The organism is Thiobacillus sp. SCN 63-57 (genome assembly GCF_001725555.1).
GTDB lineage: Bacteria > Pseudomonadota > Gammaproteobacteria > Burkholderiales > Thiobacillaceae > Thiobacillus.
The window spans coordinates 56,090-113,760 of the sequence record NZ_MEGP01000002.1; the positions used below are offsets into that span (position 1 = coordinate 56,090).

46 protein-coding genes (2 of these 46 running past the window's edge) are annotated in these 57,671 nt (G+C 63.0%); 32 read left to right on the top strand and 14 right to left on the bottom strand.

What is annotated here, in order from left to right; all coding sequences use genetic code 11:
- The 5 genes in view from ABT23_RS00895 to ABT23_RS00915 are tightly spaced (at most 7 nt apart) and all read left to right on the top strand, a layout consistent with a single transcriptional unit that may run on beyond the window.
- Positions 1–422, top strand: partial view of an ABC transporter permease subunit gene (locus ABT23_RS00895; RefSeq protein WP_296629813.1) — the 3' portion only. The gene continues 394 nt to the left of window position 1, outside the view; only the last 422 of its 816 coding nucleotides appear in the window; the start codon falls outside the window, past its left edge; the stop codon is at positions 420–422.
- Positions 419–940 carry a nitrous oxide reductase accessory protein NosL gene (locus ABT23_RS00900; RefSeq protein WP_296629815.1) on the top strand — a complete coding sequence of 174 codons (522 nt, stop codon included), beginning with the start codon at positions 419–421 and terminating at the stop codon, positions 938–940. The genes ABT23_RS00895 and ABT23_RS00900 overlap by 4 nt, the downstream gene beginning before the upstream one ends.
- 7 nt (positions 941–947) lie before the next feature.
- Positions 948–1,220 (top strand): hypothetical protein, encoded by a 273-nt coding sequence (locus ABT23_RS00905; RefSeq protein WP_296629817.1) that lies wholly within the window; start codon positions 948–950, stop codon positions 1,218–1,220.
- Positions 1,217–1,582: a hypothetical protein gene (locus tag ABT23_RS00910; protein WP_296629818.1), complete on the top strand. Its 366-nt coding sequence runs from the start codon at positions 1,217–1,219 to the stop codon at positions 1,580–1,582. Before ABT23_RS00905 ends, ABT23_RS00910 begins: the two co-directional genes overlap by 4 nt.
- Positions 1,579–2,181, top strand: coding sequence for a nitrous oxide reductase accessory protein NosL (locus ABT23_RS00915; RefSeq protein ID WP_296629820.1), 603 nt, complete (start codon positions 1,579–1,581; stop codon positions 2,179–2,181). Before ABT23_RS00910 ends, ABT23_RS00915 begins: the two co-directional genes overlap by 4 nt.
- A 102-nt stretch (positions 2,182–2,283) precedes the next feature.
- Here the strand turns inward: ABT23_RS00915 and ABT23_RS00920 are convergent, their stop codons facing one another.
- On the bottom strand, positions 2,284–2,691 hold the full coding sequence (locus ABT23_RS00920) for a c-type cytochrome (RefSeq protein WP_296629823.1): 408 nt from the start codon (positions 2,689–2,691) through the stop codon (positions 2,284–2,286).
- A 359-nt stretch (positions 2,692–3,050) separates the two neighbouring features.
- Between ABT23_RS00920 and ABT23_RS00925 the strand changes: the two genes are divergently transcribed.
- From ABT23_RS00925 to ABT23_RS01010, 18 genes are all read left to right on the top strand, one after another.
- The gene (locus tag ABT23_RS00925; RefSeq protein ID WP_296629826.1) at positions 3,051–4,304 is read left to right on the top strand and encodes a nitrate/nitrite transporter; all 1,254 of its coding nucleotides are present in this window, start codon (positions 3,051–3,053) and stop codon (positions 4,302–4,304) included.
- 27 nt (positions 4,305–4,331) lie between these two features.
- Positions 4,332–5,942: an MFS transporter gene (locus ABT23_RS00930; protein ID WP_296629829.1), complete on the top strand. Its 1,611-nt coding sequence runs from the start codon at positions 4,332–4,334 to the stop codon at positions 5,940–5,942.
- Positions 5,943–6,038: 96 nt separating this feature from the next.
- Entirely contained in the window at positions 6,039–9,740 is a 3,702-nt protein-coding gene (locus tag ABT23_RS00935; RefSeq protein WP_296629832.1) for a nitrate reductase subunit alpha, read from the top strand.
- A 125-nt stretch (positions 9,741–9,865) separates the two neighbouring features.
- Positions 9,866–11,413 carry a nitrate reductase subunit beta gene (gene narH / locus ABT23_RS00940; protein ID WP_296629835.1) on the top strand — a complete coding sequence of 516 codons (1,548 nt, stop codon included), beginning with the start codon at positions 9,866–9,868 and terminating at the stop codon, positions 11,411–11,413.
- Positions 11,414–11,425: 12 nt separating this feature from the next.
- On the top strand, positions 11,426–12,091 hold the full coding sequence (gene narJ, locus ABT23_RS00945; protein ID WP_296629837.1) for a nitrate reductase molybdenum cofactor assembly chaperone: 666 nt from the start codon (positions 11,426–11,428) through the stop codon (positions 12,089–12,091).
- Between the two features lie 16 nt (positions 12,092–12,107).
- Positions 12,108–12,791 carry a respiratory nitrate reductase subunit gamma gene (gene narI / locus ABT23_RS00950; protein WP_296629840.1) on the top strand — a complete coding sequence of 228 codons (684 nt, stop codon included), beginning with the start codon at positions 12,108–12,110 and terminating at the stop codon, positions 12,789–12,791.
- Positions 12,792–12,824: 33 nt separating this feature from the next.
- Positions 12,825–14,375, top strand: coding sequence for an FAD-dependent oxidoreductase (locus ABT23_RS00955; RefSeq protein WP_296629841.1), 1,551 nt, complete (start codon positions 12,825–12,827; stop codon positions 14,373–14,375).
- A 101-nt stretch (positions 14,376–14,476) separates the two neighbouring features.
- A complete protein-coding gene (locus tag ABT23_RS00960; RefSeq protein WP_296629844.1) occupies positions 14,477–14,797 on the top strand; it encodes a TusE/DsrC/DsvC family sulfur relay protein in 321 nt (106 codons plus the stop codon).
- 69 nt (positions 14,798–14,866) lie between these two features.
- Positions 14,867–16,057: an NnrS family protein gene (locus ABT23_RS00965; RefSeq protein WP_296629846.1), complete on the top strand. Its 1,191-nt coding sequence runs from the start codon at positions 14,867–14,869 to the stop codon at positions 16,055–16,057.
- A gap of 85 nt (positions 16,058–16,142) precedes the next feature.
- Positions 16,143–17,927, top strand: coding sequence for a gamma-glutamyltransferase (gene ggt / locus ABT23_RS00970; protein ID WP_296629849.1), 1,785 nt, complete (start codon positions 16,143–16,145; stop codon positions 17,925–17,927).
- Between the two features lie 229 nt (positions 17,928–18,156).
- On the top strand, positions 18,157–18,852 hold the full coding sequence (locus ABT23_RS00975) for a VIT family protein (RefSeq protein ID WP_296629851.1): 696 nt from the start codon (positions 18,157–18,159) through the stop codon (positions 18,850–18,852).
- Between the two features lie 54 nt (positions 18,853–18,906).
- Positions 18,907–19,329 carry a VOC family protein gene (locus ABT23_RS00980; protein ID WP_296629854.1) on the top strand — a complete coding sequence of 141 codons (423 nt, stop codon included), beginning with the start codon at positions 18,907–18,909 and terminating at the stop codon, positions 19,327–19,329.
- A gap of 142 nt (positions 19,330–19,471) precedes the next feature.
- Entirely contained in the window at positions 19,472–20,344 is an 873-nt protein-coding gene (locus tag ABT23_RS00985; RefSeq protein ID WP_296629857.1) for a DMT family transporter, read from the top strand.
- A 127-nt stretch (positions 20,345–20,471) separates the two neighbouring features.
- Positions 20,472–20,846 (top strand): hypothetical protein, encoded by a 375-nt coding sequence (locus ABT23_RS00990; RefSeq protein WP_296629860.1) that lies wholly within the window; start codon positions 20,472–20,474, stop codon positions 20,844–20,846.
- A 155-nt stretch (positions 20,847–21,001) separates the two neighbouring features.
- Entirely contained in the window at positions 21,002–21,523 is a 522-nt protein-coding gene (gene sodC / locus ABT23_RS00995; protein WP_296629863.1) for a superoxide dismutase [Cu-Zn] SodC, read from the top strand.
- Positions 21,524–21,532: 9 nt separating this feature from the next.
- Positions 21,533–21,883, top strand: coding sequence for a DUF488 family protein (locus tag ABT23_RS01000; RefSeq protein WP_296629866.1), 351 nt, complete (start codon positions 21,533–21,535; stop codon positions 21,881–21,883).
- Positions 21,884–22,011: 128 nt separating this feature from the next.
- Complete coding sequence (locus tag ABT23_RS01005) at positions 22,012–22,464, top strand: YiiD C-terminal domain-containing protein (protein WP_296629868.1); 453 nt, start codon at positions 22,012–22,014, stop codon at positions 22,462–22,464.
- 211 nt (positions 22,465–22,675) lie between these two features.
- The gene (locus ABT23_RS01010) at positions 22,676–23,821 is read left to right on the top strand and encodes a metallophosphoesterase (RefSeq protein WP_296629869.1); all 1,146 of its coding nucleotides are present in this window, start codon (positions 22,676–22,678) and stop codon (positions 23,819–23,821) included.
- Between the two features lie 111 nt (positions 23,822–23,932).
- On the opposite strand, the gene ABT23_RS01015 is transcribed toward ABT23_RS01010, so the two are convergent.
- The 10 genes from ABT23_RS01015 to pgm form a co-directional block, all read right to left on the bottom strand.
- A complete protein-coding gene (locus ABT23_RS01015) occupies positions 23,933–26,413 on the bottom strand; it encodes a plasma-membrane proton-efflux P-type ATPase (protein WP_296629871.1) in 2,481 nt (826 codons plus the stop codon).
- A gap of 331 nt (positions 26,414–26,744) precedes the next feature.
- Positions 26,745–27,755: a TIGR00341 family protein gene (locus ABT23_RS01020; protein ID WP_296629874.1), complete on the bottom strand. Its 1,011-nt coding sequence runs from the start codon at positions 27,753–27,755 to the stop codon at positions 26,745–26,747.
- Positions 27,756–27,762: 7 nt separating this feature from the next.
- Positions 27,763–30,132, bottom strand: a complete 2,370-nt coding sequence (locus tag ABT23_RS01025; protein ID WP_296629876.1) for a phosphoketolase — start codon at positions 30,130–30,132, stop codon at positions 27,763–27,765.
- 13 nt (positions 30,133–30,145) lie between these two features.
- On the bottom strand, positions 30,146–31,345 hold the full coding sequence (locus ABT23_RS01030) for an acetate/propionate family kinase (RefSeq protein WP_296629878.1): 1,200 nt from the start codon (positions 31,343–31,345) through the stop codon (positions 30,146–30,148).
- Positions 31,346–31,372: 27 nt separating this feature from the next.
- The gene (gene glgX, locus ABT23_RS01035) at positions 31,373–33,517 is read right to left on the bottom strand and encodes a glycogen debranching protein GlgX (RefSeq protein ID WP_296629880.1); all 2,145 of its coding nucleotides are present in this window, start codon (positions 33,515–33,517) and stop codon (positions 31,373–31,375) included.
- 12 nt (positions 33,518–33,529) lie between these two features.
- Positions 33,530–36,076 (bottom strand): alpha-glucan family phosphorylase, encoded by a 2,547-nt coding sequence (gene glgP / locus ABT23_RS01040; protein WP_296629883.1) that lies wholly within the window; start codon positions 36,074–36,076, stop codon positions 33,530–33,532.
- Positions 36,077–36,088: 12 nt separating this feature from the next.
- Positions 36,089–39,193, bottom strand: a complete 3,105-nt coding sequence (locus ABT23_RS01045; protein ID WP_296629885.1) for an efflux RND transporter permease subunit — start codon at positions 39,191–39,193, stop codon at positions 36,089–36,091.
- 11 nt (positions 39,194–39,204) lie between these two features.
- Positions 39,205–40,347, bottom strand: a complete 1,143-nt coding sequence (locus tag ABT23_RS01050; protein ID WP_296629887.1) for an efflux RND transporter periplasmic adaptor subunit — start codon at positions 40,345–40,347, stop codon at positions 39,205–39,207.
- A gap of 56 nt (positions 40,348–40,403) precedes the next feature.
- Entirely contained in the window at positions 40,404–41,885 is a 1,482-nt protein-coding gene (locus ABT23_RS01055) for an efflux transporter outer membrane subunit (RefSeq protein ID WP_296629890.1), read from the bottom strand.
- 151 nt (positions 41,886–42,036) lie between these two features.
- Positions 42,037–43,692: a phosphoglucomutase (alpha-D-glucose-1,6-bisphosphate-dependent) gene (gene pgm, locus ABT23_RS01060; protein WP_296629892.1), complete on the bottom strand. Its 1,656-nt coding sequence runs from the start codon at positions 43,690–43,692 to the stop codon at positions 42,037–42,039.
- A 371-nt stretch (positions 43,693–44,063) separates the two neighbouring features.
- Between pgm and ABT23_RS01065 the strand changes: the two genes are divergently transcribed.
- From ABT23_RS01065 to ABT23_RS01100, 8 genes are all read left to right on the top strand, one after another.
- Positions 44,064–44,564: a hypothetical protein gene (locus ABT23_RS01065; RefSeq protein WP_296629894.1), complete on the top strand. Its 501-nt coding sequence runs from the start codon at positions 44,064–44,066 to the stop codon at positions 44,562–44,564.
- 30 nt (positions 44,565–44,594) lie between these two features.
- Positions 44,595–44,756 (top strand): hypothetical protein, encoded by a 162-nt coding sequence (locus tag ABT23_RS01070; protein ID WP_296629896.1) that lies wholly within the window; start codon positions 44,595–44,597, stop codon positions 44,754–44,756.
- A gap of 452 nt (positions 44,757–45,208) precedes the next feature.
- Entirely contained in the window at positions 45,209–48,850 is a 3,642-nt protein-coding gene (locus ABT23_RS01075; RefSeq protein WP_296629898.1) for an EAL domain-containing protein, read from the top strand.
- 101 nt (positions 48,851–48,951) lie between these two features.
- Complete coding sequence (locus ABT23_RS01080) at positions 48,952–49,350, top strand: TraR/DksA C4-type zinc finger protein (protein WP_296629900.1); 399 nt, start codon at positions 48,952–48,954, stop codon at positions 49,348–49,350.
- A 48-nt stretch (positions 49,351–49,398) separates the two neighbouring features.
- Positions 49,399–49,704, top strand: coding sequence for an HPF/RaiA family ribosome-associated protein (locus ABT23_RS01085; protein ID WP_296629902.1), 306 nt, complete (start codon positions 49,399–49,401; stop codon positions 49,702–49,704).
- Between the two features lie 24 nt (positions 49,705–49,728).
- Complete coding sequence (locus ABT23_RS01090) at positions 49,729–51,264, top strand: bifunctional aminoglycoside phosphotransferase/ATP-binding protein (RefSeq protein WP_296629905.1); 1,536 nt, start codon at positions 49,729–49,731, stop codon at positions 51,262–51,264.
- 551 nt (positions 51,265–51,815) lie between these two features.
- On the top strand, positions 51,816–55,763 hold the full coding sequence (locus ABT23_RS01095) for an RHS repeat-associated core domain-containing protein (protein WP_296629908.1): 3,948 nt from the start codon (positions 51,816–51,818) through the stop codon (positions 55,761–55,763).
- Positions 55,764–55,770: 7 nt separating this feature from the next.
- Positions 55,771–56,169: a hypothetical protein gene (locus ABT23_RS01100; RefSeq protein WP_296629911.1), complete on the top strand. Its 399-nt coding sequence runs from the start codon at positions 55,771–55,773 to the stop codon at positions 56,167–56,169.
- 50 nt (positions 56,170–56,219) lie between these two features.
- Here ABT23_RS01100 and ABT23_RS01105 read toward each other — a convergent pair whose 3' ends face one another.
- Genes ABT23_RS01105 through ABT23_RS01115 form a run of 3 tightly spaced genes read right to left on the bottom strand, consistent with a single transcriptional unit; the run spans position 56,220 to position 57,026 of the window.
- Positions 56,220–56,555, bottom strand: a complete 336-nt coding sequence (locus ABT23_RS01105) for a type II toxin-antitoxin system PemK/MazF family toxin (RefSeq protein WP_296629913.1) — start codon at positions 56,553–56,555, stop codon at positions 56,220–56,222.
- Between the two features lie 2 nt (positions 56,556–56,557).
- Positions 56,558–56,758: a DUF2281 domain-containing protein gene (locus tag ABT23_RS01110; RefSeq protein ID WP_296629916.1), complete on the bottom strand. Its 201-nt coding sequence runs from the start codon at positions 56,756–56,758 to the stop codon at positions 56,558–56,560.
- Positions 56,759–56,774: 16 nt separating this feature from the next.
- Entirely contained in the window at positions 56,775–57,026 is a 252-nt protein-coding gene (locus tag ABT23_RS01115) for a hypothetical protein (protein WP_296629918.1), read from the bottom strand.
- A 297-nt stretch (positions 57,027–57,323) separates the two neighbouring features.
- Between ABT23_RS01115 and ABT23_RS01120 the strand changes: the two genes are divergently transcribed.
- Positions 57,324–57,671, top strand: the 5' portion of a protein-coding gene (locus ABT23_RS01120) for a DUF1003 domain-containing protein (RefSeq protein ID WP_296629921.1). Its footprint extends 489 nt past the window's final position; 348 of the gene's 837 nt are visible here — the first part of the coding sequence; its start codon is at positions 57,324–57,326; its stop codon lies beyond the right edge, outside the window.

Here is a 57,671-nt window from a genome sequence, read left to right on the forward strand (position 1 = left end):
AGCTCGACCTCAATGCCCTGTATCACTACTTCGGCTTCATGCTCAGCTCGGTGCTGCTGGGCTGCGCCTTTTTGAGCCTGGCAGTGATGCTGTCGGTATTCGCCGCCGACCGTACCCGGGCTTCGGGCCTCGCGATCGCCACCTGGTTCTTCTTCGTGCTGGTGTTCGACCTGCTGCTGCTCGGCGCACTGGTCGTCACCGGCGGCCAGTGGGGCGGCGAGATCTTTCCCTATCTGCTGCTGGCGAACCCTGCCGACGTGTTCCGCATCCTCAACATCTTTTCCCTGGACGACGTCCGTACCCTGTACGGGCTGGCGACCGTTTTTCCCCGTGCACTGGCCGATCCTTGGCTGCTCGGCCTGGTGATGCTTGCCTGGATCGTGGTGCCCCTGGGTATTGCAAGCTGGAGATTCCGTAAATGACATCAATCAGATCGACATTCATCCTCGCCGCGCTGACCGCAGCCCTGCTCGCGGCCTGCGGTCAGTCTGCAGGCCCGACCGCAGTCGCGCCGCTGGAAATCAGCCGCAGCACCTCCTGCTCCCTCGACGGCATGCTGCTTGCCGATTACCCCGGCCCCAAGGCGCAGATCTTCTACGCCGGGCAAGCGGAGCCGGATTTCTTCTGCGATACGATCGAGATGTTCCACGTCTATCTCACCCCGGAACAGGTGAGGGAGGTGCGCGGCATTTTCGTGCAGGACATGGGCAAGGCGGACTGGGACGAACCGCACGACCACTGGATCGACGCGAAATCCGCCTACTACGTCTACGGCAGCAAACGCGAAGGATCGATGGGACCGACCATTGCCAGCTTTGCGCTGGAACAGGATGCGACGAAATTCGCTGCCGAATACGGCGGCAAGGTCACCCGCTTTGCCGATATCCAGCCCGACATGGTCGTACTGGATGGCGGCGTACTCAACGACCGCCACATGTAAGAACACCATGCCCGAATTCTTTGAAAGCGTCCCGTTCGAGACGGCAACCGAAATCGAACAACTGGCCCGGCTGACCTACGAACTGCGCGAGAACTGCAACACCGTCCTGCAGTTCCATGGCGTGCCCGACGAAGCGGCACTCCTGCAGAAAATCCAGCGCGGCGAGGTGGCCGAGCATCCGGCCTATGAACATTATCTGGCAGCCCGGATTCTCGCCGATACCCGCGAAACGGCTCGTGCCGCGCTCGCCGAGCGCCTGAAGGAGGCCAACAGCAAATGAGCCTGCACCTCGAACTCGGCACGGCGATCGAACACGCTTTCCTGGACGATCTCGACGGGCCTGTCGAACACAGGCAGGACGCGCTCATCGTTCGGCTGAGGAATGGCGTGACGCTGGATGTGCGCTATGCCGCGGCGGATGCCTATTCGCTGCGCTGGGTCTATGGCGAGGCCGAATCCTGTATCGACACGGCGCCTTTGCACCCGGACCTGGCGACCTTCCCCAACCATTTCCACGACGCCGCCAGGCGCATCGTGGCCGACCCGATCACACGTCCCGATGCCGCTCCGGAAGACAATCTGCGCAATCTGATTCGCGCCCTGCTCGACGACCCCCGGCTCGGCGTCAAGGACACCGGATGAGACAGCTGTCGCCCAGACTGCTGTCGTCGGGAGGCCTCACGATCGCATTCGCCACCTCCCTGCTGCTGCTCGCCGACGGGCAGCCGGGACGCGACATCGACCTGTTCAACAACGAGCTTTGCATCGTCGCCCCTGCAACGCCCTACGACCCTGCTGCGGGCCAGTCCATGTACGCGCCCCGCCCGGTGCCCGCCGCTGCACGCTGCCCGGTATGCGGCATGTACCCAGCCCGTTATCCGCACTGGGCGGCGCAAACCATTTTCAAGGACGGCGCCGCCCATTACTTCGACTCGCCGGTCAACCTGTTCGACTTCCTCCACAAGGTCAGTCACTACGATCGGCGCTACACGCTCGATGATGTCGCCGTCAGCTATGTACGCGACCTCGAGAGCGGGCGATGGATCGAGGCCGGACAGGCCCATTTCGTCCACGGCTCCACAATCACCGGCCCGATGCAAACGGCCGACCTGCCCGCCTTCGCCAGCCGCACGGCTGCCGACGCCTTTGCCCGCCAGCACCGCGGTACCGTGCTGACCGCTGCGGACATGACGCCCCGCCTGTTGGCATCCCTGAGCCGAAACAGCCAGCATCGCCACTGACACAGGTAATCGACCCAGCCAAACGGGCTCAAAAAAAAAACGGGGGAGCGCGATGCTCCCCCGTTCCTGCATTGCACAAGTCCGACCATCCGGACTTGGTATTTATTTGACTTTATCCACCATGTAGTTCACCGCTGCCTTCACTTCGTCATCCGTGAGCTTGGGGTTGCCGCCACGTGCGGGCATTGCCCCTTTTGCACCGTTGAAGCCTTCGAGCGCGTGCTTGTATAGGACGTCCATGCCCTGGGCGATGCGCGGCTCCCAGTCGGCCTTGTTGCCAAACACGGGGGCGCCCGCCGCACCCGACGCATGGCACAGCGCGCAGACCGCGCCGAACACCTTCTTGCCCACGTCATTTGCGGGTTCCTCATGTTTTTCCATGGCGGCCGGTGCCGGTGCGGCCGCCTCGGGCGCGGCAGGCGCAGCCGCCTCAGGCGCACTTTCCTGTTTCCCGCAGGCGCCCAATAGCGTTGCAAGTGAAATGGCGAGGATGAGCGATGCTTTTTTCATTTGAGTTTCCTGTTGTGCTGGTAAAGGGGGGTGATTCATTAAAGCGTCCGGCCCAGGCGGCCCGCGCATCACATCGGACTGGCCACCTCGTTACGGTTCAAAATATAGCATCTCACTTCCGGACAGTCTTCACTGCTGAAGAGCTACTCCCAATATATCTATTGCCCTGCTCCACGCCAAACAATATCCAAAATACTTACGATAAAACATTGAATTAGCAGAATACCCCCACTACCTCTTTGGAGGTAGAAAGCGTCTCAAAACATACAAATTCCGCCCTTTTCATCTACACCCATAGGCATACACTGCGGTCAACATTTCAGATAAACCAGTCTTGAAATCTCGGTAAAGGATGTGTCATGGCGACCCAGACCCAAAAGCAGATTTCCGTGCTCACGCTGAGCACGCTGGCATTCACCGCCTGCTTCGCCGTGTGGATGATGTTCGCGATTATCGGCATCCCCATCAAGAAAATGCTGGGCCTGAACGAGACCGAGTTCGGCATCCTGGTGGCCACGCCCGTGCTGACAGGTTCGCTCATCCGGCTGCCGCTCGGCATGTGGACCGACAAGCTGGGCGGCCGCATCGTCTTTTTCGTATTGATGCTGGCGACGGTCGTGCCAATCTGGCTGATCGGCTACGCCACTGCCTACTGGCACTTCCTGCTGCTGGCGCTGTTCGTCGGCGTGGCCGGGGGCTCCTTCTCGGTCGGCATCGCCTATGTGGCCCGCTGGTTCCCGAAAATGCGGCAGGGATTTGCCATGGGCATCTTCGGCGCCGGCAATTCGGGCGCGGCGCTGACCAAGTTCGTCGCGCCCTCCCTTGTGGTCGCCTACGGCTGGCAGTCCGTGCCGCACGTGTACGCGGTGGCCATGCTGATCGTGGCCATGCTCTTCTGGATCTTCACCTATACCGACACGGCGCATCACGTACCCAGCCACATCACCTTCAGGCAGCAGCTCGCCGCGCTGAAGGACCCCAACGTCTGGAAGCTCTCGCAGTATTACTCGATCGTGTTCGGCGGCTATGTGGCGCTGTCGCTCTGGCTGACCAAGTATTTCATCACCGAGTACGGCTTCTCCATCAAGACCGCTGCACTGATGGCAGCCTGCTTCTCGCTGCCGGGCGGCGTGATGCGCGCAGTGGGTGGCTGGATCTCCGACAAGGTCGGCGCGCACCGGCTCACCTGGTGGGTGATGTGGGTGTCGTGGATCTGCCTGTTCCTGCTGTCGTATCCGCAGACCGACATGGTGATCCAGACCACCAAGGGCGAATTCGCGCTGCACATCGGCCTCAATGTCTGGGTGTTCACCGTGCTGCTGTTCGTGCTGGGCCTGTGCTGGGCATTCGGCAAGGCATCGGTATTCAAGTACATCTCCGACGAATACCCCGACAACATCGGCGTCATCTCCGGCATCGTCGGCCTGATGGGCGGCCTCGGCGGCTTCGTGCTGCCCATCCTGTTCGGCGCCATCGTCGATCTCACCGGCATCAACAGCGGCATCTTCATGCTGATGTACGGCATCACCTGGGTATCGCTGATCTGGATGTACCTGACCGAGGTCCGCAAGCTGCCGATGATCAGGACCGCAGGCGCCGACCCGCTCGAGTAATTCCCTCTTTAACGCCAGGAGCGATCTATGCCCACCAATATCAAGGAATGGAACCCGGAAGACGCCACCTTCTGGGAAACGACCGGCAGGAAGATTGCCTACCGCAACCTGTGGATCTCGGTTCCAGCCCTCCTATGCGGATTCGCCGTGTGGCTGATGTGGGGCATCATCACCGTGCAGATGTCCAACCTGGGCTTCCCATTCAGCCAGGACGAGCTGTTCACGCTCACCGCGATCTCGGGCCTGGCGGGTGCGACCATGCGCATTCCCTCCTCCTTCTTCATCCGATTGGCGGGCGGGCGCAACGTCATCTTCCTGACCACCTCGATGCTTCTGGCCCCCGCGATCGGCACCGGAATCGTCCTGCAGCATCCGGACTGGCCGCTGTGGTCGTTCCAGTTGATGGCGCTGTGGTCGGGCGTCGGCGGCGGCAACTTCGCCAGTTCGATGTCCAACATCAGCACCTTCTTTCCCAAGCGCCTGCAGGGCACCGCGCTCGGGATCAACGCGGGGCTGGGCAACTTCGGCGTGACGACGATGCAGATCCTGATCCCGCTGGTGATGACGGTCAGCGTGTTCGGCGCGCTCGGCGGCGAGCCGATGACGCTGGTGAAGGACAGCGGCTGGATCTTCGGCAAGATCCTCGCTGGCACGCCGACCTACATCCAGAACGCCGGCCTCACCTGGGTGCTCTCGCTGGTGCCGCTCGGCATCCTCGCCTGGTTCGGCATGAACAACCTGCTGCAAGTTTCACCTGACGCCGGCAACGCCATCACCGCCTTCATCAAGGTCACCTGGCTCTACACCCTGGTCTTCATCCCTGCCATCGGCGGCCTCTACCTCTACCTGCCGGCGCCGACGGGCCTCGGTGTGCTCAATATGTGGGTGGCGATGCCGCTCATCATCGTCGTCACGCTGGTGATCCTGAAGCTCGCCGCCTTCGGGCCGATGAAGGAGAACATCGCCAAACAGTTCGCGATCTTCAGGAACCGTCACACCTGGTCGATGACGGCGCTCTACCTGGTCACCTTCGGTTCGTTCATCGGCTTCTCGATGGCGCTGCCGCTGTCGATCACGGTCATCTTCGGCGACACCCACACCCTGAATGCCGCCACCGGCGCCTGGGTGCATGCCAAGAACCCGCACGCCCCCTCGGCGCTGCAATACGCCTGGATCGGCCCCTTCGTCGGCGCGCTGATCCGTCCAGTGGGCGGCTGGATCTCCGACAAGGTCGGCGGCTCCATCGTCACCCAGATCATCTCGGCCGTCATGGTCGCCGCTTCGGTCTATGCTGGATACGTGCTGATGCAGGCCTACCACTCGGCCACGCCAGAGATCTACTTCACCCAGTTCCTGCTGGTGTTCGTGATCCTGTTCGCCGCCAGCGGCATCGGCAACGGCTCGACCTTCCGCACCGTCGGCGTGATCTTCGACCGTGCCCAGGCGGGACCGGTGCTCGGCTGGACCTCGGCGGTCGCGGCCTACGGCTCCTTCATCGCGCCCGAGGTCATCAAGGGCCAGCTCAAGGCCGGCACGCCGGAGAACGCGATGTACGGCTTCGCCGTGTTCTATGCGGTGTGCCTGGTGTTGAACTGGTGGTTCTATCTGCGCAAGGGTTCGGAGATTCGGAATCCGTAAGGCGTGAGGCGAAACATGCCGACGCCCGCACTCCGCGTCACCCGCGCCTAACGCCTCACACCTAACGCCTCACCTGCGACTGTAAGGAGCAAAACAATGAGTCACTTCCTCGACCGACTGACGTTCTTCAAGAAGACCGTTGCCGAGTATTCCAACGGCCATGGCGTCGTCAGCAACGAAGACCGCAGCTGGGAGAACGCCTACCGCAGCCGCTGGCAGCAGGACAAGGTGGTGCGTTCCACCCACGGGGTGAACTGCACCGGATCGTGCAGCTGGAAAATCTTCGTGAAGAACGGCCTCATCACCTGGGAAATCCAGCAGACCGACTATCCACGTACCCGCCCCGACCTGCCCAATCACGAGCCGCGCGGCTGTCCGCGCGGTGCCAGCTATTCCTGGTATGTGTATTCGGCGCAGCGCGTGAAATACCCGCTGATCCGCGGCCGCCTGATGGAAATGTGGCGCGAGGCGAGGAAGACCCTGGACCCGGTGGCGGCCTGGAAATCGATCAGCCAGGACCCCGAGAAGGCCAAGCGCTACAAGTCGGTGCGCGGCCAGGGCGGCTTCGTGCGCGCCAAGTGGGACGAGGTGACGGAAATGATCGCCGCGTCCAACGTCTTCACCATCAAGGAATTCGGCCCCGACCGCATCTACGGCTTCTCGCCGATTCCCGCGATGTCGATGGTGAGCTATGCGGCCGGATCGCGCTACATGTCGCTGATCGGCGGCGTGTGCGGCTCGTTCTATGACTGGTACTGCGACCTGCCGCCGTCGAGCCCGCAGGTGTGGGGCGAGCAGACCGACGTGCCGGAATCGGCCGACTGGTACAACTCGACCTATCTGATGGTGTGGGGCTCCAATGTGCCGCAGACGCGCACGCCCGACGCCCATTTCTACACCGAGGTGCGCTACAAGGGCACCAAGACCGTGGCGGTATCAAGCGACTTCGGCGAAATGGTGAAATTTGGCGACATCTGGCTGGCGCCGCGCCAGGGCACCGACGCCGCGCTGGCGCTGGCGATGGGCCACGTCATCCTCAGCGAATTCCACAACAAGAACAAGAGCCAATATTTCGATACCTACTGCCGCCAGTACAACGACATGCCGATGCTGGTCATGTTGAAGATGCACGAAGGCCAGCTGATCGCCGACCGCTATCTACGCGCCTCCGACCTCACCGGCCACATGGGGCAGGACAACAATCCCGAATGGAAGACCGTGGTGTACGACGAGAACACTGGCTACCTGGTCGCACCCAACGGGTCGATCGGTTTCCGCTGGGGTCAATCGGGCGCATGGAACCTGGAAATGCGCGACGGCTATTCCAATAAAGAGGTGAAGCCGCAGCTGAGCCTGCTGAGCAACTACGACGACATTGTCGAGGTCGCCATGCCCTACTTCGGCGGCGACGATCACAACGAACTGCTCGTCCGCAACCTGCCGGTCAAGCTCATCAGCGTCGGCGGCAAGGATGTATATGTGGCCACCGTCTACGACCTGACGCTGGCCAACTACGGCGTCGACCGCGGCCTCGGCGGACCGAACCTGCCCAAGAGCTACGATGACGACGTGCCCTACACGCCGGCCTGGGCCGAGAAGCATTGTGGGGTGCCGCGCGCCGACATCATCACGGTGGCGCGCGAATTCGCCGACAACGCCGACAAGACCCTGGGCAAATCCATGGTCATCCTCGGCGCGGCGCTCAACCACTGGTACCACAACGACATGATCTACCGCGGCATCATGAATCTCCTGATGATGTGCGGCTGCATCGGCCAGTCGGGCGGCGGCTGGGCGCACTATGTCGGCCAGGAAAAACTGCGGCCGCAGACCGGCTGGGCGCCGCTGGCCTTCGGCCTCGACTGGCATCGTCCGCCGCGGCAGATGAATTCCACCTCCTTCTTCTACGCCCACACCAGCCAATGGCGCCACGAGAAGCTGGCGGCATCGGAGATCCTGTCTCCGACGGCAGACAAGAAAAACGGCGACTACCGGCTGATCGATTTCAACGTGCGTGCCGAACGCATGGGCTGGCTGCCTTCCGCGCCCCAGCTGGAGACCAACCCGCTCGACATCACCCGGGCGGCGGATGCTGCCGGCATCGATCCGATCAAGTATGCCGTCGAGCAGATCAAGAGCGGCGCGCTCAGGTTCTCCTGCGAGGATCCGGACAACCCGAAGAACTTCCCGCGCAATCTGTTCGTGTGGCGCTCCAATCTGCTGGGTTCCTCGGGCAAGGGACACGAGTATTTCCTCAAGTACCTGCTCGGCACCCAGAACGCGGTGCTGGGACCGGACCTCGGTGAACTCGGCGAAGCCAAGCCGAAGGAGGTGGTGTGGCACGACAAGGGCGCCGAAGGCAAGCTTGATCTGCTGGTCACGCTGGACTTCCGCATGTCGACCACCTGCCTCTATTCCGACATCGTGCTGCCCTCGGCCACCTGGTACGAGAAGGACGACCTCAACACCTCGGACATGCATCCCTTCATCCACCCGCTGTCCGAGGCGGTACAGCCGCTGTGGGAATCGAAGTCGGACTGGGAAATCTACAAGACCATCGCGAAGAAGTTCTCCGAGCTCGCCGCCACCCATCTTGGCACGCAGAAGGACCTGGTACTGACGCCGCTGATGCACGACACGCCGTCCGAACTGGGGCAGAGCCTGGGCGTACGCGACTGGAAGAATGGCGAGGTCGATCCGATTCCCGGCAAGACCATGCCGACGATGACGGTGGTGACGCGCGATTACGGCGACACCTACAAGAAATTCACTGCACTGGGCCCGCTGATGACCAAAGTCGGCAACGGCGGCAAGGGCATCAGCTGGAATACCGAAGTCGAAGTTCAGCAGCTCGCCGAACTGAACTACACCGTCACAGAGGACGGGATCAGTAAAGGGCTGCCGAAGATCGAATCGGCCATCGATGCCTGCGAAGTGGTCTTGATGCTGGCGCCGGAAACGAATGGCCATGTGGCAGTGAAGGCATGGGAGGCCCTGTCGAAGATCACCGGCCGCGACCACACGCATCTGGCCAGTTCGCGCGAGGACGACAAGATCCGCTTCCGCGACATCCAGGTGCAGCCACGCAAGATCATCTCTTCGCCGACCTGGTCGGGTCTGGAATCGGAGCACGTGTCGTACAACGCCTGTTTCACCAACGTGCACGAACTGATTCCCTGGCGCACCCTCACCGGACGCCAGCAGTTCTACCAGGACCATCCGTGGATGCTGGATTTCGGCGAGGGCCTGTGCGTGTACAAGCCGCCGGTCGACACCAAGACGATCGCGCCGCTGCTAGGCAAGAAGCCGAACGGCCACCACGAGCTGGTGCTCAACTGGATCACGCCGCACCAGAAATGGGGTATCCACAGCACCTACACCGACAACCTGCGCATGCTCACGCTGTCGCGCGGCGGCCCGCACGTCTGGGTGTCCGAGATCGAAGCCAAGCAGGCGGGCCTGGTCGACAACGACTGGGTCGAGGTGTTCAACGTCAACGGCACGCTGACCGCGCGCGTCGTGGTCAGCCAGCGGGTACCCAAGGGCATGTGCCTGATGTACCACGCACAGGAAAAAATCGTCAACGTACCGGGCGCCGAAGTCAGCGGATTCCGCGGTGGCATCCACAACTCGGTGACGCGCACCATCACCAAGCCCACGCACATGATCGGCGGCTACGCGCAGCTGGCCTACGGCTTCAACTACTACGGCACGGTGGGTTCCAACCGCGACGAGTACGTGATCGTGCGCAAGATGCAGAAGGTGGACTGGATGGAAGGTCCGCTGGTCGAACGATGAGCCGGACACCGGAATGAGGGTTTAGAGGGCGGTGTCTCCCGCCGCCCTCGCCCGCGTCCACTCTCTCCGGCGCGGGATTTTTATACAAGCACAGGGGCTGCCCCTGTCAGGCAAGGAGTAACAACATGAAAGTGCGTGCGCAAATTGCCATGGTGCTGAACCTCGACAAGTGCATCGGCTGTCATACCTGCTCGGTCACCTGCAAGAATGTGTGGACCTCGCGCGAAGGCATGGAATACGCGTGGTTCAACAACGTCGAGTCGAAGCCCGGCATCGGCTATCCCAAGCAGTGGGAAAACCAGGACGTGTGGAACGGTGGCTGGAAACTCAAGGGTGACGGCAAGCTCGAACCGCGCCAAGGCAGCCGGCTGAAGATTCTTGCCAACCTCTTCGGCAACCCCAATCTGCCGGAGATCGACGATTACTACGAGCCCTTCACCTACGACTACCAACACCTGCAGAAGGCGCCGCTGTCGGAGACGCCGCCCACCGCGCGTCCGGTCTCGGCCATCACCGGCAAGAAGATGGACAAGATCCACTGGGGGCCGAACTGGGAAGACGATCTCGGCGGCGAGTTCGCCTCGCGCAGCCGCGACAAGAACTTCGACAACGTGCAGAAGGAGATGCATTCGACCTTCGAGAATACCTTCCTGATGTATCTGCCGCGCCTGTGCGAGCACTGCCTCAACCCGACCTGCGTCGCGTCGTGCCCTTCCGGATCGATCTACAAGCGCGAGGAGGACGGCATCGTGCTGGTCGACCAGGACAAGTGCCGTGGCTGGCGCATGTGCATCTCGGGCTGCCCGTACAAGAAGATCTACTACAACTGGAAGTCCGGCAAGGCGGAAAAATGCATCTTCTGCTATCCGCGCATCGAGGCGGGCCAGCCGACCGTGTGCTCGGAGTCCTGCGTCGGACGCATCCGCTACCTCGGCGTGATCCTGTACGACGCCGACCGCATCGAGGAAGCCGCCAGCGTCACCGACGAGAAGGAACTCTACGAAGCGCAGCTGAAGATCTTCCTCGACCCCTCCGATCCCGAAGTCATCGCCGCCGCGCGTGCCGAAGGCATCCCGGAAGCCTGGCTCGACGCCGCGGTGAAGTCGCCGGTGTACAAGATGGCGATCGACTGGAAGATCGCCTTCCCGCTGCACCCCGAATACCGCACGCTGCCGATGGTGTGGTACGTGCCGCCACTCTCCCCGATCCAGGCTGCGGCCGAATCGGGCCAGATGGGAATGAACGGCATCATTCCCGACACCCAATCGCTGCGCATCCCGATCACCTACCTCGCCAACCTGCTCACAGGCGGCAAGGAGAAACCGGTGATCACCGCGCTCGATCGCCTGCTGGCGATGCGCGCCTACATGCGCGGCAAGTCGGTGGAAGGCAAGCCCAATACCGCCGCGCTCGACCAGGTGGGACTCAGTTCCGCGCAGGCCGACGAGATGTACCGCTACCTCGCGATCGCCAACTACGAGGACCGCTTCGTCATCCCCACCACGCACCGCGAGGAGACGATCAACACCTTCGAGGAGAAATCGAGCTGCGGCTTCACGTTCGGCAACGGCTGTTCGGACGGCGTATCCCCCAAGACCAGCCTGTTCGGCAACCGCAGGAATGCGGTGCCGGTCGACCTGTCGCAACTGCACGCCAAGAAGAAAACCGGTTAAGGAGCCCGCACGATGAAAACCTTCAAAGTCCTGTCCCTGCTGCTGTGCTACCCGGAATCCGAATGGCTGGCGGCGCTGCCCGAGATGCACGCCGCGCTGGAGGACGAAACCGACTTCAATGGCGGCGCACCGACGCGACTCGCGCCGCTGTTCGATCTGCTGCACGAGTCGAAGCTGATCGCGCTGCAGGAAAACTACGTCGCCACCTTCGACCGCAATCCATCGCACTCGCTGCACCTGTTCGAGCACATCCACGGCGAGTCACGCGACCGCGGTTCGGCCATGATCGACCTGCTGCAGGAATACTGGAAGCACAACTTCGATGCCTCTGCCGCCGAACTGCCAGATTACGTGCCGCTGTTCCTCGAGTTCCTGTCGCTGCTGTCGGCCGACGAAGCCCTTGAACTACTGGGCGACGCGGTCCACGTGCTCGCCACTATCGGCCGCAAGCTCGACGCCAACGGCAGCCCCTATGCCACCGCCTTCCAGGTGCTGGAAACACTGTCTCCGGTGGCCGCGCAGGAGCTGGCCGAACCGCCAGTGCGCGACATGGACGAGGCCATGGAGCTGTTCGGCCCATCGATGGACGGTGTCGAACCGCTGCTCAAGCCCGGTCCGCAGGTAACGGTGGTGCAGATGCCGGCCTCGCGCCGGCAGGCGGCCGCTTCAACGCATTGATCAGGAGGATCGAAACATGTCCTATTCGCAAACGTTCCTGTTCGGGATCTATCCCTATATCGCCCTGACGATCTTCCTGCTCGGCAGCCTGATCCGCTTCGACCGCGAGCAGTACACCTGGAAGAGCGATTCGTCGCAATTGTTGAAACGCGGCCAGCTCAGGCTGGGCAGCAACCTGTTCCACGTCGGCGTGCTGTTCCTGTTCTTCGGCCATTTTTTCGGCATGCTGACGCCGCACTTTGTCTACGAACCCTTCATCAGTGCTGGGGCCAAACAGGTGCTGGCCATGGTGTCGGGTGGCACGGCGGGTGTGCTGGCCTTCTTCGGCATCTCGCTGCTGCTGCATCGCCGCCTGACCGAGCCGCGCATCCGTGCCACGTCGAAAGCCGGCGACATCCTGATCCTGCTGCTGCTCTGGCTACAGCTGCTGCTCGGCCTCGCGACCATTCCGTTGTCGGCCCAGCATCTGGACGGCAGCATGATGATCCGGCTGGCCGAATGGGCCCAGCGCATCGTCACCTTCCGCGGCAATGCGGTCGAACTACTGGTCGGCGCCGGCTGGGTATTCAAGGCGCACCTGTTCCTCGGCATGACGATCTTCCTCGTCTTCCCGTTCACGCGGCTGGTGCATGTGTGGAGCGGATTTGCCGCGACGACCTACGCCGTGCGCGCCTGGCAACTGGTGCGCCCGCGCGGCTGAGCAGCGTGACCCCAACGAATCAAGGAGACTGAAATGACGCATGTTGTCATCCTGGGAGCCGGCATCGCGGGCGTGACCGCGGCCTACGCCCTGAAAGCCCAGCTGGGCCCGCACGACGAAGTGACGGTGGTGTCGGACAAGCCTTATTTCCACTTCGTGCCGTCCAATCCCTGGGTCGCCATGGGTTGGCGCGAGCGTGCCGACATTGCCTTTCCCATCGCGCCCTATCTGGAATCTCGCGGCATCAAATTCGTCCACAGCGCCGTCGAACGCATCCATCCCGACGTCATCCAGGTCGACCTGGAGAACGGTGATGTGCTGTATTACGATGCGCTGCTGATCGCCACGGGCGCCAGCGGCATGACCGACGCGATTCCCGGCCTCGCCGACTACACGCATTCGGTAATCCACATCGACCAGGCCGAACGCGCACTGGCGGCCTATCGTGAGTTCGTGCGCCACCCCGGACCGATCGTGATCGGGGCGGCGCTTGGCGCCAGCGTGCTGGGACCGCTCTACGAATATGCCTTCCTGATCGATGCAGACCTCAAGCGCCGCAACATCCGCGAACGGGTGCCGATCACCCTCGTCACGCCCGAACCCTGGCCCGGCCATCTCGGCCTTGGTGGCGAAGGCGCCAGCCGGGGCGCGGTAACCGCCGCGCTGGTCGATACCAAGATCAGTGTGATCTGCAACGCCATCACGACGCGCATCGACGCGGACGTCCTCCACATCGCCGAACTCAATGCCGCCGGCGGCGTCAAACAGACCCTTGCGCTGCCATACGCCTATTCGGTCTACTGGCCAGCTTTCGGCGGCGTACCCGGCATACGCAGTGCCGCCGGCCTGGTCGACCCGCATGGACTGGTGATCGTGGACGAATACCTGCGCAATCCGGACTATCCCAATGTATTCGCCCTTGGCGCCTGCGTGGCACAACCGGCAGTGACCCACACCCCGGTGCCGGTGGGTGCTCCCGACTCGGTGTACGCGATCCAGAAAGCCGGCGAGATTGCGGTGCACAACATCCTGGCCCAGCTCGGCGATGCGCCGCTGACGAGTTATGTCCCGCAACGCGCCAAATGGCTGAGCGACATGGGCAACACCGGCGCCGCCTACCTGTCGGAACCCCAGGTGCCCTTGCGCGACATCAACTGGATGCGCCAGGGGCGCTGGGTGCATCAGGCCAAGGTTGATTTCGAGAAGTACTTCGTCAACCGGATCCGCCTGCAGCCTGCTGGCCACACCCCTTCCGTCGCTTCGCACATCGCCGGCGTGATGAGTCGAGTGCTGGCCGGGAAAAGCGGCGAACAACACCCGCCGCTGATGGCGACCAGTGGCGGCAAGCCTCTCGAAATCCGGCTGCCGCCGGACCCCTGCATCGAGCTCAAGGCGCTGGCCAAATCGGTCGGCCGCGATCCCGACGCACTGGCGGCCGATCTGCTGGTTGCCGCGGTGTCCGACGCCAAATCGTATCTGAACGAACCGGGCGTCGAGGCCATGGCACTGGCACGGCGTGAACTCCTGGTGGAGGCCCTGCCGGAGCGCCAACCGGGAGTCGAGTTCCACGGCGGCGGGACGTGACGAGGTGTATCTGCCGATCCTGGCTTGATCGCATCGGCAGAACATGCAAACATATATAAGAAATGAATTATTAAGAAATGTAATCGGAACAGGAGAAAATCATGGCCATCGATTTGCCCGAACGCGACGCGGAAGGTTATCTGATCGAACCGGGTGACTGGAACGAGGAAATAGCCAAGGTCCTGGCCGAAGGCGAGAACATCCAGCTCACCGACGACCATTGGGATGCCATCCGTTTCATGCGCGAATACTATGACGAACACCAGATCGCAGCCGATGCCCGCTTCGTCATCAAGCACCTGGCCGAGCGCATGGGCCGGGATGCGCAGAAGAAACTGTTCGAACTGTTCCCGTATGGCTATGTGAAGCAGGCCTGCAAGATCGCCGGCATGAAACGTCCGCGTGCCTGGAGCACGGGCTGATCGACGACCTCCGAACGGCGCAGCGTGGCACCACGCCCCAACTGATTGCTCCCACCCTCACACATGGCCATGCTGCCCACCGACGATTTAGCAAAGCGCCTGCCGCCCGCCGGCTGGGCGCCTTTCGCGCTCGGCTTCCGGCCGTTTTTCCTGGCGGCCGGCCTCTATGCCGTGCTGATGATGGCGCTGTGGCTGCTTGTCCTGAACGGTGCCGTCATTCCCGGCGAACTGCTTCCGCTGGTCTGGCATGGCCATGAAATGGTATTCGGCTTCGCCATATCAGTGATTGCCGGCTTTCTGCTGACCGCAGCACAGAACTGGACCGGCCTCCGTACGCCCTCGGGCCGTCCGCTGGCCGCCCTGTTCCTGTTGTGGCTGGCGGGGCGGCTGGGCTTCCTGATTCCGGGCCTTCCTACCGGCCTGATCGCGCTGATCGACCTGGCGTTCCTGCCGGTACTCGCGGTCACGCTGGCAGGGCCGATCCTGCGGACGAAACAACTACACAACTATCCCTTCCCCATCCTGTTGCTGGCGCTGGCTGCGGCCAATGCGCTGGTGCACGCCGATGCCCTGCACTGGACGTCCGGCACGGCACGGCCAGGGCTGCATCTGGGTGTCTATGTGGTGATCATGATGATCACGGCAATGGGCGGACGGGTGATCCCCAGCTTCACCGACAACAAGCTGCGTACCCGCGCGCGCCGCTGGACAATCATCGAATGGCTGGTACCAGCCACCACCCTGCTGGCATTGATCGCCGCGCTGGTCGCGCCGACCTCGCCTGTCACGGCCCTGCTTGCCGCTGTAGCGGCGGCGGCCCACGCGATCCGCCTGGCGGGCTGGTATACCCCGAAATTCTGGTCGGTGCCGCTGCTGTGGATCCTCCACCTGGGCTATGCGTGGGTCCCGCTCGGCTTCGCGCTGCTGGCACTGTCGGCGGCCGGATGGAACACCGCTGCCGGCAGCGCGCTGCATGCCTTCACCGCCGGCGCCATCGGCGCCCTGACCCTGGGCATGATGGCGCGCGTCTCGCTCGGCCACACCGGCCGTCCTCTGGAACCACCGCCGATCATGACGGTGGCCTTCATCGCGATCAACCTCGCCGCGCTAGCCCGCGTCGCGCTGCCGCTGCTTTTTCCTGCCGCATATACGCAAGTCATGACCATGGCCGGGCTGGTGTGGATCGCCGCATTCGGCCTGTTCGTGGCGGTGTATGCCCCGATGCTGCTGCGCCCGCGCGTCGACGGCAAGCCCGGCTGAATACCTGGTCCGCGCATTGACGCGCGTGGCCTAACCGGTGCAGGCTCTGTCCTGCTCTCTTTTCTGCCGATCCCGGCCGTGGCCCATGATCCGTATTGCGCGTTGGTTCATCTTCTGCCTGCTGTCCTCCTCCGTGCTGGCCGCTTCGCCCGAGGGTGTGGTGGCGGTCTCGCAACCGGCTGCTGCCGCGGCCGGTGCGCGCATCCTGGCACAGGGCGGCAACGCCATCGATGCCGCTGCCGCCGTGCAATTCGCGTTGAACGTCGTCGAGCCGCAATCGTCCGGCATCGGCGGCGGCGGCTTCATGCTGGTCCACCTGGCCAGGACCGGCGAGACCTACTTCGTCGATTCGCGCGAACGCGCCCCTGCACGCGCCCGTGCCGACATGTTCGCGCCCGACGGCCTGCCGATGACCTTTCCGCTTGCCTCGACCAGCGGCCTCGCAGTGGGCGTGCCGGGTACGCTCCTCGGCGTCGACACCGCCCTGCGCCGCTGGGGCACGATGAAGCTGGCCGACACGCTGGTGCCTGCGATCGAACTCGCCGAGCACGGCTTCCGTGTCAACCGTTTCCTGGCGGACGACATCGCGAACGATGACGGTCGAACGCAGATCCAGCCGGAAACCGCTGCGACCTTCCGTCCCGGCGGTGTGCCGCTCGCCGAGGGCGACTGGCTGGTGCAGCCCGATCTGGCGAAGACCCTGAAACTGATTGCGGCCAAGGGCCCCGATGCGTTCTACCGCGGCCCGATCGCGCACGCCATCGTCAAGGCGCAGCAGCGCGGGCGTAGCGAGCTCGGCGATGCGGGCAAGGGCCGCATGACGCTCGCCGATCTGGCACAGTACCGGGTGGCGATTCGCCGGCCGCTGATCGGCCACTATCGCGGCTGGACGCTCGCCGGCATGCCGCCCCCTTCCTCCGGCGGCCTCACCCTCTTCGAAATCCTGAAGCTGCTCGAGCGCTTTCCGCTCGGCGACGTCGCACAAGGCTACGGCTTCGGCAGCCCCAAGACCCTGCACGTGATGGCCGAGGCCATGCGCCTGGCCTTCGCCGACCGCGCGGTGTGGATCGGCGACGACGATGCCGCGCAGGTGCCGCAACACGCCCTGCTGAATCCCGAGTATCTGGCGGCGCGCTCGGCATTGATCAAAACGGATCGCCGCATGGACACGCCACAGGCAGGCGACCTCACACCCTGGGGCGCCCCCGCCGCCATGCGGCTGAAGCCGGCCCGCACACGGGAAGAAAGCCTCCACACCACCCACTTCGCCATCGTCGACCGCTGGGGCAACATGGTGAGCTACACCACCACCATCGAATACACCTGGGGCTCCGGTATCACCGTGCCGGGCTATGGATTCCTGCTCAACAACGAGTTGACCGATTTCAATTTCCTGCCCAGCGCCGACCCCGCCGAAGGCAATCCTGGCGCCAACGACGTCGCGCCATTCAAGCGCCCACGCTCCAGCATGGCGCCGCTGCTACTGCTGAAGGACGGCAAGCCCGTCGCCGCCTACGGCTCGCCCGGCGGCGCCACCATCATCAACTCGGTGCTCAACGTCACGCTCAACCTCATCGACCACGGCATGACGATGCAGCAGGCCATCGATGCACCGCGCCTGTCGGTTACCAACGCAACAGGCAAGGTGAGCTGCGAAGGCGGCCAGACCTTCATGCAGCCACCCTTCAGCCTCGCCACGCAGGACGCGTTGCGCACACTCGGGCATACCGGCCTGGGCGAAGCGGGAACGGACGGCTGCCGCGAAACCATCGGCTCGGTGCAAGCCGTCGTCGTCGATCCCGTGACCGGCGCGCATGGCGGGGCTGCCGATCCACGGCGCGAGGGGACGGTGATTCGGGTAGGGCGTTGACGCGAGGCCTGCCGGCACAAGACAAGCCGGCGTCAAGGCGCCCGAGTATCTGCATGAGATCGAACCGGGTGTACTGTAGCGTCATCGTCACGCGGCGAATGCCTTGCCGAGCGTGAAGCACGCTCGCTAACATGAGGGCCTGTGGGGGCTGGTACAACCCCGGAAGCGCTCCATTCCAAATCCTGGCCACACAGTGCGTGCGTGGCCGCAACCGATACGGACAAGGAACATGCCGCGACGTCACAGAGAACATCACCACACTGACCGTATCGGCTGGCTGCGCGCAGCGGTGCTGGGGGCGAATGACGGCATCGTTTCCACGGCTAGCCTGATCCTCGGTGTCGCGTCGGCACAGGGCGGCCACAGCAGCGTGCTCGTCGCCGGCCTTGCCGGCCTGGTCGCGGGTGCCATGTCGATGGCGGCCGGCGAATATGTTTCCGTGCATTCCCAGGCGGATACCGAGCAGGCCGACCTCGAACGCGAGCGACAGGAACTGAAGACGAACGATCCGGGCGAACACCGGGAACTGGCGGCAATCTATGTCAAGCGGGGACTCGATCCGGCGTTGGCGAAGCAGGTCGCTGACCAGCTCATGGCGCACGACGCGCTCGGCGCCCATGCACGCGACGAGCTCGGCATCTCCGAGGCGCTGACTGCCCGGCCGATCCAGGCGGCACTTTCTTCGGCCGCCAGCTTTTCCTTCGGCGCAGCCATGCCGCTGCTGGTCACGGTATTTGCGCCGGAAGCGAGCCTGATCCCGCTCGTTTCGGCAAGCTCGCTCATCTTCCTGGCGCTTCTGGGCGGCGTGGCAGCCCGTGCCGGCGGTTCACGGGTGGCGATGGGCGCCCTGCGTGTCACGTTCTGGGGCGCGTTGGCCATGGGCGTGACGGCCGGCGTCGGGACCTTGTTTGGCACGCTGGCTTGATCGGCCGCATAGCGGATCCTGGATAACGCCTCGTGCTTTCTGGAGAAAATGCCCATGCAACCGCGTGTCACCCTGATTACCCTTGGCGTGGACGACCTCGACCGCGCGGTGAAATTCTATGCCGAAGGCATGGGCCTCAAGACCGAAGGCATCGTGGGGCGGGAATTTGCGTTCGGTGCCGTCGCATTCTTCGAACTCCAGGGCGGCCTGAAGCTGGCGCTGTGGCCCCGGGAAAGCCTCACCCATGACACCGGCCTGCCTCCCGGTGCGCCCAATGCCACCGACCTCTCGCTTGCCCATAACGTCGCGTCCAGGGCCGAGGTCGACGCGGTGATGGCCGAAGCCGCCGCCGCAGGCGCCCGCATCGTCAAGCCTGCCCGCGATACCTTCTGGGGCGGATACGCAGGCTACTTCCTGGATCCGGACCAGCATCTCTGGGAAGTAGCCTGGAATCCCCAGTGGGTCCTGGATGCGTGACGCCTGTCCCGTATCGCTCCCGGAACAACCGGGGTTTCCATGAAACACCCCTCCAGCGAAGGGCTTGGAGGCAACGCTGAAGGCGGATACCCTGTCGCCCAACGTCGCCCGGCCTCCTGATGGCGATTGAAAGAAACCTACCATGTCCCATACCCGCACCATCACCCTGACGTCGCTCGCCATGCTGGCCTTTGCGGGCAATTCCCTGTTCTGCCGGATTGCCCTCAAGCACACCAGCATCGACCCGGCCAGCTTCACGACCCTCCGGCTGGCCTCCGGCGCGCTGACACTCTGGCTGCTGGTGAAGGCCAGACAAGGCACCACGGCCGGGCGCGGCAACTGGCTATCCGCGCTGGCGCTGTTTGCCTATGCGGCGGGCTTTTCCTTTGCCTATGTGAGCCTGCCGGCGGCAACGGGTGCGCTGCTGCTGTTTGGCGTCGTCCAGGCGACGATGATCGGCCACGGCATGTGGACGGGCGAACGTCTGGGACGCATGCAGCTTGCCGGCTTCGTCCTCGCTTTCGGGGGACTGGTCGGCCTCCTGCTCCCGGGCCTCTCGGCGCCGCCGTTGCTGGGCTCGGTATTCATGGTGGGCGCCGGGATTGCCTGGGGCATCTATTCCCTGCGCGGGAAAGGCGCAGGAAACCCCATCCGGGTCACGGCGGGCAATTTCCTGCGCGCAACACCCATTGCAGCCGCATTGAGCCTGGTCATGATGCACGGCACGCCACTGGATTACGCCGGCATCGGGTATGCGATCCTGTCGGGGGCGCTGGCGTCGGGGATGGGCTATGCCATCTGGTACATGGTCCTGCCGGCCCTGAAGGCCACCCAGGCTTCGATCGTGCAACTCAGCGTCCCCGTGATTACCGCGCTGGGCGGCATCCTGTTTCTGGGCGAGTCACTCACCCTGCGGCTGAGCTTGGCATCCGCCGCCATTCTCGGCGGGATTGCGCTGGTCATTCTCGAAAAGCCGGCCATACGCCCGCATGCGATCACGGCCAGCCGGCCGTAGACGACAGCGCCAGCCACGCTCCTCGATGCACCTGATCCGCCCGGCTCTTCTCTTTCTCGGGCTCGCTGTCATCTCGATCGGCGGATGTGCGTCGCCATCCCATTCTGTCATCCCGCTCGACGTCCCCATGACCGACGACATGACCCAGGTGGCCGTGCTGAGCGACCATTCTCGACACCCCGTGTTATTGCGAGGTGTCGACCAGAAGCCCGTGTCCGCGGTCCGCATCCCGAATGCTTTCCGGGACACGATCTACCTGCTGTCGCCAGGCCTGCATGTCCTGTGGGTAAGCAGCGTGCCCTACGGGCACCCCCTCCTGCCCCAGACTGTCCGCTGCTATGTCCTGAGCGCACATTTCGAACGAGGCGTGCGCTATGTCCTCGAAGAGGATCCCGACAACGCACACGTTCGGATGCTGCGCGAAGGATCGGCGTTGCCGGTGGCATCCGGCCAGGAGGTGGACAAGGCACCCGTATTCCTGAGGGATTGCAGATGGAAGTAGGACGCGAAACAAGACCCGGATGGGGCCGGATCCAGGCCTCGACAATGCGCGCTTGCCAAGGACGGAACATGGCCTACGCTTCCAGATGATCCGCGGCGGGTATCCCGCTTGCCAGCCGCGGGGCTCACCCTGTATTTCCCCCGGAAGGAGCAGACATGAAAGCCAGGTTATTGGTATGTGCCCTCGTTTCCAGCCTTGCATCCTGGAGCGCCATCGCCGACATGGTGGTCCCGATGCACAGCGTGAACGAACACGGGACCGGCCCGTCGGTCGGTCAAGTCACCGTCTCGCAATCTCGCTATGGCCTGGTGTTCACCCCTGATCTCAAAGGCCTGGCGCCCGGCCTGCATGGGTTCCATGTGCACCAGAATCCCGATTGCGGTCCGAAGGAAAAGGACGGAAAGATGGTCGCCGCACTTGCCGCAGGCGGGCATTACGACCCTGAAAAGACCAATCGCCATGGCACGCCCTGGGGCGATGGGCATCTGGGCGACCTGCCGCCGCTCTATGTCGACCCGAACGGCAGCGCCACCCAGCCGGTGCTCGCTCCGCGCCTGAACATGGCGGACCTGAAAGGACGTTCGCTGATGATCCATGCTGGCGGCGACAACCACGCCGACCACCCGGCCCCGCTGGGTGGCGGCGGCGCGCGCGTGGTGTGCGGTGTCACGCCATAGGGGCCGCGGATGGACATCCGCGTCAAGCGCGTCTACGCAGCGCCCGCCCCGGACGATGGCATGCGGGTGCTGGTCGACCGGCTGTGGCCGCGCGGGCTTGCCCGGGACAAAGCCCGCATCGACCTGTGGCTCAAGGAACTGGCCCCCAGCACGGAACTGCGCAAATGGTTCAATCACGAGCCCGCGAAGTGGGAGGAATTCCAGCGTCGCTACCGGCAGGAATTGCAACAGCAGCCCGCCGCGCTGACGCATGCGATCGAGACCCTCGGAACCGGGCCGGTGACGCTGTTGTTCGCGGCACGGGAAGAACGATACAACGATGCCGTCGCACTGAGGGCATTCCTGCTTTCCCGTCGCTGACCGGCAACCGACCCGCGGGCCCCACACATGCTTCCCGGGCCGAGGCCGGCCATAGCATAATTCCGGGGCGATCCCGCACGATGCCAGAGGGCTGGCTGTGCCGATTCGCGCCGCCCCAGGAATCCATCGTGTCGCCAAACGAACTCGAACACTATCTGCACCAGAACATCCCCCTATCGCAGGCCATGCACGTCTCGGTCGTGTCGGTACGGCCCGAGGACGTCGTGCTGAGCGCGCCTCTGCCGCCGAACATCAACCACCGCGGCACCGTGTTCGGCGGCAGCGCCTCCGCCATCGCCATCCTGGCAGCCTGGTCGCTGCTTCATGCGCGCTTGCACGACGAAGGCACCCACAGCCGGCTGGTGATCCAGCGCAACACCATGCACTACGAACGCCCGATCGACGGCGGCTTCACGGCGCGCTCCTTTCTTTCGGATCCGCTGGCCTGGAGCGTTTTCACGCGCACGCTTCGGCGACGGGGCCGTGCCCGAATCGCGGTTTCATGCGTGCTCGAATACGCCGGCCGGCCCGCCGGCCAGCTTGACGGGCTGTTTGTCGCACTGGGCATGGAGAGCGATTAAGTCTCCACAAAAAGCCAGTACATCGCGCGGGGATTCCTGCAGTCGGCCACGTGGCCGATTTTTTCGCAACGATGATCCTTTGTCATGGCGATGTCATCTACGCACCCAACAATCCGGGCAGCAATTTCGATTGCCGACCCGGCGTCTTCCACATCCTGTCGTTGCGGTGAATGGGACGTCGCCCTCCCCATGACCACCGGAGAATCAAACCGTGCGAAAACTCATTCTTCCCCTGATGCTGAGCACCAGCGTGTTTGCCGCCACCCCAGTCCAGGCCCATTCGTTTAACGACAAGACATCCCATGATGCGCGTGACGCGCTCGCCATCGCTGTATTCGGCGACTCGCCCTACGGCACCAAGGACGCCGACACGGCGCAGTTCGATGCGACCCCGGCGTTCATCAAGACGATCAACGACGATCGCGATGTGTCGCTGGTTCTCAACGTCGGCGACATCCACTCCGGCAAGCAGACCTGCTCCCAGGCCTACGATCAGTCGATCTACGACCTCTGGACCGCCTTCCAGTCCCCTATGGTGTACACCCCCGGCGACAACGAGTGGACCGACTGCCACAAGAGCAAGGAAGGCGGTCTCGACCCGCTCGCGAATCTCGGATATGTCCGCGACATCTTCTTTGCCACGCCCGGCAATGCCATCGCCGTCGACAAGCCGCTGATCTCGCAGGCCCAGGCCTACGATGCGAACTATCCGACCGACGCCGAATACGTCGAGAACGTGATGTGGGGGCAGGCTGGCGCCGTGTTCGTGACCCTGAACGTTCCGGGCGGCTCGAACAACGACGAAGACAACTGGTTCGGCCTCGACCGCACGCAAGCGCAGACCGACGAGATCCTCAAGCGCACCAGCGCCAACCTGCGCTGGCTCGACAAGGCATTCGCCCTCGCCAGGACAAATCACGCCCGGGCCGTGGTGATCCAGATCCAGGCCGACATGTGGGATCTCGACGGGCATGACCCGAAGGACCTGCACATCGCCAACTACCGGCAGTTCATCGACAGCATCGCGCTGCACACGACCGCATTCGGCAAGCCGGTTCTGCTTTTGAACGGCGACTCCCACGGCTATCGTTCGGACAACCCGCTGGCCAAGGGTGCGCCCTGTGCCGCCGAGAACGGCGCCACGGAAGCGGCGTGCAGCGACGACGCCTATGACAGCCATCCCAACGGTTACGACGTAAAGAACTTCCACCGCATCGTGGTGCATGGCAGCGTCGCCCCGATGGAATGGGTCAAGCTCATGGTCAAGCCGGGCGACAGCGATGGCCGCGCCAGTGCGAGCAGCTTCGGACCGTTCAGCTGGAAGCGCATGGTCCAGGTGTTGCCGCCGGCGCCGTAAATCGGCCTGGCCTGTCCGCGCGCACCTGTTCGTGCGTGCGGACAGGCGCGCGGCGTCCCGAAACCGGCGCAAGCCGGTTTTTTCTCGCCAACCGGCAGCCTGCCCGACGCTTCAGGCATGCGCCAAACCGGCGCGCGTGTCCGGATCGAAGATCCGGTAGGCGGCGAGCTTGGCAAGATCATTGATGAAAAACCACGCCAGGGCATACCCCCACACCATGAGCGCCCAGCCCCAGCCCAGCGGCGTCATGAATATGCCGTAGACCGCGATCAACGTCGCCACCAGCTGCGTGCCGACCACCGCCAGCAACAGGATCGGTGCGGGGCGTATCGACCAGAACGGGCCGCGCGTGCGGGTCAGGAAAATCGTCAGGTGCCCCGCGACGGACAGCTTCAGGTACATCAGCGTCTGGATGTGCGCACGGTCGAGATGGAAGACGCGCTCGCCGAGATAGAACAGGCCAAAGGCGGAAACGACCCCGGTCACCCCCAGCACCGTGGCGACGCCCAGTACGCTGGGCATGTTCCAGGCTTCGGGCGCATTCTTGTAGTGCACGTTGTCGTAGGCGATGGACAGGATGGCTCCGTCGTTGAGCAGAGCCAGCATCACGATCATCACCGCGGTCACCGGATAAAAATTGAACACCAGGATGGACAGGGTCATGAACAGCAATACGCGCAGCGTTTCCGTGATGCGATAGATTGCATAGCTGTTCATCCGCTGGAAAATTTTCCGGCTTTCCTTGATCGCGTCGACGATCACCGACAGGCCGGGCGTCATCAGCACGATGGACGCCGCCGCGCGTGCCGCATCCGTCGCGCCAGAAACGGCAATGCCGCAGTCGGCCTTCTTCAATGCGGGGGCATCGTTCACCCCATCGCCCGTCATGCCGACGATATGCCCGCGTTGCTGCAGGACATCGACGATGTGGTATTTGTGTTCGGGAAAGACCTGGGCAAAGCCGTCGGCATTCTCGATGGACGCCGCCAGTTGTCCCGTTTCCTGATGCCGGGTGTCGCCAAAGCCGCTGGCATCGAGGAGGTTCGCTCCCAGTCCCAGCTTGCTCGCGGTCTCGCGCGCGATGGCCAGTGCATCGCCCGTCACCATCTTGACGCTCACGCCCATTTCGCGCGCGGTAGCGATGGTCGCCCTGGCCTGCTCGCGCGGCGGATCGAACAAGGGCAGTACGCCGACGAACTGCCATTGACCGTCGCCATCGGCTCGCGCCACGCCCAGGGAACGAAAACCGCGCGCCGCAAATTCATTGACGGCCTGATCGACAGCCGTGACGACCTCATCGGCATTGGCAGACAATTCCAGGATCACCTGCGGTGCGCCCTTGGTTACCTTGAATGCGCTGCCATCCGGTCCCTTGACGGCCGCCTCGGTACGCTTGTGCACCGGATCGAATGGCTGGAAGTGAAGCACCTCATAAGCCTTCAACGCATCCTTGTCTTTCAGTCCGCCCAGAACAGCCAGGTCGATGGTGTCCTGGTTGTCCGCGCGCGAAGCCAGTGCGGCGTCGAGGATGACCCGATCGGTCGGGATGCCATCGACGCTGAAGGGATCGCCCAGGGTCAATTTGTTCTGGGTCAGGGTGCCGGTCTTGTCCGAACACAACACGTCCACCCCCGCCAATTCCTCGATGGCCGCCAGACGGGTGACGATCGCCTCTTTCCTGGCCAGCAGTCGCGCGCCGACCGCCATGGTCACCGACAGCACGGTAGGCATTGCAACCGGGATTGCGGCCACGGTCAGCACCAGGGCAAACTGCAGGGTGGTGAGAATGGGGTCGTCGCGGAACAGCGCGACGGTAATGATGATCGCCACCAACACCACCGCGAGGACGATCAGGTAATTGCCGATTCTCAGCACCGCGCGCTGGAAATGGCTGGTGGTCTGTGCCCCCTGTACCAGTTGCGCCGTCTTGCCGAAATAGGTGTTCGTTCCCGTGGCATAGACCAGCGCGTCGATTTCGCCGGTGCGGACGATCGAGCCGGAAAATACCGCCTCGCCGGATGTGTGCGTGACAGGCAAGGATTCGCCGGTCAGCGCGGACTGGTCCACCTCGATCGGATCGCCTTCCAGCAAGCGTGCGTCCGCCGGCACGATATCGCCCAGACGCAGATGAATGACGTCGCCCGGCACCAGTTCACGCGCCGCCGGGGTGGTCCACTGCCTGTCGCGCTTCACCTGGGCCTTGATTGCCAGTTTGGCCTTCAGCGCAGCAATGGCGTTGCCCGCCTGGTGTTCTTCCCAGAATCCGACCACGGCGTTGGCTAGAAGCAGCACGAGGATGATGACAAAGTCCGGCCAATGTTGGGCTACCGCCGAGAGGATGACGGCGGCTTCGATCATCCACGGGATGGGGCCCCAGAAATAGCTGAGGAATTTCAGGAAAGCATTGGCCTTTTTCTCTTCCAGTTCGTTCGGCCCGTATTGCGTCAACCGCTTCTGCGCTTCGGCCTGGCTGAGACCGTCCGGCGACGACCCCAGTTTTTTCTCCACTTCCGGCAGCGGCAGGGATTTCAGATCGTCATGTGCGCCGGGCTTCAATCCGGATAGCTCGGCCTGGTCACGATTGGCTTCCATATGGCTTACTCCTGTCCTTGCACTGACACAGGGTTCCTGAGCCATCGGAGTGGCTCCTGTTCGTACCCTTGGCATTCGCTGCATTGAATGAAACCGAAGCCGTTGCGCTTCTCTCAACCACGCCCCTACCGCGTCGACGTGATCAAACTATTGACCGTCGCTTTCATGAATGGTTTGCAGAGCGTCGCCATATCGTGCTGCCCATGCTTTTTTCAGCCTCCGTTCATGCATCTCCACTACCCGATTCCCTGAGTCTCTGGCCGAACGTTGCCGAGAAGTTGAATACGATGCATGAAGGGAAACGGCATCACGGCTTCCTGTCCATGCCTGTTCAATTTTTGTGCAACAACAGGATCATGCCGCCCAATGCCGCCAATACCGCCAGCCACAACGTAATGGCGATGCGCGTGGCTTTTGAAGCGCGATCTTTCTCCCACCATGTCGCCGGACGAATGCCCTGTACCAGAAACGTCGTTACTCCAGCCAGATTCACGCAGATCAGATTCATCAGAAACAGCGACAACGCACCCATCGCCAGTGCCGCATGCCCACTGCCAAGCAGCAACCCGAAGGCCACCAGTGGCGGCAATAGCGCCACGGCCACCATCACCCCGATCAAGATCGCCGACACGCCTGTCGTGAACGCCAGTGCCCCTGCCGCACCCGATGCCAAAGCCACGACGAGGTCGCCCAGCCCCACTCCGTCGCGCGATGCAATTTCCGGTATTGCCGGGTCCACCTGCAGCAGCACGCCGATGATCGTCGACAACACCATCGCCACCGAAATCCCGGCCAGGGCTGTCAGGAACGCACGCCGAAGCAGGGTCAGGTCGCCAAGGGTCGTGGCGAGTGCCAACGCCATGTTCGGCCCGAGCAGGGGTGCGATCACCATCGCCCCGATGATGATCGCCACACTGTTGTAGTACAGGCCAACGGCCGCCACGATGGTGGACAACACCACCATCGTCAGATAGACCCGCGAGCACTGCGCGGCATCCTTGATGTCCTCGTACAACTCCTCGCGGCTGATCCGTTCCGGCGGTTTCTCCTGTGGAGCGGGCTGCTCGGGTTCTGGTTCTGGCTCAGGCTCTGGTTCAGCACGTGGCAACGTCGCCTCGACAGCCAGAATCACCACCCGGTTGCCCTCTTTTCCGGCGTAACGTTCCCCCAACAGATCGAGCACGGCTTCGCTCTGTTCCGCATCCAACAAGATCCTCACCAGCACATCCCCATCGGGCAAGCGAATCTGTCGGTAGTCGAGCGTCTTGTGCTCCTTGAGAAGCGCACGGATTTCCATGCCGTCCTGCTCCGGCAACACCATTTCGATCAGTCGCAGCGCCATCGCGGCGTCATCCTTTCCATTTCCACTCCCGAATTTCCGGCATGTCCTGGCCGTACTTGTTGATGTACTGCTTGTGCTCGATGAGCTTGTCCTTCAGCTGCTGTTTCAGGTAGACGCCCTTGTCGCCGGTCTGCGGCAGGCGGTCGATGGTATCCATCACGAGGTGGAAGCGATCGAGGTCGTTCAGCACCGTCATGTCGAAAGGCGTGGTGATGGTGCCCTCCTCCTTGTAGCCGCGGACATGGAAGTTGTCGTGATTGGTGCGGCGGTAGGTGAGCCGGTGGATCAGCCACGGATAGCCGTGGAAGGCAAAGATCACCGGCTTGTCGCGGGTGAAGATCTCGTCGAAATCCCTGTCGCTCAGGCCGTGCGGATGCTCCGTCTGCGGCTGCAGCTTCATGAGGTCGACAACGTTGACCACACGGATTTTCACGTCAGGCAGATGCTCACGCAGAATGGAGACGGCAGCCAGTGTTTCCAGCGTAGGCACGTCGCCACAGCAGGCCATCACCACGTCGGGCGCGACGGCCTGATCGTTGCTGGCCCATTGCCAGATACCGACACCCTGGGTGCAATGCTTGATGGCCGCATCCATGGTGAGCCACTGCGGCGCCTGGTACTTTCCGGCGATCACGACGTTGACGTAATGCCGGCTGCGCAGGCAATGGTCCCAGACCGAGAGCAGGCAGTTGGCGTCCGGCGGCAGGTAAACGCGTACGATGGCGGCTTTCTTGTTGACGACGTGATCGATGAAGCCCGGATCCTGGTGGGTGAAACCGTTGTGCATCTGCTGCCAGACATGCGACGCGAGCAGATAATTCAGCGACGCGATTTTCCGCCGCCACGGCAGGTCAGCCGTGACCTTCAGCCATTTGGCGTGCTGGTTGAACATCGAGTCGACGATGTGGATGAACGACTCGTAGCTGTTGAACAGGCCGTGTCGCCCGGTGAGTAGGTATCCCTCGAGCCACCCCTGGCACTGATGCTCGCTCAGCATCTCCATGACCCGGCCGTCCAGGGCGAGGAATTCGTCGTTGTCCTGCGTGCGTGCATCCCACTGCCGATTGGTGACCTCAAACACGGCATTCAGGCGATTGGAAAGCGTCTCGTCAGGGCCGAAGATCCTGAAATTGCGTTGCGCCCGATTGAGCTTGGCCACGTCGCGCAGGAACACGCCGAGTTCGTGCGTGTCGGCCGCCGTCACGGCCCCGGGCGACGGCACTGTCACCGCGTAGTCCTGAAAATCCGGCATGATCAGATCACGCAGCAGCAGACCGCCGTTGGCGTGGGGATTGGCGCCCATGCGTCGCTCACCTTCTGGCGCGAGTTCGGCCAGCTCCGGTTTGAGGCGGCCCGACTCGTCGAACAGTTCCTCCGGCCGGTAGCTCTTCAGCCACGCTTCCAGCAGCCTGAGGTGTTCGGGGTGCTCGGCATCCACGGCAATCGGCACCTGGTGCGCACGGAAGGTGTCTTCGATTTGCAGGCCATCGACCATCTTCGGCCCGGTCCAGCCCTTGGGCGATTTGAGCACGATCACCGGCCAGCGCGGGCGCATGGTGTTGCCGTTGACGCGTGCTTCGTATTGGATGCGCTTGATCTCCTCCATCGCGATGTCGAGCGTCGCCGCCATGGCCTCGTGCATCAGCGCCGGTTCATCCCCCTCGACGTAATAGGGCATCCAGCCGCAGCCGCGGAAGAACTGATCCAGCTCTTCCGGCTCGATGCGGGCGAAAATAGTGGGGTTGGCGATCTTGTAGCCATTGAGGTGCAGAATCGGCAACACCGCGCCATCGGTGACCGGATCGAGAAACTTGTTGGAATGCCACGCCGTGGCCAGCGGTCCGGTTTCCGCCTCGCCGTCCCCGACGACGCAGGCGACGACGAGATCGGGATTGTCGAACACCGCCCCGAAGGAGTGGCTGAGCGAATAGCCCAGTTCGCCGCCTTCGTGTATCGAGCCCGGGCATTCAGGCGACGCGTGGCTGGGAATGCCGCCGGGAAAGGAAAACTGGAGAAAGAGCTTCTGCAACCCCGCCTCGTCCTGGCTGATGTTGGGATAGATCTCGCTATACGTGCCTTCGAGATAGGTATGGCTCACGACGGCCGGACCGCCGTGTCCGGGGCCGGACACGTAGATCATGTTGAGGTCGTACTTCTTGATGAGCCGGTTCAAGTGCGTGTAGATGAAGTTTTGGCCCGGCGTCGTGCCCCAGTGCCCCAGCAGCATGCGCTTGACGTCGCCCATCGCCAGCGGCCGCTTCAGCAGCGGATTGTCGTAGAGATAGATTTGCCCGACCGAGAGATAGTTTGCCGCGCGCCAATAGGCGTCCATCCTGTTCAGCAGGTCCGGTGAAAGGGTCTTTGGCGTGGCATTCATGTGGGCTCCTTACTTATTCATCGAGGTCGAGAATGCGGCAGACCGATCGGGCAATCATCTGCTCTTCGTCCGTGCGGATGACGCGAACCCGCACCCTGCTGGCGTCCGTGGAAATCACATCCGCGTGCACCGCGTTGCGTGCCGCATCCAGCTCGATACCGAGGAAGTCGAGTCCCTCGCCTATGCGCGCACGAACGGCCGGCGCGTTTTCGCCGATGCCGCCGGCGAAGACCAGCGTATCGATCCCGCCCAGCGCGGCGGCATGGGCGCCGATCTGTTTCTTCGCCTGATAGCAGAACAGCGCCACCGCCTCCGCCGCGCGGACATCGTCCGCTTCGCGCGCGAGCAGGTCCTGCATGTCGGCGCTGGTCTCCGATATGCCGAGCAATCCCGATTCATGGTTGACCATATGTTGGAATTGTTTCGCCGTCATGTTCTCGGTACGCGCCAGATACCAGGCCAGTCCCGGGTCCAGATCGCCGCTGCGGGTGCTCATCGGCAGACCCGCCGTCGGCGTCAAGCTCATGCTGGTGTCGATGCTTTTCCCTTCACGCACGGCCGTCACGCTCGCACCATTGCCGAGATGGGCCAGGATCACCCGTCCCTGCGCAAGTTGAGCGCCCTCCAGCCGCGCAAGTTCTTCCATGAGGTAGGCGCAGGAGAGGCCGTGAAAACCATAGCGCCGGACACCCTGCGCATCGTAGCGCCGCGGAATCGGCAGCAGGCGGGCCACGCGCGGCATGTCATGATGGAAAGCGGTATCGAAGCAGGCGATCTGCGGAACGTCCGGAAAACGGCGATGGAACGCCTCGGTCAGAAGAATTTCTTCCGGCAGATGCTCGGGGTCGAACGGGCTCAGCTGATGCAAGGTCTCGATCATCGCCGGCGTGATCCGCTGCGCTTCCCAGTACGCAGGCCCGCCATGCACCACACGGTGGCCGATGGCGGCCAGCGCCCCGCTTGCGATCTGGCCCTCGACCCAATCCATCAGCACGCCGACCGCCGCCGTGTGATCCGGCGCGGACACGGAACGCGAAAAGGCATCGGCACGATTCGTTCCCTGCACCGTGAACGTGGCGGCCGGCATGCCGATCCGCTCGATCCTGCCTCGCAGAACCCGATGCAGCGACGTTCCCGTGTCGAACAAGGCGAACTTGATGCTGGACGAACCACCATTGACGGACAGGATGAAGGCTTTTTCAGGTGTCAGCATAGGTCGAATTCCCCGGGTGGGAGGGTGTCATCTTCGCGTCGCGAGGATGACACCGGCGCGCGGCTCGATCCGATAGATCACGGGTGCATCCAGCCGCAGCGCCGTGCCCGGCGAGGCGATATCCTCGGGCGCCGGACGATGCGTATCCACCACCCGATGCCAGTGCCGATCATCCGGCGCCTCGGGCACGCGAAAATCGACATGCTCGCTGCCGGCATTGAATATGAGGAACAGGCTGTCATGCGCGTCTTCCCGTATGCGGCAAGCCAGCTGCCTGGCCGACGGATCGAACCAGTCTGGCACGTTGCCGTCCGGGCCGAACCACTGGATCTCCGCTTCCGTATAGAACCGTTCCCGGCTCAAGACCGGATGCGCCCGACGAAAGGCGAGCATTTCGCGCACGAATCGATGGAGTTCCCGGTGCTGTTCGAGCAGGTTCCAGTCAACCCAGCTCGTCTCGTTGTCCTGGCACCAGGCATTGTTATTGCCGCCCTGGGTACGACGAAACTCGTCCCCGCCCAACAGCATCGGCACGCCGCGCGAGATCAGTAGCGTCAGCAGGAAGTTCCTGATCTGGCGACTGCGCATCGCCTCGATCGCAGGATCCGTCGACGCCCCTTCGATGCCGCAAGCGTCGCTGAAGTTGGCATCGCTCCCGTCCCGGTTGTCCTCGCCGTTCGCCTCGTTGTGCTTGGCGCGATAGCTCACCAGGTCGTTCAAGGTGAATCCGTCGTGGCAGGTGACGAAATTGATGCTGGCCTCGGGACCTTTTCCCGACTGGGCGTAGATGTCGGCGCTGCCACAGAGGCGGCTGGCAAAGAGGCCGAGCATTCCCGCATCGCCGCGCCAGAAACGCCGCACGTCGTCACGGTAGCGGCCATTCCATTCCGCCCAGCGCCGTTCGGAGAAACTTCCCACTTCGTAAGCACCGGCGGCGTCCCACGCCTCGGCGATGAGCTTCACGTCCCGCAGGATCGGATCCTCGGCGATCCGCTCGAGCAGCGGCGCGCTGGCCAGCAGCCTGCCGGTGCCGTCACGGCCGAGAATCGACGCCAGGTCGAAGCGGAACCCGTCCACGTGCATCTCCACCACCCAGTGGCGCAGCGCGCCCAAAATGTGATCCCGCACCACGGGATGATTGGCGTTGACGGTGTTGCCGGTGCCCGTGTAGTTCCTGTAATGGCGCAGGTCCGGCGTCAGCATGTAGAAGATCGCGTTGTCGATCCCGCGAAAACCCAAGGTCGGCCCCAGTTCGTTGCCTTCCGCCGTATGGTTGAAGACGACATCCAGGATCACTTCGATCCCGGCCTGGTGGAGCGCACGCACCATCTCCTTGAATTCCAGCGTCTGCTGGCCCTGGCCACCCGCGCTGCTGTAGGCGGCCTTCGGTGCCAGAAAGGCCACGGGATCGTAGCCCCAGTAGTTTCTGAGCGGCTCGCCCGTCTGCGGATTGCTGACCGGAAGCTGCCATTCGTTGAATTCGTGCACTGGCATCAACTCCACCGCCGTCACGCCCAGCGCCTTCAGATAAGGGATCTTGTCCATCAGGCCGCGGTAGGTGCCGGGATGGTCGACGCCGGCGCTGGGATGGACGGTGAATCCCCGGATATGCATTTCGTAAATCACGGTCTCCGACCAGGGGCGCCTGGGCGGCAGGTCGTCCTGCCAGTGGAACGGCTCGTGGATGAACACGCATTTCGGCATGGCGCCGGCGTCGTCCACCGGGGAAGGCATCCGATCCGGATCTGGCGCCGCTGGATCGTATCCGCGCGCCGGCCCGAAATCCCAAGGCGAGCGTTGCGAGATTGCCGTCGCGAAGGGGTCCAGGAGCAGCTTGCGGAAATTGAAGCGATGGCCGTCCTGGGGCCGGTACGGGCCGTCGACACGATAGGCATACAGCTGGCCCGTTTGTATCCCCTGCACCCAGACGTGCCAGACGTCGCCGGTGCGGTTGCGGACCGGATCCAGATCGATGGCCCGGACCGGCACGGCATCATGTGCCCGATCGAACAGTTCCAGCCGAACGCGGCTGGCATGACGGCTGAACAGGGCGAAGTTCACGCCGCCTTCGGATTCGTGGGCTCCCAGAGGCAAAGGCACGCCTCGCCGTAGGTCGGTGCACTCGGACACCTCGGCGGCGTAGTCGTGCAGCGGGCGTTCCGGGGCGCTCACGATCGACCGGCCTCAACGTTGCCAGAGGATATGCGCATCTTCCAGCGGGACCGCCAGGCTGTCGTGGAACGGAATGAGGCGCGCCGTGTAGTCCGTCGCCGGACGGCTTGCCGGGACCGCGGCATGATACGCATAGCCGTTGGCCGCCCCCACCAGTTGCCGCACCCGCTGCATCGCCACCCGCACGGAGGGTGCGCCGTCCACTCCATTGGCATACAGTTCGACCCGCACCGTATCGGGATCGACGTCGTCGAGGTACAGCTGGATCTCGAATACGTGCTGTCCGTCCGCGCTGTCCAGTTTGACTTCCCCAAACCGCAGGGCCGTCCAATCCTGTTCCAGCGTGTGCCGCATTTTCACCAGTTGCGCACCGAGCGCCCCCTGCTCGGCGGCGCGCGCGAGATAGACCGAGGCGGCCGGGAGATAATGCTGCTCGGTGTATTCGCGCACCGCGCGGTTGGTGGAGTAGCGCGGCGTCAATTGCGCCATGCTTTCCCGCATCCGCGCCACCCAGGCGCCGGGAATGCCCTGCTCGTCGCGCGTATAGAATTCCGGGATCACTTCGCGCTCGAGCAGGCCGTAGAGCGCGTCGGCTTCGGCCGCATCCCAGGCCGGATCGTCATCATGCTCCTGGCCGTCCCCCAGCGCCCATCCCACTTCCGGCGTGTAGGCTTCCGCCCACCAGCCGTCCAGTTCCGACAGGTTGATGCCGCCATTGACCAGCACCTTCATGCCACTCGTTCCGCACGCCTCCCAGGGGCGTCGCGGCGTGTTGAGCCAGACGTCCACGCCCTGCACCAGGTGTTCAGTCAGGTGCATGTCGTAGTCGCTGAGGAAGATCACGTGTGGGCGCGCCTCGGGACGGCGGATGAAATGGATCCATTGCTGGATCAGGGCCTGTCCGGCCAGGTCGGCGGGATGGGCCTTGCCGGCGATGATGAGTTGTACCGGGCGTTGCGGATTGGACAGCAGGCGCAGCAGGCGTTCCGGATCGTGAAGCAGCAGGTTCGGTCGTTTGTACGTGGCGAAACGGCGGGCAAAACCCAGCGTCAGGGTGTTGCAATCGAACAGGTGCTTCGCCTCGGCGATGGCTTCGGGCGGCGCGCCGGACGCCGTAAGCTGCCGGGACAGGCGTTCGCGCGCGTAGTCGACCAGGGATGCGCTGGCGGCCGTGCGGAACTCCCAGAGCCTGGCGTCGGAGATGCGGCGCATGTCCTGCTCCAGCGTACCCGATCCATCCAGCCAGCGGTCCTTGCCGCAGGCTTCCGTCCACAGCACGTCGGCCGCGGCCGAGTCCCAGGTCGGCATATGGACGCCGTTGGTCACGTGGCCGACGGGTACTTCGTTCACCGGCCAGCGCGGAAAGAGCGGCGCGAACAGATGCCGGCTCACCCGCCCGTGCAGGCTGCTGACGCCATTCACCGCCCCGCTTCCGCGAATCGCCAGATACGCCATGTTGAAGGGCTCAGACGCGTCGTTCGGGTTCTGCCGACCGAGGGCCAGCAAGTCATGGCGCGTGATGCCGAGCCTCTGCTCGGCGTATCCGCCGAGATATTGCTCGATCAGGGCCGGTGCGAAACGATCGAATCCGGCGGCGACCGCTGTGTGCGTGGTGAAGAGATTCCCCGCGCGGGTGACGGCGAGTGCGACTTCGAATGGCTGCCCGCTCGACTGCATGAAGCTGCAGGCGCGTTCCAGCACGGCAAAGGCCGCATGTCCTTCGTTCAGGTGGCAGACTTCCGGTTGGATGCCGAGCGCCTGGAGCAACCGCCAGCCTCCGATCCCCAGCAGCATTTCCTGTTTGAGCCGCAATTCGGGACCGCCACCGTATAGCTCGCTGGTGATGCCGCGATGCGCGGGATAGTTCGCGGCGTCGTTGCTGTCCAGCAGGTAGAGCTTCACGCGGCCGACCTGGACCTGCCAGGCGCGCAGCCAGACCGAATATCCGGGCAACGCGATTTCCAGCCGCAGCCACTCTCCATCCGGTTTGCGCAGGGGCGTGATGGGCAGCTGTCCGGGGTCGTTGTAGGGAAAGCGCGCCTGCTGCATGCCGTCCTTGTCGATTTCCTGCCGAAAATAGCCTTGCTGGTAGAGCAGCCCCACCCCGATGACCGGAATGCCCAGATCGCTGGCCGCCTTGAGCTGATCGCCCGCCACGTTGCCGAGCCCGCCCGAATAAATAGGCAAGGCCTCGCTCAACATGTATTCCATGCTGAAGTAGGCCACACAGTTGAGCTGCGTGTGCGGGTGAGTCTGCTGAAACCATGCCGGGGCCTCGCCGGCATTCCGTCGCGTCTGCACGAGCGCGTCAAGATTCTTGCGGAAAGTGGGATCGGCCAGCACGCCCTGCAATTTCTCGCGCGACACCGTCTGCAACACGACCCAGGGATTCCGCGTCAGCGCCCAGAGTTCGGGATCCAGCTTTCGCCAGACAGGATCGGTGGCGTGGTTCCACGACGAACGCATATCCAGGGCCAGTTCGGCCAGGGAGTCGAACCCCTCGATATCCGTGGGAAGCAGAAATTCCTTCGGATGGCCGGATGGGGTGGGGTCATTCATGCTCGCTCCTTGTCAAATCGATGTCGCATCGCCCTGCATGGCGGGAGACGCCGGATCTTCAGGTCTTTTCGACGTGCCGCCATGATCGGCGCCCAGCATCACGTACATGGCTGGCACCACGAACAGGGTGAACAGTGTGCCGATCGACAACCCGGTCGCAATGACCAGGCCCATGTTGAAGCGGCTCACCGCGCCCGCGCCACTGGCGGTAATCAAGGGCATCACGCCGAACACCATGGCCGCAGTGGTCATCAGGATCGGCCGCAGGCGCAGGCCCGCGGCATGCTTGATGGCGTCGAGCTTGCTCTGCCCTTCGCGCTGCAGGTTGTTGGCGAACTCCACGATCAGGATGCCGTGCTTGGAGATCAACCCGATCAGGGTGACCAGACCCACTTCAGTGTAGATGTTCAGCGTGGCATGGCCGATGCCGAGGTTGATGAACAGGAGCGCGCCCGAGATGGCCATGGGGACCGACACCAGGATGATGATGGGATCGCGGAAGCTCTCGAACTGTGCAGCCAGGGCCAGGAAGATGATCACCAGGGCGAAGAAGAAGGTCAGCACCAGTCCACCCGATTCCTGGACGAACTGGCGGGAAGGACCGGCGTAGTCGAAAGTATAGCCGGCGGGCAGCGTGCGCTGGGCCAGCTGTTTCAGGCTCTCCAACGCCTGTCCCTGGGCCACGAAGGGCAAGGCCACGCCCTGGATGGTGGCCGCGTTGGCCTGCTGGAAATGACTGATCGTTTCGGGCTGCACCACGGTGCTGAAATGCACTACGGTGGACAACGGCACCATGTTGCCGCTCGCGGTGCGCAGGTAGTAATGCATGAGCTGATCCGGATTCAGGCGGTAGCGCTGGTCGACCTGGGGGATGACCTTGTAGGCGCGTCCGCCCAGTTCGAAGAAATTCACGTAGCCGCCACCCAGCATGGCCGACAGCGCCGAGCCGATGTCCTGCATGTTGAGACCCAGCTGTGCGGCCATGTTGCGGTCGATCTCGATGCGGGTCTGCGGCAGGTCGAGGCGCAGGTCGGACTGCAGGAAGATGAACTGCCCGGTCTTCTGCGCCGCCTGCAGGAACTGCTGCGATACCGCGTAGAGCTTGTCGAACGACTCGGAGGTGGTGATGACGAACTGGATCGGCACGCCGCGGGCACCCGGCAGGGGCGGCGGCTGGAACACCGCAATCTGCGAACCGGCGATCTGGCTCAATTTCTTCTGCAGTGCAGGCTGCAAATCCGTGGCGGTCTGGGTACGTGCATCCCAGGGTTTGAGGACCATGCCGCCAATGACCTGGGCGGGCGAATTGACCTGGAAGACATGGTCGGTTTCCGGAAAGCCCTTGAACACGTCGTAGATCTGGCTGGCGTAAAGCTGCCGCTGATCGATGGTGGCCGTGGGATTGTTGAAGGCGATGCTGATCAGCACGCCCTGGTCTTCCTGCGGCGCCAGCTCCGACATCGAGGTCGAATACAGGTAATAGATGGAGCCGAGAATGATGGCCGACATCACCGCCGTGACCGGCAGGTGATTGAGCGAGCCTTGAAGCAGGCGCTCGTAGCGTGCGTGCAGGCGCTCGAAGCTGCGGTCGAGGAACAGCACCAGCCGGTCCTGCCAGTTGCGGCTCTGCGGATTGGGCGCTTTCAGCAGGCGCGAGCACATCATCGGCGACAGGGTCAGCGCGATCACCGCCGACATGACGACCGTCCCCACCAGCGTAAAGGCGAACTCGGTGAACAGCGCGCCCGTCAGCCCGCCCATGAAGCCGATGGGGACGTACACCGCCACCAGCACGATGGTCATCGCGATGATGGGATTCGCCAGTTCGCGCGCGGCGCGCACCGCCGCGTCCATCCGCGACATGCCGTTCTCGAGATGGCGGCTGACGTTTTCCACGACGATGATGGCGTCGTCGACCACCAGGCCGATGGCCAGCACGATCGCCAGCAACGTGAGCAGGTTGATGGAATAGCCCAGCGCCAGCATCACGGTGAACGTGCCGACGATGGACAGCGGGATGGCGACCAGTGGAATGATCACCGAGCGCAGCGAACCGAGGAAGATGAACACGACCGCGGTGACGATGAGAACGGCCTCCACCAGCGTCTTGATCACTTCGTTGATCGAGGAATTCACGAACTTGGTCGAGTCGTAGATGATGCCGCCCTGCAAGCCGGTCGGCAGTTGCGACTGGATGTCGGGCATGACCTTGCGCACGCGGGCGATGACGTCGAGCAGATTGGCGCCCGGTGCGACCTGGATGCCGACGAACACCGACGACTTGCCATCGAAGGCGACCGCTGTGTCGTAATCGTCGGCGCCCAGGGAAACGTTGGCCACGTCCGTCAACCTGACGACCTGTCCGCCGACCGTTTTCACGATCAGGTTCTTGAACCCATCGAGCGACTTCAGGTTGGTATTGGCGGCCAGGTTGACCTGCACCATCTGGCCCTTGGCATTGCCGGTGGAGGAGAGATAGTTGTTGGCGGCCAGGGCCGAATACACGTCGGATGCGGTCAGGCCGTGGGCGGCGAGCTTCTGTGGGTCGAGCCAGGCGCGCAGGGCGAAGTTCTTCGCGCCCAGGATCTCGGCGGTCTGCACGCCGTCCACCGCCTGCAGCCGGGGCTGCACCGCACGGTTGATGTAGTCGGTGATCTGGTTGGGCTTGAGTACGTCGCTGTTGAATCCGATGTACATCGCGTCGATGGTCTGGCCGATGCTCACCGACAGGACGGGTGTCTGGGATTGCGGCGGCAACTGGTTGAGCACCGAGTTGACCTTGGCGGTAATCTCGGTGAGCGCCTTGTCGGGCGCGTAGTTCAACCGCAGGTTGACGGTGATGGTGCTCATGCCCTGCACGCTGCTCGACGTCATGTAGTCGATGCCGTTGGCCTGGGCGATGGCGTTTTCCAGCGGCGTGGCGATGAAGCTCGCCACCAGGTTGGCGTCGGCCCCCGGATAGACCGTGGTGACCGTGACCACGGCGTTTTGCGTGTAGGGATACTGCAGCACCGGCAGCAACCCGATCGAACGCAGCCCGAGCACCAGGATGACCAGGCTGACCACGGTGGCCAGCACCGGGCGCCTGATGAAGATATCCGTGAATTTCGTGTTCATCGCGGCGGCCTTCAGGGGGTGGGCACGTTCGGATTCGGACTGTTCGAAGGCTGGACGCTGTTGTTCACCGTGACAGGAGAGCCGTTGCGAAGCTTGAGCTGGCCGGCGGTCACCACGGTTTCACCCGCCTTCAGGCCCTTGAGGATGGCGACCTGGTCGCCGCGCGTCGGACCGGTCGTGATGAAACGCTGCTCCACCGTCAGTCCGGGCTTGCCGTTCGCGCCCTTGCCATGATCCGTCACGATGAACACGGTGGCGCCATAGGGGTTGTAGGTGATGGCGGCGTTGGGCAGGGTGACGTATTGCACAGGCTCGCCCTGGCCGATGCGCACCGTGGCAAACGCGCCCGGCAGCAAGGTATTGCGGGGATTGGGCACGCGGGCGCGCACCTTGAGATTGCGCGTGGCGGTGTCGATCTGCGGCTCGATCGCGGTCACGATGCCATGGAAGCTCTGGCCTGGCACCGCGCTGGTCTCGATCTGGGCCTTCATGCCCACGCGGACCAGATCGATCTGGCTTTGCGGCACGCTGAAATCGACTTCCATCGGGTCGAGTTTCTGCAGCGTGACCACGGCCGTACCCGGCGCCAGATACTGGCCCAGGTTCACCTGGCGGATACCGAGCTGGCCGGGAAACGGCGCGCTGATCGTCTTCTGTGCGATCAACGCTTTTTGTGCCGCCACCTGGGCTTGTGCACTCTTGAGTGTGGCCTTGTCGGTATCCACCACCGACTGGCTGATGGCCTGCACCGCAAGCTGGGCCTCGTCGCGCTTGAGCGTGGTCGCGGCCAGCGCCGCCGCCGCTTCGAACTGGGCCAGCTGCGCTTTCAACGGGGCGGGATTGAGCTCAACCAGCGTCTGGCCGACGCGTACCTTCTGGCCCGAATCGAAATGGATGGCCGTGACCTGTCCGCTGACCTCGGCACTCAGGGCCGCCTGCTGACTCGCGCTGAAACTGCCCAATGCCTCGACGGTCGGCTGCCAGGTGCTCGTCTGCGCGACCGTCGTCGAAACCGTCTGCGGCGGGTTGGCCTGGCCCTTGATCGCCTTGCCGATCATGGTGTTCTTGAAACCCTGGAACGCCACCACGCCGCCCACGATCACACCGGCGAGAATGAGCATGATGATCATGCGCTTGGTTGTACCTGGGGTCATCGCGTGCTCCGTTGTGCGGTTTGCCTGAGAGGAATCGAGTTGCAGGTGGCCGGCCGTCAAGGGACCGTGGCAGAGGTCACGGCAGGCGTCGCCGCTCCCGCCGCCTTGGGCGTGTCGAGCACCCCGCCCCCCATGGCCTGGTACAAGGCCGCGCTGTCGGCCAGGCGGGCGGCCTGCGCCGCGATCAGGCCGATGCGGGTCTGCTGCGCCTGCTGCTGGGCCGTGAGGAGCTGCAGGTAGCTCGCCGCACCCAGGTGATATTGCTGCCGTACCAGATCGAGCGACGCCTGCGCCGAGGTGTCGGCCGCAGCCTGTGCCTGCAGGGCCTGGGCATCGTTGTCCAGCTGGCGCAAGGTGTCGGCCACATTGCGCAACGCCTCCAGCACGGTCTGCTGATAGTTGGCACCCGCCGCCTGCAAACTGGCTTCGGCGGCGTTCGCACCGGCTTTCAGGCCGGCGTTGAACAGCGGCTGGGCGAGTTGCCCGGCCAGGGTCCAGATCATCGACCCGGGACCGAACAGTGCGCCCGTGGTCAGGGCTTGCGTGCCCAGGCTGGCGCTGAGATCGATCTGCGGATAGAGGTTGGCCACGGCCACGCCGTACTGGGCCGTGGCCGCATGCAGCAAGGCGGTGGACGCCTGGATGTCGGGCCGCTGGCGCACCAGATCCGACGGCACCACCACCGGCAAGCGTTCGGGCAGGGTGAAATCGGTCAGGGTGAAACGCGGCATGTCGGCCGCGCCCGGCGCCCGGGCCGTCAGCACGGCCAGCAGATGGTCGGCCTGCTCCAATTTGTTGTGCAGGGGTGGCAGGCTGGCGCGGGTCTGCTCCACCTGGGTTTGCAGGGCCAGTACATCCGTCCTGGCGGTCGCACCGAGTGCGAAGCGCTTGCGGGCAATGTCGAGCTGGTCTTGTTGGGCCTGCAGGATGGCTTCGGTCGCCGCGATCTGCTCGCCCAGCTGGGCCTGTGCAAAGGCCGTGGTCACGATGTTGCCCGCCAGGGCCAGGCGCGCGCCCGCCAGCTGGTAGGCCTGGTAGTCGGCCTGCGCCGCCAGCGCTTCGAGCGCACGGCGGTTGCCGCCGAACAAGTCGAGGTTGTAGTTGACGGCGACCCCGGCGTTATACAGGTTGTAGAGCGTCTGCTGGTTGCCGCTCTCGCCGCGGCCTGCTGCGTTGGCCTGGTTACGACTGGCGCCGAGCTTGGCATTGACGGTCGGATACAAGGTGGAACCGGCCTGTGCCGCATGAAGTTGCTGAGCCTGGCGCAGCGTGGCCTCGGCTGCAGCCAGGGTGAAATTGTCATGCAGCGCCTGCTTCACCAGATCGTCGAGTCGGGGCGAGCCGAAAGCCGTCCACCACTCGGGCGCCACGGCATCGTTCATCACGACGTTCGGCGGCGGCGCCTCCCGCGTGTAGCGGGTAACCGTGGGGGCATCCGGCGTCCTGAAATCGGGACCAACCGTCGTACAGCCCGCCACCATCGCGGTAGCGGCCAGCCACCCGACATAGCGCTGCGGCAACAGGTTGAAAGTCGGCATCGATCGTACCCGGTAGATTGACTTGGCCGGCCTGGACCGCGAATCCTTCATCATCGCTCGATGAAAGACGCCACCAGGAATGGCTGATGGAGCGATACGTGCAGGATTTGGTTCAATGTATCTAATGTATCTACAGTCGCCGCGAATTCCCTCATTGTTGCGAAGCGGCTGCCAATGCGTCGCTGACGATGGCCTGGGCCTCGACCTGGATGCGATGCAGATGATCCGCGCCAAGGAAGCTTTCGGCATAGATCTTGTAGATGTCTTCAGTGCCGGAAGGACGCGCCGCGAACCACCCGTTCTCGGCAATCACCTTGAGGCCACCGATCGACGCGCCGTTGCCCGGCGCCTGGGTGAGGATGGTCTGGATGGTCTCGCCGGCCAGTTCGGCAGATTGCACCTGCCGCGGCGAGAGTTGGGCAAGCTTCTGCTTCTGCGCCGGCGTCGCCGGCGCCTCGATCCGATCGTAGACCGGCTCGCCGAACTCGCGCGTCAGTTCACGGTAGAGTTCGCCGGGGTCGCGCCCCATGCGGGCGGTGATCTCCGCCGACAGCAGGGCCGGCACCATGCCGTCCTTGTCCGTTGTCCAGACGCTGCCGTCCCGCCGGACGAACGAGGCGCCTGCGCTCTCCTCACCGCCGAAACCCAGCGAGCCGTCATACAGACCTTCCACAAACCATTTGAAACCGACCGGCACTTCGACCAGCGTGCGGCCGAGCCTCGCGGCGACGCGATCGATCATCTGGCTGCTGACGACGGTCTTGCCGACTGCCGCCTCCCTGCGCCACTGCGGCCGGTGCTGGAACAGGTAGTCAATGGCTACCGCCAGATAATGATTGGGCGGCAGCAGACCCGCGTGACGGGTGACGATTCCGTGCCGGTCATGATCGGTGTCGCAGGCAAAGGCAATGTCGAAGCGATCCTTCAGGCCGATCAGGCTCTGCATGGCATAGGACGAGGATGGATCCATGCGTATGCGGCCGTCCCAGTCGACGGTCATGAAGCGGAAGGTCGGGTCGACGGCGTCGTTCACGATCGCGAGGTTCAATCCATAGCGCTCGGCGATCGGACCCCAGTAATGCACGCCGGCTCCACCCAGCGGATCCACGCCCAGGCTGATGCCCGCGCCACGGATCGCCTCCATGTCGAGCACGCTGCCAAGATCGCCGACATAGGCCGTGACAAAATCATGTCGATGCGTGGTCGCCGCGCGCCGGGCCTGCTCGAGCGGGATTCGTTTCACACCCTTCAGGCCGCTTTCCAGCAGCGCATTGGCACGGGCTTCCATCCATCCCGTGACATCCTTGTCTGCCGGCCCGCCGTTGGGCGGGTTGTACTTGAAGCCGCCGCTGTCGGGCGGGTTATGTGAAGGCGTGATGACGATCCCGTCCGCCAGCCCTTTGACGCGGCCGCGGTTGTAGGTGAGGATCGCGTGGGAAATCACCGGGGTGGGCGTGTAGTCGTCCTTGTCCGCGAGCATGACCTCCACGCCATTGGCCGCCAGCACTTCGAGCGCACTGGCAAACGCCGGCTCCGACAACGCGTGCGTATCGATGCCCAGGAACAGCGGTCCGTCGATATGCTGCTGCATGCGGTAATCGCAAATGGCCTGGCTGATGGCCAGCACATGCCATTCGTTGAAACTGTTCTCGAATGCGGAGCCCCGATGCCCCGAGGTGCCGAATGCGACCCGTTGCGCGGGTACCGAAGGGTCGGGCCGGTTGCCGTAATAGGCCGTGACGAGTCTGGGTACGTTGACCAGCATGGCGGGCTGGGCGGGCTTCCCTGCAAGTGGGCTTGTTTCCATTGCTTACCTCTTGTACGACGCACGAAATCGTCCAGGCTTTCCTGGGCACGCTCGAGCCGCGCGGCCATCCCGTTCAGGAATCGGCCAGCCGGCCCGCTTTGTCGCAGCGTCCTCGTGGACATGCCGAAAACCCGGTCGCCCCATTGTGCCACGCATCGCATCCTTCACGTCCGGATCGGCCGAAGCGCCCGTGTCTCGCTGCCATTGCAGACAGTCCCCCGTCGTCCAAAGTTCAAGGCGCCTGGATTTTTCGGCGCATCGAAGCGAAACGATTCGTCGCATGTACGAGATGGGGCAAACCATCTGCTATATATCGATATAGCCAGCGCGATCATGCATTCATGATCCGTCTGCATCCGACAGGAAACGCCATGACACACAATCCCCTCGATATCGCCAGCCGCGTCAGTCCCGCTTTGTCGGCGTTGCTCAACAGCCGGGTCAATAACCCGGAATGCGAACAGCCGGTGACGCTCAAGGCCGTACGCCGTTTTCTGGCCGACCTGCTGCCCGCCGACTTCAAGGAAGCCGAACGGCTGCATCGCATCGACGTGAACGAATCGCTGCTCGACGAACTGGATACCCTGATCGAAGAATTCGGGGCGACCGCGCTTGCCGTGGATTTCATCCAGACCAGCGCCAGCGAACCGCTCTCACGCGCGATCGAGACGGTCGTGAACGACGAGAACCGGGAAAACCCACCTACGCTGGCGGCTGTCCGCAATGCCATCCTGTCCGGTCTGGGCGCCCGGCTCGTGGGAGACGGCGTGCTGGAAGACGACGAGGGCGAAACATTGTTATCGGAGATCGAAGCGCTGATCGAGCAATTTGGCACCGATACGCTTGCCGAGGACTTCCTTCGCTATGAGTAGCGGCGCATCCGGAATCCGGGAGACACCCGCATGCTGAAAAACCGGCGCGCCCGGCGTGGCGTGGCGATATCCCTGGTGATAGTTGGCGGCCTGCTGATGGCCTTGGCGCCTGAAATATGGCAGGGGTTGTTCGTCCTTGCACTGGGCGTCGGCATCGAACTGGCGGGAATTGCCTTGGAGCGCAAAGCCTAGCCGGCCGGAAACGATCCCGCCCTTGTATGGCGAATGGAATGACGGTATCCCAGCCGTCTCGATCGGCTTTCGTTTCATTGCAGCACGACGCGCACACGGCCTCGCGCCGGGAGCGTGAACCGGCCGGCCTTGCCGATCGTGCGGCAGACCGGTCGCGTGCGCGTGCTGCCGCCCCCTGCCGAAAAATCAATATCTTGTCCGTTGAATGGAGGGGCCTTCATGCCCCGTCAAGGCGGAACAAGCTCGCCGCCTGGAATCCATCTGCTTGAATCGGAACCCGGCCCTCGCGCCATCCGACCTTGATCGCCGTCCAATTCACGGGGGTCACCCACTCATGTGTTGACGGCATATTTATCCGGCTACAATTCGGCCATGAGCCCCCATCGTGGATACCGGGTTGTTGTCCCCTTCACCCTGCGTACGGCGCTGGGGCATTCTCTGACCGCCAGACCATGAAGGCGCTTTCCATTTCGAGGCGCCTGCTGCTGAGCTACCTGCTGGTCGCCGTGCTGCCGCTGACAGGACTGGCTGCGTTCTATCTGGCCTCGTTCGAAGCGTCGCTCCATGAGAGCGTGCTGGCGAACATGGTCACCATCTCGGACAAAAAAGCCGATCAGATCGATCGCTACATGCTGGAGCGGCGAGCGGACGCCCGCTTGCTCAGCCAGAGAAACCTGATCCGTCATGGACTGGCCCAGCTGGAGCGGGCTTACCATACGGGTGGGCTGAACGCCCCTCTCTACCTGGCTGCTTCACGCCCGCTGCAAAACGACCTGAGCATTTCCTACGAGGCCGGCAATTTCCACGATTTCCTGCTGATGGACACGGCCGGCAACGTGATTTTTTCCCTGCTGCACGAGCCTGACCTCGGCACCAATCTCCTGTCCGGCACATACCGCAACACGCCGCTGGCAAGAAGTTTCAACCTGACCCTGCAAAGCCTGCAAACCCGCCTCTCGGAATTCGCACCGTATGCGCCTTCCGGGAATCGGCCGACTGCCTTCTTGACCACGCCCGTGCTGGACAGGGACAAACTCATCGGCGTGCTGGCCCTGCGGCTGGATGTAAACAAGCTGGGATCGGTCACGGCCGATCGCACCGGCCTCGGTCGCACGGGCGAAACGGTTCTGGCACAACGCGATGGCAACGAGGCTTTTTACACCGGACCGCTCCGTCATATCCCGGACGCGGCCTATCGCTACCGGGTGCCGCTCGAGGCCGCCGCGCTGCCGATGCAGAAGGCGCTGGCCGGCGACCATGGCAATGGGTTCGTACGCGACTACGCCGGGGTCGACAGCGTGGCGGCATGGCGCTACCTCCCCGAGTTGAGGTGGGGGATGGTGGTGAAAATGGACAGCGCGGAAGCGCTGGCGCCCGCCGCGCATCTGCGCCATGTCACCTATGTCGCGCTGGTCCTGTTCCTGCTCCTCTCAGGCGGCGCGGCCTATCTGCTGGGACGTGGTCTGTCGCGTCCCATCCGGAACCTCACCCGGGTGGCCGACAGCATCGCAGCCGGCGATCTGTCGCAGCGCGCCCCGCAGGATGGTCCCGACGAACTGGGCCGTCTGGCCCAGGCCTTCAATCATATGACGGATGCGCTGGAAAACATCCACCATACGCTGGAAGCCCAGGTGGAAGCGCGCTCGCACGAGCTGCGCAAGCTCTCTCTACTGCAGGGTGCCATTCTCGATAAGGCCGGAGCACTGGTGGTGGTGCTCGACCGCGAAGGCCGCATCCGCCGCTTCAATCGCGCCTGCGAAGAACTGTCCGGCTACGCGTTCGCAGAAGTCGAGGGACGGTTCGTCTGGGATTTTCTGCTACCGCCAGATGAGCGCGAGCGTGTGCACCAGGAGGCGTTCGACGCGCTCGTTCGCAATCCCGAATCCTTGAGAGGCTCGCACACCAACCACTGGATCACCCGGGACGGGACGCGGCGCCTGATCGAATGGTCGAATTCCGTATTGTCGGACGAACAAGGCGAGATGGAGTTTATGGTGAGCATCGGCACCGACGTGACGGAGAAACAGCTGGCCCAGGCCGCCCTCAAGGAAAGCGAGATGCGCCTGAACGAAGCACAGCGCATTGCCCAGGTCGGCAGCTGGGAGTTCGATGTGGCCAGCAATACGCTGGCCTGGTCGGACGAGACCTTCCGCCTTTTCGAAGTTGACCGGGACGCCTTCGGCGCATCGTACGAGGCATTCATGGACGCGGTGCATCCCGAGGACCGCGAGCGGGTCGGCCAGGCCTACCTCGACTCCTTGACGAACCGCAAGCCGTACGAGATCAGTCATCGGATCTGCATGCCGGACGGCCGCATCAAATGGGTGAACGAATGCTGCGAAATGCATTTCGACGCCGAAGGCAACGCCGTCCGTTCCACGGGCACCGTACAGGACATCACCCGGCGCAAGCAGGCGGAAGAAGCGTTACGGCTCTACGCCAACGTGTTCGAGCACAGCGGCGAAGCCATCCTCATCAGCGACAGCCACAACCGCATCCTGGCGGTGAATCCGGCCTTCACCCGCCTGACGGGCTACGCCATCGACGACATCCGGGGCGAGCACCCGCAGATCCTGACGGCCGGGCAGACACTCGACGACACCCATCAGGCGATGGCAGCCGCCCTCGAACAAGTGGGCTACTGGCAGGGCGAGGTGCTGGACCGGCGGAAAGACGGCTCGCTCTATCCGAAGTGGATGTCGGTCTCGGTCGTGCGCGACCTCGACGGCCACCTTTCCCATTACATCACCAGTTTCACGGACATCACCGCACGCAAACTGGCCGAGGCACAAATCAGCCAGCTGGCCTACCACGACGCCCTTACTGGCCTGGTCAACCGCTTCAGCCTGCAGGGCCAACTCGAACAGGCACTCGCCATGGCCCACCGGGAACAGCGTGCGCTGGCGGTGATCTTCCTGGATCTGGATCGCTTCAAGACCATCAACGACACGCTCGGGCATGCAGTAGGCGATGCGTTGCTCAAGGACGTGGCGCAACGCCTGCGCGACAGCGTGCGCGAGAGCGACATCGTGGCCCGACTCGGCGGCGATGAATTCGTGGTGGTGCTGACCGAAGTGGAAGGCGCCGCGACTGCAGCCCGCGTCGCCGACAAGATCCTGCACACGCTGTCCCAGCCCTATCGTATCGGGAAAGATGCGCTGCATTCCACGCCAAGCATCGGGCTCGCGTTCTACCCGGACGATGGCGAGGATAGCGAAACGCTGATGAAGAACGCCGACACCGCCATGTATCACGCCAAATCGCTGGGGCGCAACAACGTCCAGTTCTTCACTGCCGAGATGAACCAGGCCGCCATGAAGCGGCTGACCATGGACCATGACTTGCGGGTGGCCGTGGAAAACAAGGAGTTCGAACTGCATTACCAGCCCCAGTTCGACAGCTGGAGCGGCCGCATCGTCGGATTCGAGGCACTGGTACGCTGGCGCCACCCGCGCATGGGCCTGGTGCCGCCTGCCGAATTCATTCCCATTGCCGAGGAAACCGGCCTGATCCTGCCGCTGGGCGAATGGGTACTGGACGAAGCCTGCCGCCAGCTCCGCGCATGGCGCGATATCGGCATCGCCGACTTCGGCATGGCCGTGAACCTGTCCGCCCATCAACTGCACTCCGCCATCCTGCTGGCCCATGTCGCAGGGGCCTTGAAAAAACATGGCCTGAAAGGCACCGACCTGGAGCTCGAAATCACCGAATCGGTTGCCATGCACGACCCGGCCGCCAGCATCAGCCAGCTCAAGGCGCTGCGCAACCTGGGCGTGCGCCTGTCGATCGACGATTTCGGCACGGGCTACTCTTCGCTCAGCTATCTCAAGCTGCTGCCGATCCACACCCTGAAACTCGACCAGTCCTTCGTACGCGACATCGAAAGCGACAACAATGACGTCGCCATCTGCACCGCCACCATCGCACTGGCGCACAGCCTCGGCCTGGCCGTGACCGCCGAGGGCGTGGAGACCGAAGCGCAGCGCCATTTGCTGACCTCGCATTTCTGCGATTTCATGCAGGGCTATCTGTTCAGCAAACCGTTGTCCGCCACGGAGGCCCTCGCCTTCATCCAGAAGCGGCAGGCGACCTGAAAGATCCAAGCTTTGCCATCCGCAGGTCGCCAACTAAATGGGATATTGCTATCCTTTAAATAAGCGCTACGTTGATTCAATCCACATATGCAGGAGGTCAGATGTCCGTACTCAGCCCAACCCAACTCGATCAGCTCGCCCGGAAACTGAAAGAGGACTACCAGGCACTCGTGCGCGAAGTACGCGAGGAATTGGAGAATTCGGGCAACCAGCATCGCATCGACCTGCTCAACCGCGAGCCGGGCGACAGCGGCGACGAATCGCTGGCCAATGCGCTGGCGGATTTCAACCTGGCCCTACTCGATCGCCATATCGACGGGATGCGGGATATCGAGGCCGCCCTGCAGCGCATCCGGAATGGCGAATACGGCGTCTGCATCGACTGCGGGGATGCGGTCACGTTTCCCCGGCTGATGGCCTATCCGACCGCGAAGCGTTGCATCGTCTGCCAGGAACAACGCGAAAAACTCTACGCCCAGGAAGGCCGCCCGAAAATGTAAACGAAGACAGGACAAGCCTGTCTCCATCCCCCCCCCAACGGAGTCATCATGAAAACCCCGCTTCAAATCACCTTCCGCGACATGCCCCCCTCCGACGCACTCGAGACGCACATCCGCGAGAAGGCCCAGAAACTCGAACAGCTTTTCGCCGACATCGTCAGTTGCCGCGTCGTGGTCGAACAGCCTGCAAAACATCAGCAACAGAGCAAGCCGTTCAACATCCACATCGACCTGGGCGTGCCCGGGAAGGAAATCGTGGTGGACAGGCAGGAGAACGAGGATGCCTACATTGCCCTGCGCGACGCTTTCGACGCCGCCAAGCGGCAACTGGAAGACTACGCGCGGCAGTTGTGAGTCGCGCCGTCCGGACGCGCAGACATGAATGATTCCTCTGGATCGATGCAGGAATTGGCCGAACTGATCCGGAGCCTGCGCGACCCGGCCTGCTACGACCACCCCGCCGGCCCGGTGCAGGTGATCGAAACGCATATCTCCTACGTTCTGCTCACGGGCGCGTTCGCCTACAAGATCAAGAAGCCGCTGGATCTCGGCTTCCTCGATTTCAGCAGCCTCGCTAAGCGCCTGCACGCCTGCTGCGACGAAGTTCAGCTCAACCGGCGGCTCGCGCCTGATATCTATCTCGACGTCGTCCCCATCACCGGCACACCGGCCGCCCCGCGCCTCAACGGCAGCGGCGAGACGTTCGAATATGCGGTGAAGATGCGCCAGTTCCCGCCCGATGCCACGCTCGACCGGCTCGATGCGGCGGGCGGAATGACCGCGCAACACATCGAAGCGATCGCCGCCGCCCTCGCCCGCTTCCATGTGGAAGGCTGCGCGCGTGCCGGACAAGACACCCCATGGGGCAGTCCAGACGCCATCTGGGACCCGGTGGCCCAGAACTTCGTCCGGATTGCGACGCATCTCGACGACCCGGCCGACCGCGCGCAACTCGACGCCCTGAGGCACTGGAGCGAAACCGAGCATACCCGGCTCACCCCGTTGATGGCGGCCCGCAAGACCGACGGCTTCGTGCGCGAATGCCACGGCGATCTCCATCTGGGCAACCTCGCCTGGGTCGACGGCCGGCTGCTCGTGTTCGACTGCATCGAATTCAACCCCGAACTGCGCTGGATCGACATCCAGTCGGAAGTCGCGTTCTGCTACATGGACCTGCTGCAGCGCGGCCATGCCGAATGGGCCTGGCTGTTCCTCAATACCTGGCTGGAACGGACCGGCGACTATGCCGGTCTCGCCCTGTTGCGCTATTACGCCGTCTATCGTGCACTCGTGCGCGCCAAGATTGCCGCCATCCGCACCGCCCAGACCGCCGGCCCCGAACGCGATGCTGCGTTCGCCAAGATGCGCACGCTATTGCATCTGGCCACGACGCTGACGCGCTCCCTGCCCGTCCGGCTCGATATCACGCACGGCCTGTCGGGATCGGGCAAGACCACCGTCACCCGCAAACTGATGCAGGCCCCGGGCGCGATCCGCCTGCGCTCCGACGTCGAACGCAAACGCCTCGCCGGGCTCGACGCCCTGGCCCGCAGCGGCTCGGGCATCGGGCAGCAGCTTTATGGCACCGATGCCACCCAACGCACCTACGCATATCTCGCCCGCCTTTCCGGCGCCCTCCTGGATGCCGGCTGGCCCGTCATCGTCGACGCCACCTTCATTGCCCGCTGGCAGCGCGACCTGCTGCGCGAGACGGCGCAATCACGCGGCGTCGAATTCCATATTCTCGATTTTCCGGTGCCCGTCGCCACCCTGCGCGAGCGCATCGTCCAGCGTGCCCGCACGGGCGGCGATGCGTCGGAGGCGGATCTGTCCGTGCTGCAACATCAGCTCGACACCCAGGAGCCGCTGGGGTCGGACGAGCAGGCGCAGACCCTCGATCACACATTGCAATAGTGTCGCGCTTGACAGCGCCCGAAACGCTCGAATAAAGTCCGGCCCATATCACGGCCCGCGCAATGCACGCGAGCCGGCCCTGCGGAAGAACAAACACAACAATTCAAAGCGAGACCCGAAGGGGAGGGGGAACCATGTCGAATGGGATGCGTTCGTGCGTGCAAGGCGCACGTGAGGTCGATCAATCGGTAAATCATTCGGCTGAGAAAAGATGGTGTCTGACCCCATTTTGGACTTTTCTTGTTCTTGTTTTCTTTTCTGGAACCACTTATGCGATTTGCGAAAATCCAGGTGACGGTTACAAAAGTTGCACTTTTGACAACCATACTGGTTCCCCTGCCTTAATCCGTTCGATGGTGGAGTCCGGCTCTCATGAGCAGTACCCAAATGACACTTTTTGCTGGGACAACGTACCGCCCGGTAACGAATTCAGGTATGGCTCTACGGCGTCTCCAAATTGCAGTGGATGGGGTCGGATGTACTGTTACGACTATGATGCATCGTTATGTAAGCCGTCGAAAAACTTGGGCGATGATTCATGCACCAAATCTATGTCTGGAAACCCTATTAACAATGCAAACGGCAATAAGTTACAACGAGAATTTGACTACCAGATTGAGGGTGCGAGCCTTAAGCTATTCAGGCTATACAACAGTCAAAGTTTAGATTCCCTTATATCTGTTGGAAATCTATGGACTCATTCTTATCTAAAAAACATACATCAAATACCAGGACCATATGTTGCAACAACAACTCATTTCAAGGTCAATAGAAACGACGGTAGAGTTTTAATTTTTAGCTTATCAAATGGTGTTTGGGACTATGATCCTGACATCCCCGACCGCCTGACCGAACTCAAAGATATATCTGGAAACCGCATCGGCTGGCGCTACACTGTCGCCGCTGACGACTCCGTCGAGACTTACTCTGCTGCTGGTAAACTCCTCACTATCGCCGACCGCGCCGGCCGCACCCAGACGCTCACCTACGACCTTCCTGCTGCCAGTGGAGGCGACGGCGACCCCGACACCCTCGACACCGTCACCGACGACACCGGCCGTTCCCTGCACTTCAGCTACGATGCCCAGAAGCGTATCGCCACCGTCACCGACCCCGCCGGCGGCGTCATCACCTACGCCTACGACGCCCAGAGCAACCTCGCCTCCGTCCAGTATCCCGATGGCCGCAGCAAGACATACCACTACAACGAACCCGAGAACACTGCTGGCGCCAATCTCCCCCACGCCCTGACCGGCATCACCGACGAGAACGGCGAGCGCTACGCCACGTATCAATACAGCGCCGACGGCAGAGCCATTTCCACCGGCCACGCCAACGGCGCCGATCTCAACACCTTGACTTACAACACCGACGGCAGCACCACCGTCACCGACCCTCTTGGCACCCAGCGCACCCACAACTTCACCACCATCCTCGGCGTCGTCAAGAGCACCGGCGTCTCCCAGCCCGGCGGCTCCGGCTGCGGCGCTGCGTCCTCCGCCATCACCTACGACGCCAACGGCAACATCGCTTCCCGCGCCGACTTCAACGGTCATAAGACCTGCTACGCCTACGACCTCACCCACAACCTCGAAACCGCCCGCGTCGAAGGCCTGGCCTCCGGCGCCAGCTGCCCGAGCGACCCTGCCACCTACACCCCCGCGCCCAACAGCGCCGAACGCAAGATCCTCACCCAGTGGGATACCCGCTTCCGCCTGCCGACCAAGGTGACCGAAGCCGGCCGCGAAACCACCACCGTCTACGACAGCCACGGCAACGTCACCAGCCGCAGCATCAAGGACCTCGCCAGCGGCCAGACCCGTACCTGGAGTACGGTTTACGCCTACCATCCCACCGTCCCCGGCGTGCTGATGCAGAAGATCGACAACGGCCCCAGACTGGATGTGGCCGACATCACCACCACCGACTACTACGCCCCCGACGAGAACTGCGTCGGCGACCCCCTGGGCTGCCGTGGCCAGGTCAAACAGATCACCAACGCCCTCGGCCACGTCACGACGTATAACGAATACGACGCCAACGGCCGTGTCCTCCGGACCACCGATCCCAACGGCATTCTTGTGACTACCTTCAGCTATAGCCTGCGCGGCTGGCTCCTCTCCCGTACCGTCGGCACCGAGACCACGAGTTTCGACTACGACGGTGTCGGCCAGCTCACCAAGCTCACCCGCCCCGACGGCAGCTTCGTCAGCTTCGAATACGATCCCGCCCACCGCCTCGTTGCCATCGTCGACCAGGACGGCAACCGCCTCGCCTACACCCTCGACGCAGCAGGCAACCGCATTCATGAGGAAATCACCCGTCCCGGCGACAGCAACGTCTACTACGCCCACAGCCGCACCTTCGATGCTTTAGGCCGCCTGTGGCAGGACATCGGCGCCTACAACCAGACCATCACCTACCAGTACGACGCCCAGGGCAACATGAAGCAAGTCGACGGCGCCCGCAGCGACGTCGCCGACGTCACCACCCACAGCTACGACGCCCTCGACCGCCTGACCCAGACGCTCAACGCCGATGGCGGCGTCATCCAGGTCAAGACCAACGCCCTCGACCAGACCACCCAGGTCGTCGACCCCGTCAACCAAGCCACCACCCAGACCGTCGACGCCTTCGGCGACGTCACCCAGACCGTCAGTGCTGATACCGGCACCACCAACCGCACTTATGACGAAGCCGGCAACCTCAAGACCGAGACCGACGCCCGGGGTGTCACCGTTACCTATACTTACGACGCGCTGAACCGCTTGACCTTCAAGACAAGCTCTCAGCCAGGTAGTGTCAATCTGGGTTATAAGTACGACTCTTGCCGTAAAGGTAGCCTGTGCTCCACGGCTAAAAACGGCGTCCTTGATCTTTACTTCAGTCTCGATATCCAGGGACGTCCTCAATACCGCTTGCAAAACATACCCACCGCTACCGGCAATGCCAACTTCTTCTATAGCCTTATTGTTTACGATGCTGCAGGCCGGCCCAGCCAGTTGACCTATCCTAACGGTCGTAGCATTAGCTACAGCTACGACACTCAGGGCCGCGTCAGCCAGGTGTCCACCCAGCCATACAACAGCACACCGGTCACGGTTTTGGCCAGCAACTTCGTCTACGGCTATCCGTTTGCTGGCCCGCAAAGCTTCAGCTACGGCGACGGCACCGGGTCCTACCAGAGCCGCGACCAGGACTATCGTCCCTGGGCCAGGGCTGATGGTCCTTACATAAAACTCTTCAGCTACGACCCAAGTAGCAATATCGCAAATCTATTCGACTTCAATAGCAATACCTCGCTCACCTATGCTTACGACGCCACAGGCCGTCTCGTCTCCGCCCTCGACAGCGCCAGCAACGGCTTCGGCAGCCTCGCCTGGGCTTACGACCTGAACGGCAACCGCCAGAGCGAGACCCGCAACGCCGGCACCATGCCCTACGCCTACAGCCCGCCCAACTGGCTGGTCCAGAAAGGCAGCGAAACCCGCCCACGTACGGCCAACGGCAACACCCTGAGCACGAGCACTGCTAGCTTCACCTACGACGGCTTCAACCGGCTTGCCACCAGCCAGACCGCCGCGGAGACCACCACCTACACCTACAACGCCCTCGGTCAGCGCATCAAGAAGATCAACCAGAACGGTCTGGCCACCAGCTTCCACTACGGACCCGATGGCGAACTGTTGTACGAGCAGGACCAGGCCGGCAATACCAAAGTGTATGTCTGGCTAGACGGTCGGCCGCTGGCCCGGATCGACAACGATGCGCAGATCTACTACTACCATGTCGATCATCTGGGGACGCCGCAGGCGATGACGAACAGCGCGGGAACGGTCGTGTGGAAGGCGAACTATGAGCCGTTCGGCAAGGCGATGGTGACGGTCAGTACCGTGGAGAACAACCTGCGGTTGCCGGGGCAGTACTATGACCGCGAGACGGGGCTGCATTACAACTACTTCAGGGATTACGATCCGACCACAGGGCGTTACCCACAGGCTGATCCTATCGGCCTCGCCGGCGGCCTCAACGTTTACGAATATGCCCGCTCAAATCCGCTGACCTATACCGATCCGCTGGGGTTGAAGTCATGGGACTGGGACGGATGGGGTGATACATCGGTTTGCAGTTACTACGACAAGATGTATGCGAAAACCCAATGCGATTACTACCAAACTGCTGGAGATATTTGTCGTGGGACAAGGGGGGACGTAAACCTTCTTACGCGGCTTGGAATTAGCCAAGCATGGTCAAGCGGCACCACCACGAAATCACAATCGCAAATTGCCAATGGGATACGGAATAGCCTGATTGGCTATGACCGGGCAATGCATTCGCTCAACGATTCTGGCAGTGCGTGCGGTTGCCCGAGAGGCGACTTCATTGACCTCTACCACGACATGGCATTCCGGGAAAACGGGATTTCGCCGCTCTTTTACGGTGGGAATCTCTGGCCGCAAGGCGTCGCGCCCAACCCCGTGCCTTACGATCCTAGGTGAGGCAATCATGGTTAGACTGATTTCAACTGTACTTGCCTTATTGTTCGTTGCGCTTTTTATTGCAGTTGCTTACCTTGCATTCCATAGCGCTCCACCAGGTGAAACATGGCAATCGCTCGGCGTAGTGGCCTTTGTTCGGCACGTGATTCTTGTCTCTGGATTGCTGCCATTGCTAGTGGTTTGCACATACCTGGTGGTGGGCAACACCCCCAAACACATTGCATATGCCGTGGCGCTATCACCGCTGCTTCTGATTGTGCACGCTGTGGTTTTTGCATTCTCTGCGCATACCGATGGCTTTAGCTATTGGGCTGTTCAGGCTATCGAGGCGTTTATTGCCATTGCCTTGATTTACGTTGGGGTCTTCAAAGAGAAAACCTCTCCCCACCCGCCTACCGGCGGGTAGCTGCTGATGTGAAAAGGGCCGCTGATCGCGGCCCTTCGTTGTTTGCCTGTTTACCCGATGGCCTGCGCGAGTGCCTCTCGCAGCGTGCGCAGGTCAGTGGTCGAGAGCGCCCCCATCGAGCGCAGCACCAGCCCCTGCTCGATGGTCGTGAACACCGGTTTGAACACCGATGGCTTGAGGAGTCCTGCGGCCTGCCAGTCGGCGACTGCCGCCTCGCCGAACCCCGGCGGTATGCGCGCCTGGCTCGTGATCGCCATGATGATGAGATCGCGGCGGTTGGCGTTGTAGCCGCTGCTGGACACCACGACCGCCGGGCGTTTCTTTGTGCCCGACTGGTCGGTGAATGGAAACGGAACCAGCACCACCTCGCCGAAGGAATGCGCCATCGTCACAGCCGGTCGTAAGCCGCGTCTTCGTCGTTGTTCCATACTGCCGTGAAGCTTGCCTCGGCGGCTTTGGCGGCGGCTTGCGTCAGGCGCTGTTCATCCTCGCGCGTGCGCAGAAAGTCGATGAAATCCTCGACTTCCGCCAGCCGCTGCGGCGGCAGTTGTTTGATCTTCTCGATCAGAATCTGTTCGGTTGCGGCCATCGTCGTCTCCTTGGGTCTATTGGCGCCCCTGTTGGGCGAGGGCCAATTCCAGCATTTCCATCACCATGCGCTGCCGTGGCTTGGGCAACTGGCTGATGCGTTCCATGTGCTGCTGCGGCTTCGGCGCCGGTCCGCGCTTCTTCGCCGCGCCGACCGGCTCCCCGATGAGTTCATCCAGGCTAGCGCCGAGCGCCTTGGCGAGCGTGGGCGGCACGGCCACCGGCACACACCGCTGGCCCAGTTCATGAATCAAACGGGCCAGGCTCATAATAAACCATGAACACAAATCCCACCCGTCCCTGACCACGTGCACGCCGCGCCCAACCATCGTCGGTCGACCAGGATGGCAGCCGCCTCGCCCATACAGGCGGTCGATCCGCTCGTGATTGACCTGGGAAACAATGGCCGGACGAGGCCATGGAAAATGCCTCGGCCCGGGAGCCTCCGCCACCGCTGAAAAAAAGGAACTTCTTCAGACCCAATCCCTCTTAAACTGCCGGCAAATTGTCGTCCATTCCGGCCTCCCGCAGCGGGAGGCCCAGTGTTAGCAATACGGGGGAAAACCATGGCCTGTAGCGTTGTCGTCCTTAAAGAAGTCCCGCTGTTTTCCTTGCTCGACGATGAAGAGCTCGCCGTCCTCGCCGGCCAGGTCGAGTTGCGCAGGTTCACGCCGCGCCAGCGGATTTTCAGGATCGGCGATCCGAGCGAACGCGCGTTCATCATGGTCTCGGGTTCCGTCCAGGTCACGACCATCGACGAGGACAACCAGGTCGTGCTTCTCGACATGCCCAGCCATGGTGACGTATTCGGCTTCGCCTCGATGCTGGCGCAGACGCCGCACCAGACCGAGGCCACGGCCGTCGAGGAGACGGAATGCATCGAAGTGGATCTCCATGACATCACCGTTCTCCTG

Coding starts and splice junctions, on each gene's coding strand:
- ABT23_RS00900 (WP_296629815.1), top strand. CDS start 419: ATGACATCAATCAGATCGACATTCATCCTCGCCGCGCTGACCGCAGCC.
- ABT23_RS00905 (WP_296629817.1), top strand. CDS start 948: ATGCCCGAATTCTTTGAAAGCGTCCCGTTCGAGACGGCAACCGAAATC.
- ABT23_RS00910 (WP_296629818.1), top strand. CDS start 1,217: ATGAGCCTGCACCTCGAACTCGGCACGGCGATCGAACACGCTTTCCTG.
- ABT23_RS00915 (WP_296629820.1), top strand. CDS start 1,579: ATGAGACAGCTGTCGCCCAGACTGCTGTCGTCGGGAGGCCTCACGATC.
- ABT23_RS00920 (WP_296629823.1), bottom strand. CDS start 2,691: ATGAAAAAAGCATCGCTCATCCTCGCCATTTCACTTGCAACGCTATTG.
- ABT23_RS00925 (WP_296629826.1), top strand. CDS start 3,051: ATGGCGACCCAGACCCAAAAGCAGATTTCCGTGCTCACGCTGAGCACG.
- ABT23_RS00930 (WP_296629829.1), top strand. CDS start 4,332: ATGCCCACCAATATCAAGGAATGGAACCCGGAAGACGCCACCTTCTGG.
- ABT23_RS00935 (WP_296629832.1), top strand. CDS start 6,039: ATGAGTCACTTCCTCGACCGACTGACGTTCTTCAAGAAGACCGTTGCC.
- narH (WP_296629835.1), top strand. CDS start 9,866: ATGAAAGTGCGTGCGCAAATTGCCATGGTGCTGAACCTCGACAAGTGC.
- narJ (WP_296629837.1), top strand. CDS start 11,426: ATGAAAACCTTCAAAGTCCTGTCCCTGCTGCTGTGCTACCCGGAATCC.
- narI (WP_296629840.1), top strand. CDS start 12,108: ATGTCCTATTCGCAAACGTTCCTGTTCGGGATCTATCCCTATATCGCC.
- ABT23_RS00955 (WP_296629841.1), top strand. CDS start 12,825: ATGACGCATGTTGTCATCCTGGGAGCCGGCATCGCGGGCGTGACCGCG.
- ABT23_RS00960 (WP_296629844.1), top strand. CDS start 14,477: ATGGCCATCGATTTGCCCGAACGCGACGCGGAAGGTTATCTGATCGAA.
- ABT23_RS00965 (WP_296629846.1), top strand. CDS start 14,867: ATGCTGCCCACCGACGATTTAGCAAAGCGCCTGCCGCCCGCCGGCTGG.
- ggt (WP_296629849.1), top strand. CDS start 16,143: ATGATCCGTATTGCGCGTTGGTTCATCTTCTGCCTGCTGTCCTCCTCC.
- ABT23_RS00975 (WP_296629851.1), top strand. CDS start 18,157: ATGCCGCGACGTCACAGAGAACATCACCACACTGACCGTATCGGCTGG.
- ABT23_RS00980 (WP_296629854.1), top strand. CDS start 18,907: ATGCAACCGCGTGTCACCCTGATTACCCTTGGCGTGGACGACCTCGAC.
- ABT23_RS00985 (WP_296629857.1), top strand. CDS start 19,472: ATGTCCCATACCCGCACCATCACCCTGACGTCGCTCGCCATGCTGGCC.
- ABT23_RS00990 (WP_296629860.1), top strand. CDS start 20,472: ATGACCGACGACATGACCCAGGTGGCCGTGCTGAGCGACCATTCTCGA.
- sodC (WP_296629863.1), top strand. CDS start 21,002: ATGAAAGCCAGGTTATTGGTATGTGCCCTCGTTTCCAGCCTTGCATCC.
- ABT23_RS01000 (WP_296629866.1), top strand. CDS start 21,533: ATGGACATCCGCGTCAAGCGCGTCTACGCAGCGCCCGCCCCGGACGAT.
- ABT23_RS01015 (WP_296629871.1), bottom strand. CDS start 26,413: ATGGAAGCCAATCGTGACCAGGCCGAGCTATCCGGATTGAAGCCCGGC.
- ABT23_RS01020 (WP_296629874.1), bottom strand. CDS start 27,755: ATGGCGCTGCGACTGATCGAAATGGTGTTGCCGGAGCAGGACGGCATG.
- ABT23_RS01025 (WP_296629876.1), bottom strand. CDS start 30,132: ATGAATGCCACGCCAAAGACCCTTTCACCGGACCTGCTGAACAGGATG.
- ABT23_RS01030 (WP_296629878.1), bottom strand. CDS start 31,345: ATGCTGACACCTGAAAAAGCCTTCATCCTGTCCGTCAATGGTGGTTCG.
- glgP (WP_296629883.1), bottom strand. CDS start 36,076: ATGAATGACCCCACCCCATCCGGCCATCCGAAGGAATTTCTGCTTCCC.
- ABT23_RS01045 (WP_296629885.1), bottom strand. CDS start 39,193: ATGAACACGAAATTCACGGATATCTTCATCAGGCGCCCGGTGCTGGCC.
- ABT23_RS01050 (WP_296629887.1), bottom strand. CDS start 40,347: ATGACCCCAGGTACAACCAAGCGCATGATCATCATGCTCATTCTCGCC.
- ABT23_RS01055 (WP_296629890.1), bottom strand. CDS start 41,885: ATGCCGACTTTCAACCTGTTGCCGCAGCGCTATGTCGGGTGGCTGGCC.
- pgm (WP_296629892.1), bottom strand. CDS start 43,692: ATGGAAACAAGCCCACTTGCAGGGAAGCCCGCCCAGCCCGCCATGCTG.
- ABT23_RS01065 (WP_296629894.1), top strand. CDS start 44,064: ATGACACACAATCCCCTCGATATCGCCAGCCGCGTCAGTCCCGCTTTG.
- ABT23_RS01070 (WP_296629896.1), top strand. CDS start 44,595: ATGCTGAAAAACCGGCGCGCCCGGCGTGGCGTGGCGATATCCCTGGTG.
- ABT23_RS01075 (WP_296629898.1), top strand. CDS start 45,209: ATGAAGGCGCTTTCCATTTCGAGGCGCCTGCTGCTGAGCTACCTGCTG.
- ABT23_RS01080 (WP_296629900.1), top strand. CDS start 48,952: ATGTCCGTACTCAGCCCAACCCAACTCGATCAGCTCGCCCGGAAACTG.
- ABT23_RS01085 (WP_296629902.1), top strand. CDS start 49,399: ATGAAAACCCCGCTTCAAATCACCTTCCGCGACATGCCCCCCTCCGAC.
- ABT23_RS01090 (WP_296629905.1), top strand. CDS start 49,729: ATGAATGATTCCTCTGGATCGATGCAGGAATTGGCCGAACTGATCCGG.
- ABT23_RS01095 (WP_296629908.1), top strand. CDS start 51,816: ATGTCTGGAAACCCTATTAACAATGCAAACGGCAATAAGTTACAACGA.
- ABT23_RS01100 (WP_296629911.1), top strand. CDS start 55,771: ATGGTTAGACTGATTTCAACTGTACTTGCCTTATTGTTCGTTGCGCTT.
- ABT23_RS01105 (WP_296629913.1), bottom strand. CDS start 56,555: ATGGCGCATTCCTTCGGCGAGGTGGTGCTGGTTCCGTTTCCATTCACC.
- ABT23_RS01110 (WP_296629916.1), bottom strand. CDS start 56,758: ATGGCCGCAACCGAACAGATTCTGATCGAGAAGATCAAACAACTGCCG.
- ABT23_RS01115 (WP_296629918.1), bottom strand. CDS start 57,026: ATGAGCCTGGCCCGTTTGATTCATGAACTGGGCCAGCGGTGTGTGCCG.